This window comes from Pedobacter sp. TM02 (assembly GCF_059705275.1).
Genome location: NZ_AP046530.1, coordinates 344,513 through 402,183, shown reverse-complemented (window position 1 = coordinate 402,183; position 57,671 = coordinate 344,513). Strand labels below are relative to the sequence as shown.

The window sequence follows — 57,671 nt, the reverse complement described above, 5'->3', positions numbered from 1 at the left end:
GCGGCCCAAGGCATGGAACAGTTTACCCGAAATGCCTGGCGTACGCTTCATGTTCTCGCCCACGATGGCCAATACGGCCAGTCCGTTTTCTACTTCTGGTGTATCGAGCTTTTTGGCCTGCAGCTCCAAATCAAATTCTTTGCTGATGAGCTGTACCGCCTTTACCGCATCGGCAGGCTTAACGGCAAAGGTAATGCTGTGCTCTGACGATGACTGGGTAATGAGCACCACATTGATCTGCTCTCGCGACAGCAGGGAAAACAGCCGTCCGCTAAAACCCGCCTTGCCCACCATGCCGCTGCCGGCCAAATTGATGATGCTGATCTCGTCGATAGACGAGATGCCTTTGATGGGCAGTGCCGACGGCTTGGCGCCATGGCGGATGTAAGTGCCCGCAAAACCGGGTTCGAAGGTATTGCGAATAACGATGGGGATCTTTTTGAGAAAAGCCGGTGTCATGGTTGGCGGATAGATAACCTTGGCGCCAAAATAGGATAGCTCCATGGCTTCGATATAGCTCAATTCGCTGAGCGAAAAGGCCTTCTTTACCATGCGTGGATCGGCGGTCATCATGCCGTTTACGTCGGTCCAGATCTGTATTTCTTCGGCATCTAAGGCGGCGCCCAAAATGGCGGCGGTATAATCGCTACCCCCCCTGCCCAAAGTGGTTACGCGACCGGCTTCGTTGCTGGCAATAAAACCGGTTACGAAAAGTAGCTTGTCTTGATGACGCTCATAAAAATCCTTCACCAAGAAATCGGTGAGCTGGTTATTTACCCTGGCCTGTCCAAAGTTGCTGTCGGTTTTGATCAGTTGCGAGGCATCGGCAAAAAACGCTTCCGGAAATTTTTGCTTGGCCATATGGCTTACCATCAGCGTGCTGCAGCGCTCGCCGTAGCTCAGTACCAGGTCTTTGGCCTGCAGGCTCAGCTCTTGCAGGTTATAGATGGCCTGCAGCAGCTCTTCCAACTCGTTAAAGCAGATTTTAAGTTTGGTGAGCACCGGATTTTGGGCTGCTGCCGGCAACAAGGCGCGCACCGATTCAAAGTGGCGCTGCTCAATGGCTTTGAGCTCTTCATCATAAGCTTGCCCCAAGGCGGCCTTTTCGGCCATCGCCGTTAAGAGGTTTGTTACCCCGCTCATAGCCGATAGCACCACGATGGGCTTTTCGTCGTTTTTACATGCTTGTGCAACAATATCGAGCAGGGCCTTAATGCTGGCTACGGAACCTACGGAAGTACCTCCAAATTTTAAAATTTTCATAAAAACGGGTTAAAAAAAAAGCGCCCCGGATGTCCGGGGCGCTTCTAGTATATTTTGGCTTCAGTTATACCACTAGCATCTCCCCATCCGGTGTTTTTCCGGTTGTTGAAGTAATAATGGTAATAATTGAAGAGTTAAAAATCATGTTGTTGTCTTGGTGTATCTTGTACACCGTAAAGTAGGAGATTATTTTTTGCAATGTCAAGGGTTTTTGCAAATTTTTTTTCAAATTTTTTGATTTTTAGGTGTTTAGCATTTTGGGCTCGCCGTTTTTAAGGCCAAATGCAAAATCGGATAAGGCTTGCCCATGCCGTCGGTTTCGCTTCTTTTTATGGTTTCAAAGCCAAAATGCTCGTAAAAGCCAAAAGCCTGCTGGTTGTCTTCGTTCACGTCTACATGCGTTACCCCAAAATGGCCAATCGCCTCGCGCAACAATAGCTTGCCTACCCCTTTGCCATGCGCATTGGGATGTACAAACAGCATTTCGAGGTGATGTGCCGCAATACCCATAAAGCCCTGCAGGCGGCCTTCGGCATCTTTGGCCACATACAAATCAACCGCATCAAAATATTGGTCAAAAATGAGCTGCTTAAACAGCTGCAGGTCGTCTTCCTTTAAAAAATGATGGGTGGCACGAACAGATGCCTCCCAAATGGCAATCAGTTCGGGATAATCGTGTTTAACAGCCGGTTCAATTAAATATTTCGATTTCATCGGTTTATCCTTCATCTGCAAAGCGAAAATAAGGCATTTAGCTACAGGCCTGCAAAATTTCCTTACCTTTACGCTTCAATATGCAGGGATTAGTTATCAAATCGACCGGAAGCTGGTACCAGGTTTATGCCGAAGACGGCCAAACCTACGATTGCCGCATCAAAGGCAAGTTCAGGATCAAGGGCATACAAACCACCAATCCGATTGCCGTAGGCGACAAGGTAGATTTTGAGCTCGAGCCCAATGCCGAAACCGGCGTTATAGACCGCCTGCACGACCGCAAGAACTACATCATCCGCAAATCCATCAACCTGTCCAAGCAGGCGCAGATCATCGCGGCCAATCTCGACCAGGCTTTTCTGATCGTTACACTGGCCTCGCCACGTACCTCGCTGGGCTTTATCGACCGCTTTTTGGTTACCTCCGAAGCCTACGACATTCCCACCTCGCTGGTGTTCAACAAGCTCGACCTGTTTAGCCCAAGGGGCCTGGAAATATTGGCCGAGTACAAGGCCATTTACGAAAACATCGGCTATCCGTGCTACGAGGTTTCGGCGCTAAAAGGCACCCATGTAGACCAGATCAAGGATTTGCTCAAAGACAAAACCACCCTCTTTTCGGGCCACTCTGGCGTGGGCAAGTCGAGCCTCATCAATGCCATTTTGCCGGGCTTCGACATCAAAACGGGCGAAGTTTCTGAATGGAGCGACAAGGGCCAGCACACCACCACCTTTGCCGAAATGCATGCCCTGCCTTTTGGCGGCTACCTTATAGATACGCCGGGCATACGCGAACTGGGCATTGTTGATATTGAGAAGGAAGAGCTGAGCCACTTTTTTGTAGAAATGCGCGACCGTTTGAACCAGTGCCGCTTTAACAACTGCCGCCACATTAATGAACCGGGCTGCGCCGTAATCAGGGCCGTAGAAGCGGGCGAAATAGAGCCCAGCCGCTACGAAAGCTACCTGAGCATTTACCACGGCAACGATACGCGGGCTTGAGGAAAGTCCAAAGACTAAAGCGTAACGACCAAAAAAGCAGGTTCAAATCAAAGCGGTGCCTTAAAGCCTGTGCGCCTATGTTGCCGCCAAACGCGCTAAAACTATCTTCTGGCCGTAGCGCTCCTTAAAAAATCGCGCAGGTAGCTGCATTCGGCAACAGCCGTTTTGTAGAACGGTGTTTGGGCATAGCCGGCCTTAAGCTCCCTAAAGTAAGGGTTGCCTATATTCTTCGCAATGAAGCCCCGCTGCCTTGCCTCGTAATCATTAGTGTACCAATTGACAAAGCCGATATTAACAATCCTTTTCTGCTCGCATTTGGCCAGCATAAACGTACACTTGGCCCTAAAGTTGGCATCGGTACTCAGCGCCCTTGCCTTTAGGTACCAGGCCTTGGCGGTTTGGGCCAGCTTAAAGTCGGCATCGTAAGTGTACGCTGCCGGATCGTAGTTGGCGTAGCTGCTCCAGTCGTAGCTGATCAGAAACCAGGCATTGCCGTAATAGCCCGTTTGGTAAACGCCGTTGGCCATCTTAAAATAATACGATGCGGCGTTTTTCTTGTCGCTCACAATAAGCTGCTGCAGGCGCAGCATTTCTTGGGCAAAGCTCTTCTTGTTGTAGCGCTTTGTTTTCGAAACATACTGTTTCGGATAATCGTTAAAGGTGGTATTGAACGGATTGGCATACAGTATCTGGTCGCTGTACCAGTTGCTGGGCTCAAACAGCGCATAGTTTTTATCGAGCTTGTTAAACCAGGCCAAGGCCTTTGCATATTGGTGCGTACGCAGGTAAACGGTGCCGCACAGCTCGTAAAAATCGTCGCTGTTCAGCTGCTGGAAACCGTTGGCCAATAGCCCATCCAGATTGTTGGCGGGTGCCGTTTTCCTGATGGTGGCCAGGGCCTCTACGCCTTTTGGCCCCAGATAGTTGCGCCAAAAAGAAATGGTTTGCCAGCTTAGGCCAGACAGCTTCATGTTTTTTGGGGGCTTTACAAACAAATCGCCCTTTAGCATGGCCAGGGCCGCCCTGGCCGTATCGCCCATTTTGATATAGGCCGGCGCCAGCAGCTGCTGGTAAAAGTTGCGGGTGGTTGTGGTAAAGCGCTGCTGCCCGCCATATTCAATAGCCGAGAAATCGTCTTGCCGATGCCGCGTGTTTTCTGCATACCTCTTCTCGTCTAGCCATTGCAGTACCGGCAGCAGGCTGTTTGGGTTAAAGGCGCTCCCCTTTTTGATTTTGGAGGCCTCGCATAAAAGCGTTACTATGCGGATCTGGTCGCGCAGGCGTGCCGATAGCGTCGCCCCAGGCCTGATTTCCTGCAGGTACAGCTGGGCCTGCAGGGGCTTGCCTTCCATCCACGACAGGTAGGCGGCTGTTACGGTGCCCAATTCGGGTTCGGGATATTTTTTTTCGGCAGCCAGCTTCAGGGCAAAGGCCTTAACCCTGGCCAGGTAATTTAAATGGACACGTTTTAGACTATCGGCCGATTGTTTATCGTTGCCCCAATACCTGTCGAAAAAATCTTTCGAATACTTGCTCCTTTCAATCAGGTCTTTTTCAAGCTTGCTTACTTCGCGCACCAGCAAGGCTCCGCTAAGCTTGCTGGCCGGCACATAACGGTAAACCTGCTGCAGGCTTTCCAATTGAAAGTCGGGGTTGCCAAAGCTGGCAATGGCCAGCACGTTTGCCTTTTCTTCGTCGCTTTTGGCATAGCCAAGCACCTCGTTTACCTTGGGACTGGTATAGAAATAATTTTTGTAGGCCTGTACGCGCCTTTCGGGATTGCTGGCAAAAACCTTCGAATAGAGAAATGCCGCCTCTGCCGGCCTGCCCGAATAGCGCACCGCACCCGCATAAATTGCCGTTGCCCAGCCCTTGGCGGCGCTGTTTGTTTTGATGGGGCCGATCAGTTTCTCGTAGGACAACCTGCTGTCGGCATAGTTTTTGGCATAATGAAACAGGCGCTCGGCCTGGTAGGCATACCGCAGCTTCAAAAAATCGTCCCTGCCCGCCTTATCGGCAAGCGCCAAAGCTTCCTTCGCTTTTTTGATCATCAGCACGCTGTCTCTAACCGCAGGATCCCAGGCATCGGCCTCAATTACAGTAAAAGGTTCGCAGCTTTTGGCGAAGGTATAATAGGCCCCGGCTTTAGGGTTTTTGGACAGGGCCTGCCAAAAGGATGTATTGGCTAGGCTATCGGTAGCGCCATACATTTCGTTGTACACATCTTCTTTTTTGGCCTTCAGGTAGCTGGCCCACTCGGCACTGTTGATGTCGGCTTCGCTAACCACCTCTTCTTCGCTGTAAAGGGGCAGCATGCTGTTAAAGGAAAACGGGGCATACTCATCGCCCTGCACATTGTTGTGGAAATAGGAGATGTAGTAATCGTAGGGATCTTGCTCGGGCCCGCAGGCCAGATTGACGGCAATTTCGCCAAAGAAAACGCCAAGGAAGCTAACGCAGCAAATCGCCGATTTTTTCCAGTTCATGGGCAGGGTGGTTTTTAAGGATGGCACTGTCTAAATGATAGAACACTAAATTAAGGGGTTTTTCGGATAAATAACGCGACAAATATTGCGCCACTTCGCGTACCTGGGCGGGCTTGCTTTCTTCGTATCTGATTTCGTCGTTCTTTTTGAGGCCAAACTGGGGCAGGTCGGTCTTTGCCTGGTACAAACCTTCGGCATCAAAACCAAACAGCGCGGGGTTTTTCAGATCGGTCGGCGCCAAGCGTTTGGATATGCCGATGTACTGGCCGTTCCTAAAGGCCACCGCCCAGCCAAACAGCGGCAGGCCTACATCAATAGGCATGGGATAATAGCCCAGGTTTTTACCTGCATATTTTTGCAGTTCGGCTACCTCCAAAATAGAGTTCTGTTTGCCGTATTTGCGCAAATTGCCCATGTTATAGCACATGAGCAATACCTTGTTTACTGGTGGTATGCCCATACCCGCCTGGTTTTTGAGCTGGTGCAGGCGCAAGGTGGCCGAAAGTGTTATGCCCTTGTTGAGCTTGGCCATTTCGGTTAAAAACATAAAATAGGAGGCTTTGGTACTTGCAGTCCAGTCGCAGTCGAGCTGAAGCTCGCCATAGCCCTTTTTGCCCGCCTGCCCTACTTTACCTTTTACAAAGCGCATTACATTGGCCGCAAGCTGCCTTACCTGTGCTTCGCTTTTGTTTTTAAACACGTCGTTAACGATAAAGACCACAGGTACGATGTCCAGGCTGTCGGGAAGCCGTTCGGCAAAGCTGATGGGCGCAACCGGAATCGGCTCGTTTTGCTCATCAACGTCCATGATACGTACATAGAGTTTTCTGCTGCGCAGCTGCTGCAGGTACCTGCTTTCGTCGGCATTTTGTTTGTAAACCGTTTTCCAGTAGTAGAAAGTGGTGTTTACTTCTCTTTTTTGTTGGCAGCCGATTAGCAGAATTATCAAAAACAGTATATACTTGTATCGCATAAGCTAAATTAGTATTTAAATCTAACATGAGAGCAGTAATACAACGCGTAACGCAGGCCAGCTGCACGGTAAACAATGAGGTTACCGGCGCGATAGAAAACGGCTTTTTGGTTTTGCTGGGCATTGAAGATGCCGATACGCAGGAAGACCTGGAGTGGCTGGCGCAGAAGATAGCCAACATGCGCGTTTTTGGCGACGAAAACGGCCTGATGAACAAGGCCCTGGCCGATATTGGCGGCAACATCCTGCTCATTAGCCAGTTTACCCTGTTTGCTGCCACCAAAAAGGGCAACCGCCCCGGCTTTACCCGTGCCGCCCGGCCCGACAAGGCCATCCCCCTGTACGAGGAAATGATCAAACAGCTGGGCCAGCTGATAGGCAAGCCCGTGCAATGCGGCATTTTTGGAGCCGATATGAAAATCAGCCTGCTTAACGACGGGCCGGTAACCATCATCATCGATACCAAAAACAAGGAATAGCCCGGCAAACCCACATCCGTGTGTAACACCGGCCAGCTTTAGCCGTCAAAAAAACAACTCTAAACCCCATCAAGCCCATGGCAAACCCGGCTACAAAAAACAAGGAACGCTTAATATTGCTGGCCTTCTTGCTGCTTAAACTCGTTTTGTCTTACGTGTTGGTCAACAGTGTTTACGAACTGCACCGCGACGAGTACCTGCATATTGACCAAGGCAGGCACCTGGCCGCCGGCTTTACCTCGGTGCCACCGCTCACCTCGCTTTTTTCTTGGCTTATCCAGGCCCTGGGCAATGGTTTTTTTATAGTCCGCCTGTTTCCGGCACTTTTCGGCATGCTCACCATTGCCTATTGCTGGAAAACCATCGACCTTTTAAAGGGCAACCTGCTGGCCAAGTGCCTTGTAGCAGTGGCGCTCATCTGTTCGTCGCTCTTAAGGCTCAACACGCTTTACCAGCCCAACTCTTTTGATGTATTGGCCTGGACGGCCGCCTTTTATTACCTGTTGCGCTATTTTAACTGCAGCCAACCCAAATACCTTTACTTTTTTGCCGTAACTATTGCCTTGGGCTTCCTGAACAAATACAACATCCTGTTCTTAATAATGGGTTTGTTGCCAGCCATAATCATAACGCCGGGCAGAAAGGTTTTTGCCGATAGGCATTTTTATTTCGCCCTGCTTTTAGGCTTGGCCATGGTGCTGCCCAACCTCGTTTGGCAGGTAGGCCACCAGTTTCCTGTACTGAAGCATATGCAAGAGCTGCAGCGCACCCAACTGGTACATGTAAGCCGCTTCGGTTTCCTCATTAGCCAGCCCCTGTTTTTTATCAGTTCTATTTTTGTACTGCTGGCTGGCTTAGTTGGCCTTTTGCTGTACAAGCCGTTTAGGCCATACCGATGGGTGTTGCTTGCCTATATATTTACGATGGCCGTTTTTACCTTCTTCAGGGCCAAAGATTACTATGCCTTGGGCCTTTATCCTATCTTGCTGGCCTTTGGCGCTGCCTTTTTGGGGCAGTGGCTGGCCAAGCGGCGCGTACTGGGCACCAGTTTGTTTGTGTTTAACATCGGTTCTTTTGTGTATCTGCTGCCCCTCATTATGCCTGTTTATTCGCCGGCACAAATCGTGGCGCACCACAAGCGTTTTGAAAGGGTGGGTTCGCTACGCTGGGAAGACGGCAAGAACCACCAGTTGCCACAAGACTATGCCGACATGCAAGGCTGGAAAGAGCTGGCCCAACTAACCGATAGTGCCTATGCCCTGGTAAAAGACAAGGATGGCCTTTTGGTGCGCGCCGATAACTACGGACAGGCAGGCGCCATCAATTATTACTCTAAATACAAGAACATCAAGGCGGTGGCCTACAATGCCGATTATTTATACTGGTTTAACCTGGATAAGCCCATCAAAACCATGATCATGGTAACCGGCTACCACGACGAAGATCCGCTCAGAACCAGAGAAAAACCTTATTTTGCAAAAATCACCAAGATTGGCGAGATTAAAAATCCTTATGCCCGCGAGCGGGGTGCAGGTGTATTTTTGCTCGAAGGTGCCACGGCCGAGGTTACGCCCATCATTAAAAGAGAAATAGAAGAAGAAAAGCAATGACGATAAACGAAGCACAGGAAACGGTAGACCAATGGATCAAGACCACGGGCATCCGCTATTTTAACGAACTGACCAATACGGCCATCCTGATGGAGGAAGTGGGCGAAGTGGCCCGCATTATGGCCCGCAAATACGGCGAGCAGTCGTTCAAAAAAAGCGACGAGGAAGTGAACCTGGCCGACGAAATGGCCGATGTATTGTTCGTACTCATCTGCCTGGCCAACCAAACCGGCATAGACCTGAACCAGGCACTGGTTAAAAACCTGGAAAAGAAAACCATCCGCGATGCCGACAGGCACAAGAACAATGAAAAATTGAAGTAGTTTGTTGGATGGTTGGTTGATTAGTTAGTTGGTTGGTTGGTTTTTTAGTGGTTCGGTAACGAAGGCTGTTTGGCCTAATCCTTATTTCGTAATTACCGATGGATCAATCAACCTGTTCTCTACCGGCAACCCACTCACAACCGAGAACCCGCAACCCGTAACCGAAAACCCATAACCAAAAAAAAGCCCGCTGCTTGGCAACGGGCTTTTTTTGATCTACAATACCGCTCGTATCTTCTGGGCCGCTGCGGCCAGCTCGTCTTGTGAGGGTCTTAGTTTTTCTTTGGCAAAGTTCATATCGCTCACGTTGTTCATGGGAATGAGGTGGATATGTGCGTGGGGCACTTCGAGGCCGATAACCGCCACCCCTACTTTTTTGCAGGGAAAGGCTTTTTTAACGCCCACCGCCACCTGCTTGGCAAACAGCATCAGCTTGGCATAGGTTTCGTCTTCAATATCGAAAATGTAATCCACTTCCTTTTTCGGGATTACCAGCACATGGCCCATTACCAAAGGGCTTACGTCTAAAAAGGCCAGAAAGTCTTCGTTCTCTGCCACTTTGTGTGCCGGAATATCGCCACTTACGATTTTAGAAAAGATGCTCATATCAGGATATTTTAGATTTGCGATTTTAGAATTACGATTTAGATTGAGGATTTGAACCTTAAGCTTACCTCGATATCTCTAGGATTTCGAATTCTATTTTGCCTGCAGGCACCTGGATTTCGGTCTTGTCGCCCACCGATTTGCCTAATAAACCCTGCGCAATTGGTGATTTTACCGAAATCTTTCCGGTTTTAAGGTCAGCTTCGCTTTCGGCTACCAACTGGTAGGTCATGGTGGCGCCGTTCTTCACGTTTTTAATCTTAACGATAGAGAGGGCCAACACCTTCGAGGTATCTAATTTCGATTCGTCCAACAGGCGAGAATTGGCCAGGGTGGCTTCCAATTTGGCTATTTTGGCTTCGTGCAGGCCCTGCGCCTCCTTGGCGGCATCGTATTCGGCGTTCTCAGACAAATCGCCCTTATCGCGGGCTTCGGCAATGGCCTTTGCAATAGCCGATCTTCCTTCGGTTTTTAACTGGTGAAGTTCTTCTTTAAGTTTTTCTAATCCTTCTTTGGTATAATAAGTAATCTCTGCCATAACACTATTTCTTTTGCTTTAGTCTCTATAAAAAACAAACAAGACTATATTGGCCTCGGCCTCCATAGTCTTGCTGTGATTAAAACGAAGATATAAGGCAATTTTTATAAAAGCAAATATTTTAATCGAAAAAACAATCGCTCGACAATTGACCTTCTATTTTGCTACCTTAGTTCATTAATTAGCTTATTAATCTAAACTGAAATGAAAAAACTGATACTGGGCACTTTGTTGCTGGCCTGTTCATCGGCTGTTTTTGGCCAGGAACTGTACATGCCCCGCAACATTAAAGCGGCCTACGAAAAAGGCACGCGCGCCATGGATGGCAAACCCGGCAAAAACTACTGGCAGAACCATGGCAAGTACAATATGGAAATCAGCGTTAACCCCGATACCAAGGTGGTAAGTGGCACCGAAAGCATCGAATACAGCAACAATAGCCGCGATACGCTCAAAACCATCACCATCCGCTTCGTCAACAACCTGCACAAGCCAACCTCATCGCGGGGCTCTAATGTATCGCCCGATTTTTTGAGCGAGGGGCTCACCATTACTTCCTTCAAAATTAACGGCGAAACTTATAACGTCAATGCCAAAAACTGGGGCACTACCGGCGATGTTCGACTGAAAGCACCTTTGCTGCCCGGCCAGAAAGCCATGCTGAACATCGACTGGAACTATCCGCTATCCAAAGAAAGCGGCCGCGAGGGACAGATCAACCCCACCACCATGTTTGTGGCTTACAGCTACCCGCGCGTTTCGGTATACGACGACTATAACGGCTGGGACCGCGTTCCGCATACCGACCGCCAGGAGTTCTACAACGATTTCAATGATTACACTTTCGCCATCAAGGCACCTAAAAACTATATCGTTTATGCCACCGGCGATTTGCTGAACCCCGACGAGGTATTGCAGCCCGAATTTGCCGCACGCCTCAAAAAATCGTACACCAGCGACGAGGTTATCCATATTGCCAACGAGCAGGAAGTAAAAGAAGGCAAAGTTACCCAGCAAAACGACTGGAACACCTGGAAATTTATGGCCAATAACATTGTTGATGTTTGTTTCGGACTGAGCAGCACCTACATTTGGGATGCCGGCAGCGTGGTGGTCGATTCGAAAACCGGCCGCAGAACCAGCACCCAAGCCGCCTACGATGTAAAGGGCACCGACTTTGTAAACTCGGTTAAATTTAACAACTATGCCTTGGCGTGGTTCTCTAACAACTGGCCAGGCGTTCCTTATCCTTTTTCGAAAATGACGGCATTTCAGGGCTTTGCCGATATGGAATACCCGATGATGGTAAACGACTCGCAAACCGGCGACATGAAATTTGCCCAACTGGTGCAGGACCACGAAATTGCGCATACTTATTTTCCGTTTTACATGGGCATTAACGAAACGCGCTATGCCTTTATGGACGAAGGTTGGGCTACCACCCTCGAATATTTGATCGGCATTGCCGAACATGGCAAAGAATCGGCCGATAATTTTTATAAGAGTTTTAGGGTAAACAACTACATCAGGGATAAATCGGGCGAAGAAGACCAGCCGATCATTACCATGTCTACCCAGGTATCGGGCGCAGGCTATGGCAACAACTCTTATGGCAAGGCTTCGTTGTCGTACCTGGCATTGAAAGACTTGCTTGGCGACGATTTGTTTAAAAAAGCACTGCACCATTACATGGACAACTGGAACGGCAAGCATCCTATTCCTTGGGATTACTTCAATTCGATGAACAGCGGTTCGGGCCAAAACCTGAACTGGTTTTTCCAAAACTGGTTTTTCACCAACAATTACCTCGACCTAAGGTTTGTCGAGGTTAAGAAAACTCCGGGCCCGCTACAGTTCCGTATAGAGAATGTGGGTGGCTTTGCCATTCCGTTTGATGTTATTCTTACGTTTGAGGATGGCTCTACCAAAAAAGAGCATTTTACGCCAGCCTTCTGGAAAGCAGGCAAATCGGGCACGGTTAAGATGGTTGCCGGCAAGCCGGTAAAATCGATCAAGATCGACAACGGTATTTTTGTAGATGCTACTCCAGCCGATAATATCTGGACAGCGAAATAAAGCATACCGTCTGATAAACACTAGCCATAAAAAAAATCCCGAAGCAAGCTTTCGGGATTTTTTTTTATGATTAAACCGTTCTTTTAATTACTCGTTAATAGCCGTACAGCTGGCCCGATGCTTTACCGGAAAGTTAAGCGAGTTGGCAATAAAGCACATTTTGTTGGCTTCTTCGTGCAGGGCATTAGCCAGGTCTTTTTGGGCCGCATCAGAAATCACCACCTCGGGTTGCAGCAACACTTCCTTAAACTGGCCGCTGCCATCGGCATTTTCTATCATTAGGCCCGCCGCATTATCTCTATATTCCAGCACCACGATTTCGTTTTTGGAACACAGGTGCAGGTACCACAACATGTGGCAGGAAGAAATAGACGACAGCAAAAGATCTTCGGGGTTGTATTTGGTCTTATCGCCCAAAAAAGCAGAATCGGAAGAGCCCGCAATAGGCGTTTTGCCCGCTATCGAAACCACAAAATCGCGGTCGTACGAGCGGTAGTCCATTGTGCCAGACCCTTTGTTTCCTGTCCAAACCAGTTCGGTTTTATATTGATGTTCCTTTGCCATGTCTTTGAGATTTGAGTATTAAGATAAGAGATTTAAGCCCTTATTTGCAAATTAAAAACGCTGAATCGACAGCAGGTTATGGCAATTTAAGGAATTATAAGCGTATTTCCTTGAGTTTTTCGACGAGTACTTCCGAAATTTTACGGTACGAATCGAAAGTCCACCCGGCTACATGGGGCGTTAAAATCACTTGGTCTGATTCGCGCAGCTCGGTATACCATGGCTGCGCAGCTAGTGCCGGAAACTTTTCTGTTTCGAGCACATCCAATCCGGCGCCAATAATTTTTCCAGTCCTGATATTATTCAACACTGCCTGTGTATCGACAATTTCGCCCCGAGCGGTATTGATCAGAAAGATGGGTTTTTTAAAATGGAAAAAATACTCGTCGTTTACCATTTGCCTGGTTTCGGCGGTAAGCGGAATATGCAGGCTCAGCACATCGCTCTGCCTAACGATTTCTTCCATGCTTACTTCTTTGGCATAGTTATCGGTAAAGCCGGTTTTATATTTGTCGTAAGCCATTACCTCAACTTCAAAACCTGCCAACTTTCTGGCCATTTTTTGGCCCATAAAGCCATAACCGATCAGGCCAACGGTTTTGCCTTTCAGCTCGTAGCCACGGTTGCCTTCCCTATCCCACACGCCATTGCGCACCTGCTGATCGGCTTTGCGAAAATTATTCATCAGCGCCAGCAACAGACCTACGGCATGTTCGCCCACGGCATCGCTATTGCCTTCTGGTGCATTGATCAGTTTGATGTTTCTTGCTTTGGCCACTGCCTCGTCAATATTGTCTAGCCCTGCACCCGCACGAGCTACAAATTTAAGCTGAGGCGCCACATCCAACAGTTCTTGGTCTATCCTAAATTTGGTACGCACGGCAATACCCACATAATCTTTAATGATGGCTAGAGTTTCGGCACGTGTAATCAAGGGCAGGTCGTCAACTTCGAAGCCAAGAGTCCTGGCCTGTTCGGCAAATAGGGGATGGAGATCGTCTACAATTAAAATTTTTGGTTTCATGGCTTAAGAAGCAAGCATTAGTTGGCTCAGGTGTTGGGTTAGTTCAATAAAATCGGCTACGCTCAATTGTTCGGCGCGCTTATCAAAAAACGGATGCTGGTCCATCTGTTCTTTTTTGATGGTACCCGACAAGGCGTTGCGCAAGGTTTTGCGGCGCTGGTTGAACCCGGCTTTTACCGTACGCCAAAATAGCTTTTCATCGCAAGGCAGGGTCTCGGTTTGGTTTCTGCTTAAGCGGATTACCCCCGAATTAACCTTAGGCGGCGGGTTAAAAGTGCCCGGCTTTACGGTAAACAGGTAGTCGATATCGTAATAAGCCTGGATCAGCACACTGAGGATACCGTACTCTTTGGTGCCCGATTTGGCCGCGCAGCGTTCGGCCACCTCTTTCTGGAACATGCCTACCATTTCTACCACGTTAGCACGATGTTCGAGAATCTTGAACAAAATTTGCGAAGAAATATTGTAGGGAAAATTACCAATTACGGCAAATTTGCCCGGAAAAATAGCCGTTAAGTCGAGTTTCAGGAAATCGCCGTTAATGAGCCTATCGCCCAATTGCGGGTATTTTTGCTGCAAAAAGTGATAAGATTCTACATCGATGTCGATCAAAAAAGTTTCAAGGTTTTCCCTTTCCAGTAGAATATCAGACAAGATGCCCATGCCCGGTCCTACTTCCAATACTTGGCGATACTGGTTGGTATGGACAAGGCCGTTTACAATCTTTTCGGCTATCTTTTTATCGGTTAAGAAATGTTGCCCTAAATGTTTTTTTGCTTTTACTAAACTCATTTTCTCGATTTTTACCGCTAAGCCCACAAAGGTAAGGTTTTATGACGCAATAATTCAGGAGAATGCATCGGCTTTGGTTTCATAAATCCGGCTATTCCATTATTTTGAACCATCAAGGCGTGAGGTTTCATTAATGAAGTTATTTCAGGAGTTTTTAAATAATCTATGGCTCGTTACTTTACCACCTAAGGCACCTGAGTACTCCTAAGGGTTAATTGCTTTAGCCTTATGCCAGCTTGGCTCCAATAAAACCATTTTACTTAGCGACACTAAGGGTTCTTAGGTGGTAAATATATTTGCCAAGGCGTTTATAACCTAACCTCAGACACCTAAGCTCATCTAAGCGTTGGAAAATCTTTTACTTAACATACAACTTGACACTTATGCTTAATATACTGTGATTACGGTCAGAAAACCCGGCAATCTTTGTGGTTAACCATTATAATCGCTAATTTGCGCTAAATTCTTTTTGATAAGCATGAGCGACAAAGTTAAAATAGGCATCAGCATAGGAGACGTAAATGGAATAGGTTTAGAGGTAATCTTAAAAACCCTGGCCGAGCAGAAAATACTAGATTACTGTACCCCAATTGTTTACGGGCATACCAAGGTGGCTTCGTTTCACCGCAAATCTTTGCACATGAACGATTTTGCCTTCAACGTAATCGGCAGTGCCGACGCTGCCAACCCCCGCAAGGCCAACATGATCAACTGCTGGGAGGAAGATGTAAAAATTGAACTTGGCCAAGCCAACGAAACCGGTGGCAAGTATGCATTATTGTCGCTGCAAAAGGCAACCGACGATTTGCTGAGCGGTGCAATCGATGCCTTGGTAACCGCTCCCATCAACAAAAACAACATCCAATCAGAGAACTTCAACTTTCCGGGCCATACCGAATACCTGCAAGAACGCAGTGGCAGCAACGATGTACTGATGTTCCTGATTAGCGATAGCCTGCGCGTAGGCGTAGTGACCGGCCATATCCCTGTGAAAGAAGTACCACAGGCCATTACCCAAGAAAAAATCGTAAAAAAACTACAGCTCATCAACGATAGCCTGAAAAAGGATTTCTGGATAGAAAAGCCGAAAATAGCCGTATTGGGCCTTAACCCTCATGCCAGCGACAATGGCTTGCTGGGCAAAGAAGAACAGGAAATTATCAGTCCGGCCATCCAAGCGGCTTTCGACAAAGGCATTATCTGTTTTGGCCCTTATCCGGCCGACGGCTTTTTTGGCAACGGTACCTACAAGCAGTTCGATGCGGTGTTGGCCATGTACCACGACCAAGGACTTATTCCTTTTAAAACCATCGCTTTTAGCACCGGCGTAAACTATACAGCCGGATTGAAGTTTGTACGCACCTCGCCCGACCATGGCACAGGCTACGATATTGCCGGCAAAAACCTGGCCGACCCAACTTCTTTTATGGAAGCGCTTTTTGCCGCCATCCATATTGTGAAGCACCGCAGGGAACAGGAAGCCATGCTGGGCAACCAATTAAAAACAGGTGGCAAAATCATTGAAACTGCAGCCGACGTGAAGGATGATGCGAATTAACCTCTTAAACTTACATCTATTTGATTAATCGCTCTCCATTAAATGCCAAGTTATGCTTTACGGTGCTTACCGTTTTAGCCGGCCTTTATTTTTCGTTTGGCTTTGGCAGGCAACCGGTCTTAAAACCCTCTAAAACAAATCATCAACCAACTGTTCCAAAAAGAGGGTTCACTAAAAAAGCCTCTTTTAAATCCACTCTCCCGTCTTTTTGCTCGGCCGTTCTCAGCGGGAACACTTGCGTTGGCAGTACCTTAACCTTAAACAGCAGTGATCCTGTTGCTTCCATATCCTGGTTGTTGGATGGAGTTTCCGTACTTGACCAAGCCATCAATAAGCAGAACAACGGGCAAGTGGTTGCAGGCGGCAATGGAACCGGAAATGCAGCCAATCAGCTTTATAATCCAAACCGACTTTTTGTTGATCAGGAAGGCAACATGTACATTCCCGACATGGCCAACAACAGGATCCAAAAATGGACGTCTGGAGCCACATCGGGAACAACCATTGCTGGTGGCAATGGAACTGGCAATGCACCTAATCAATTTAATAGGCCAACCGCAGTTACAGCCGATGCTTTGGGAAATATTTATGTGGCCGATCAAAACAATTCTCGCATACAAAAATGGAGTGTTGGCGCAACTTCAGGCGTTACGGTTGCTACTTCATTAAACACACCTACCGGAATTTGCCTGGACGCTGCCGGCAATTTATACGTATCTGAGCAAAATGGCCAATGTATACGGAAATATACAAATGCAACCGGAACAGGTGTAATTGTTGCTGGCGGAAATGGCTACGGAAGCTCTTCGAACCAACTTGCTAGCCCTACCGGCATCTTTGTAGACAACAAAAACAATCTTTATATCTGTGATACGGACAATTCGAGAATCCAAAAATGGGTTATTGGGGCCAGTTCAGGCACTACGGTTGCCCGTATCAGCGGTAATCCGCTCGGGGTTTATGTTGATGGCACCGACAATATCTACATTACCGACTATACTGGGTTTAGCGTACAAAAATGGCCTTCTGGCGCAAGCAATGGCACCATTATAGCAGGTGGCAACGGACAGGGAAGCAATCCTAATCAGATTACACCTGCTGGTGTTTGGATGGATAAATATAATAACCTCTACGTTTCCGACTTTTTAAATGGGCGAATCATCAAGTTTTCTAATATTTATACTGGAACCTATACCGCACTTAAGGCGGGAACTTATACGGCCAAAATCACAACGACCTCCGGCTGCATTGCAATATCAAATGCTATCGTTGTACAAAACAATGCGACGCCCAAAATAACAATTTCATCGAACACCACAGTTGCTTGTAGCCAATTTGGACCTACTTTTACAGCTTCGATAGCAGATGGAGGCGCCAACCCAACTATACAATGGAAGGTGAACAGTGTAGCTGTACCAAACGCCAATGCCACTTCGTTTGCTGCATCGGGCTTAAAGGCCGGCGATTTAGTAAGCTGCGAAGTGATTAATAATGATATATGCGTAATCAATGCCCTAGCTTTGAGTAATACAATTGCACTTATTACTCCAATAGAAAGTCCAACGGTTAGCATCGATCTCGACCGCAATAATGTTTGCCAAGGCGCTAAACTTACTTTTACGGCTACCGCAACCAATGCCGGCACATCTCCTTCATATCATTGGAAAATCAACAATGTTGCCTTGCCAAGTGCCACAGGCAATGTTTTCGAAAGTACTGATCTAAACGACAACGACGAGGTGAGTTGCGAAATAAACAGCGATGCCCAATATTGTCAAGCCACAGCAATTGCAAGCAGCAATATCGTAAGAGTTAAAGTAAATCCAATCTTAACGCCAAGCATCGCTATTGTGGCAGATCAAACCAAGATTTACGAAAACACCAATGTTACATTTCGTGCCAACACGACCAACGAAGGAACTAGCCCTACTTACCAATGGTTTGTTAATGGCTACCCGACCGGATCTGACAATAGTACATTTACGACCAATTCTTTAAAAGATGGCGATGAAATAAACTGCCTACTAAACGTCAGCACCTTATGCACAAGCTCCAACACAGTCGTTTCTAATACTTTGATCATAACCGTAATCAAAGTCATTAAAGTAGTCCCATCAAACACCTTTACGCCGAATGGTGATGGCGTTAACGATTTATGGACAATAGAGGAGCTTAAAAGTTTCCCTAAATGCAAAGTACAGGTCTTCAACAGAAACGGCACGGAAATCTACAACTCAATTGGCTATGCAAAGCCTTGGGATGGCACTTACAAAAACAAAATATGCAATCCCGGGGTATATTATTACGTCATTAATTTAGATGGCGATAAAATTATTTCGGGAAGCCTGACCCTCTTAAAATAGTGTATTTTCGGAATATAAGGCTTAAATTTGCTTAAGCTTAACCCCCAACCTATGCAACACCAAACCTCACCAATTATACAGCCTGCCGAACTGCTTGCATTAGCCAACGATCCAAACTTGGTCTTGATCGATGCCAGCGCGGGTTCTAAAGCCAGGTATGACGAAAAGCATTTAAAAGGCGCCTTATATATCGACCTGAATACCGATCTGGCTGATATTAAAGCCGACTATGCCGATGGTGGCAGGCACCCCCTGCCTACTACCGATCAGTTTGCAACGGTTTTGGGCAAATTCGGAATTTCGCCAAGCAGCCATGTGGTGATTTATGACGACAAAAACGGATCCAACGCCGCTGCGCGTTGCTGGTGGATGCTGAAAGCCATAGGCCATCCGAAAGTACAAGTGCTTAACGGAGGATTTAATGCGGCTATCGAAGCAGGCTTGGCCACGAGCAACCAAACAGAAACAGCAAAAGAAACAGGCAAATACCCTATTGGGAACTGGAATTTAACCCAGGCCGCCCTTAGCGAAGTAGAAGAAGCCAGCAAAAACGGCAAGCAATTGATTATTGACGTGAGAGACGCCAATCGTTATGCCGGACTTACCGAACCCATCGATCTAATAGCGGGCCATATTCCGGGGGCGGCCAATATTCCTTTTACCGAAAACCTCGACAGCAATGGCTGGTTTTTGGCACCCGACGTTTTAAAGGCAAAATACGAAAAAGCCTTAACCGGTTTTGGTGCTGCGCAAACCATTGTACATTGTGGATCTGGTGTAACTGCCTGCCATACCTTACTGGCCATGGCCTATGCCGGCTTGCCTATTCCTAAACTCTATGTAGGTTCGTGGAGCGAATGGTCGAGAAACGACAAAGAAATGGTGCTCGCGCCGAAGGGCTAGCTTGCAGCCGATAGTTAGCAATTGCTATGGACTAATCATCTTCATTTAATCATCCAACAATTCAACATATCGTTCCCAAACGTAAGCCAGCCGTCCAACCAGCTAATGCCCAATGAACTATTGAACAAACGAACCGCACTCTATTTTGCAAAAATATTTCTCTTTAAATAAAATTCTTTCTACCTTTGCAGGCTAAAATTTAGTTACAATTGAAAGCGTTAAAACAATTTTCAATCCCGTTTACTGGCTTGAAACTGGGCAAGCACCAGTTCGAGTTCGAGATTGACAAAAGCTTTTTTGATGCATTTGAGTACTCTTTGGTAAAAGATGGAGCACTTAAAGCCACAGTTGAGCTAGATAAACAAGAAACGATGCTGCTATTAGATTTCCACGTCTGGGGAACGATACAGCTGAATTGCGACAAATGTTTATCTGAGTTTGCCCAGCCAATTGAACTGAAGGAGAGGCAGATTGTAAAATTTACCGAAGACGAAGGAGAAAGCGATGATTTAGACATCATCATCCTTCACAAAAAGGAAAGCGCTATCGATGTTTCGGAATCGATTTACGAATTCATTACCGTGGCGGTTCCCTACATTAACAGTTGTGCGCAAGCCGGACAGGAATGTGATCAGCAAATGCTGGCCACTTTAGACAAACTATCGGGCGAAAGCACAACGCCAGAAGAAGAACAAAACGACGACCCACGTTGGGCCGCCTTAAAAAAATTAAAATAAATAATTAAACAAATCAGCAATGGCACATCCAAAACGCAAGGTTTCTAAACAAAGAAGAGACAAAAGAAGAACTCACTATAAAGCAGTAGCACCTTCTTTGACCACATGCCAAACTACTGGTGCTGTACACTTACCTCACCATGCGTACAATGTTGACGGCAACTTGTACTACAACGGCAAATTAGTTATAGAAAACACTTCGATAGGTTAATTTTCTGAAAAATTTTTGTGCTTTCCATTGGTTTAAGTTTTAACTTAGACTGATAGAATTAAAAGCGTTTAGCTTAACCGCACAAAAGATTTTTTACTATGAAAATAGGTCTCGATATTATGGGCGGAGACTATGCTCCTAAAGCAATTGTTTTAGGAGCAATAGCGGCCCATCAATCCCTTACTCCCGATCAGCATTTGGTGCTTATCGGAGATACCCAGCAGATTAAACCTCTACTCGCCGATCAAGGATTCAATCCTGATCACTTCGAATTTGTACACACCGACGAAGTGATTGGCATGGGCGAACATCCCACGAAGGCCATCCTTCAAAAACCAAATTCAAGCATAGCTGTAGGCTTTCAACTCTTAAAAGAAGGCAAAATCGATTCATTTGCAAGCGCAGGCAACTCTGGCGCCATGCTGGTTGGCGCCGTTTTTAGCGTTAAAACCATTCCTGGCATTATCCGTCCTTGTTTATGCACCATCGTGCCCAAGCTTAAAGGCGGCACAGGTTTGCTGCTAGACGTTGGCGCCAATGCCGACTGCAAGCCCGATACGCTTTTGCAATTCGGCATACTCGGCAGCCTTTATGCCGAAAACGTGATGCAGATCGAAAAGCCCAAAGTGGCCCTGATGAATATTGGCGAAGAAGACGAAAAAGGCAATATGCTTTCGCTGGCCACCTTTCCTTTGATGAAAGAAACCGAACTTTTCAACTTTGTTGGCAATGTGGAAGGCCGCGATTTGTTTAACGACAAGGCCGATGTAATTGTTTGCGACGGTTTTACGGGCAACGTGATGCTGAAACTGGCAGAATCGTTTTATGTGCTAACCATCAAAAAAGGATTGAAAGACGAGTTCTTCGACCGTTTCAATTACGAAAACTACGGCGGAAGCCCGGTTTTGGGCGTCAATGCACCTGTATTGATCGGTCATGGAATTTCGAGCCCAGAAGCTGTAAAAAATATGATTTTTCAATCCAGAGACATGATCACTACCGGACTGGTAGGCAAAATACAAGCTGCATTCCAATAATTTAAACTTAACACAATGAATAAAATTCACGCTGCTATTACTGCGGTTCACGGTTATGTTCCAGATTATATCCTTACCAATCAGGAACTGGAAACCATGGTTGACACAAACGACGAATGGATTACGACGCGAACGGGCATTAAGGAGCGAAGAATATTAAAAGGCGAAGGTCTTGGCACTTCTGATATGGCTGTGGAGGCTGTAAACGGCTTGCTTAAAAAGAGAGGGATTACGGCCGAAGAAATAGACCTGATCATTTTCTGTACAACCACCCCCGATTTTACATTTCCGGCTACAGCCAACGTGCTGGCCGATAAAATAGGCGCCAAAAATGCCTGGGGCTACGACCTGCAGGCCGCCTGCTCGGGTTTTATTTATGGCTTAACCACCGGCTCGCAGTTTATCGAGGCGGGCAAACACAAAAAAGTATTGGTAGTTGGTGGCGATAAGATGTCGGCCATTATCAATTATGAAGACCGTGCTACCTGCATTATTTTCGGCGATGGCTGCGGTTGCGTACTGCTTGAGCCGAATGAAGAAGGCCTGGGCATACAAGATTCGATCTTAAGGTCTGATGGTTCCGGCGGCAAATACCTGGGCATGAAAGCCGGCGGTTCTGTAAAACCAGCTTCGCACGAAACCGTTGATGCCAAAGAGCACTTTGCACACCAGGAAGGACAAACCGTATTTAAATTTGCCGTAACCAATATGGCCGATGTAGCCGCCGAAATCATGGAGCGCAACAGCCTGACTTCTGACGATGTGGCTTGGCTAGTGCCACACCAAGCCAACAAACGCATTATCGATGCCACCGCTTCGAGAATGGGCGTTGGTTCTGAAAAGGTAATGATCAACATCGAGCGTTACGGAAACACTACTAACGGCACTATCCCGCTTTGCCTGTGGGAATGGGAAAGCCAACTCAAAAAAGGCGACAACATTATCTTGGCAGCTTTTGGCGGAGGCTTTACCTGGGGCTCGGTTTACCTGAAGTGGGCCTACTAATTAGTCGATAGTCTTTTAGTCGATAGTCCATAGTCAAATTTACCCACCATGGACCATCAACTATACACTATTAACTATAGGCGATTTGCTATTAAAAATAAAACAAAAAAACTATAACTTAGTTAATTCATAAGACACCAATTTTTTTAACATAACAACGAAAGAATGGATATTAAACAAATTCAGGAACTCATCAAATTTGTTTCTCGTTCGGGGGTAAACGAAGTGGCGATTGAGCAAGAAAACTTCAAAATTACCATCAAAACCAACCAGACACCTGTTTACGTAAACGCAGCGTTACCTGCGCCAGTGGCGGCCGCACCTGCAGCGCCTGTAGCAGCACCTGTGCAACCAGCAGCAGAAGCAAAAGCACCTAGTGCACAAGCCACTGAGGACACCTCGAAATACATTACGGTAAAATCGCCAATGATCGGTACCTTCTACCGCTCGTCTAGCCCCGATAAGCCAGTTTTTGTAAATGTTGGCGACGAAATTAGCGCCGGCAAGGTAGTTTGCATTATCGAGGCCATGAAATTGTTTAACGAAATTGAAAGCGAAGTTTCAGGACGCATCGTTAAAGTATTGGTTGATAATGCTTCGCCGGTTGAATACGACCAACCTTTATTCTTAGTAGAACCTATTTAATCGTAGTGTCCAGATAAGGGACAAAAGATACTGAGCAAAATTTTGTTGCGCTTTACATGTCTGCAATCTCTTATCTCAAATATAAAAGCATGTTTAAAAAAATATTAATTGCCAACAGGGGCGAAATCGCTTTGCGTATTATCCGTACCTGTAAGGAAATGGGCATAAAAACCGTTGCGGTTTACTCTACAGCTGATCGGGAGAGCTTGCACGTACGTTTTGCCGATGAGGCTGTTTGTATAGGTCCGCCACCAAGTAAGGATTCTTACCTGAGCATCCCTAATATCATCTCTGCGGCAGAGCTGACCAATGCCGATGCCATCCATCCGGGTTATGGCTTCTTGTCTGAAAACGCCAAGTTTTCGTCGGTTTGCCGCGATTACGGAATCAAATTTATCGGCGCTACGCCAGAGCAGATCAACAGCATGGGCGATAAATCATCGGCCAAAGAAACGATGAAGAACGCTGGCGTACCCACCATTCCAGGTTCTGAAGGCTTGCTGGAAAGTGTAAAAGACGGCATCAGGATTGCCAACGAAATGGGTTACCCTGTTATCTTAAAAGCTACTGCCGGTGGCGGCGGTCGTGGGATGCGCATTGTGTGGAAAGATGAAGATTTTGAAGCCGCTTGGGACAGCGCCCGTCAGGAATCTGGCGCAGCCTTTGGCAACGACGGCCTTTACCTCGAAAAATACATCGAAGATCCACGCCACATCGAAATCCAAATCATTGGCGACCAATATGGCAAAGCCTGCCACTTGTCTGAAAGGGATTGCTCTATTCAGCGCCGTCACCAGAAATTGGTAGAAGAAGCTCCTTCTCCATTTATGACACCAGAATTGCGTCAAAAAATGGGCGAAGCCGCCATTAAAGGCGCCTTGGCCGTAAACTACGAAGGCGCTGGTACCGTAGAGTTTTTGGTCGACAAACACCGCAACTTCTACTTCATGGAAATGAATACCCGTATCCAGGTAGAGCATCCGGTAACCGAAGAAGTGATCAACTTCGATTTGATCAAAGAACAAATCAAAGTTGCCGCTGGCATTCCGATTTCGGGCAAGAATTACATGCCTGATATGCATGCCATCGAATGCCGTATCAATGCCGAAGATCCTTTCAACAACTTCAGGCCTTCGCCAGGCAAGATTACCAACTTCCACTCGCCGGGTGGACATGGTGTACGCGTTGATACCCACGTATATGCGGGCTATCAAATTCCGCCTAACTACGATTCGATGATTGCCAAACTGATTTGTGTGGCCCAAACCCGCGAAGAGGCAATCTGTACCATGGAGCGTGCCTTGAGCGAATTTGTGATCGAAGGAGTTAAAACCACCATCCCGTTCCATTTGAAACTGATGAAAGACCCTAACTTTAGGGCGGGCAACTTTACCACCAAATTCATGGAAACATTCGAATTCTCAGAATAAAAAGGATTATGTCCAAATAATTTAATCTTTTTATAGATTTAAATCGTAAATACCATTCTATATCAAACAGAATGGTATTTTTGTTTACAACTATTTTCAATGAGCGACAATAAAGCAAAAGACCTGATCGATTCGATCAAAAACAAAGGGAAAAGCCTAGAGGCAGAGATGTCTTTTTTCGACCATCTTGACGTATTGAGGAAACACCTGTTAAGAGGGCTGCTTGTAGTAACCATCCTAACTTGTTTTGCCTTCTATTTTTCCGATTTCATTTGGGCCGACATCATCATGATGCCAAAAAACCCAGCCTTTTGGACGTATCGCATGATGTGTAAGCTTTATGAAATGTTTCCTTCAGTAATTGGCAAGGAGTTTTGTATCCAAAAAATCGATGCAAAAATCATCAACACCGAAATGTCGGGCCAGTTTACTTTGCAAATGAACTCTTGTATTACTGCTGGTATCATTTTGGGCATCCCCTATTTGTTGTTCGAAATCTGGTTGTTCATTAAACCCGCCTTGTTAGAAGCCGAGCGCAAATCGGCCAGAGGCTTTGTATTTTTTGCCTCTGTTTTGTTCTTCTTGGGCGTACTTTTTGGATATTACATCATCTGTCCGCTTTCCATCAACTTCTTGATCAATTTTACTGTTGATCCGAGCATACAAAATACCTTCACCATTGATTCTTATTTGTCAACGGTACTGACCCTGACTTTAGGAACGGGTATTATTTTTCAGTTGCCGGTTGTCATCTTCATCCTTTCGAAACTTGGTGTAATGACCCCTAAGTTCATGCGCAAGAGCAGAAGATATGCGGCCATTTTGATTTTGGTGATTGCCGCCGTGGTTACACCTACTGCCGATCCGTATACCATGATGATCGTTGCCCTGCCTTTGTTCCTGCTTTACGAATTGAGCATCATGATTTCGGCCAATATTGAAAAGAAAAAGCTAAAGGCAGAAAAAGAACTCTATAAAGCTTAGCCTTGAGCCACAGGTGAACAGTTTTTATAAGCAAGGCCAACATCCGGCCAAAACAAAGCTATGAATCTGTGGCTATATAATTTTCAAAGCACGTTGCAAGCAGCTAAATTAGCTCCTTTTAATGGCGATATGTCGCAACAAAAAATTTACGCATAAGCTCCATAATTCTATATAAATTTGAGAATGGCTACAAACCCAAAACTAAAAATTGCAATTGGCGCAGACCACGCCGGTTTTGAATACAAAGAAATGCTCAAAACCTACCTATCGGATTACGAAATAAAAGACTTTGGCACGCATAGCACGGATTCGGTCGACTATCCCGATTTCGCACATCCAGTAGCATCAGCGGTAGAAAGCAAGGAATTTGATTTCGGGATTTTGGTTTGCGGCAGTGCCAACGGCGTAGCCATTACAGCCAACAAACACCAGCAAATCAGGGCCGCCATTTGCTGGGAAAAAGAAATTGCGGCATTGGCCAGACAGCACAACAACGCCAACATCATCTGCATTCCGGCAAGGTTTGTATCGACTGAATTGGCTAAGGAAATGGCAACCACTTTCTTAAATACGCCTTTTGAAGGAGGCCGACACGAGAAGAGGGTCGACAAAATAGCTTGCTAACTTACAAGGCAGAAGGTTGAAGACCAAAGGTCGGTTAACCCAAAGCCAGCTGACTTATATAATAAAACTTAACCAAAATTTGATGAAAAAACAATTTCTATACACCGGGCTTGCAGTAATGCTGAGCCTGAGTGCGACGGCGCAGAAAGACCAAAACGCCGTCAAATTTGGTCAGACCATAAATCCAGAGCGTGGCAGGGCCCACTTGTCTATCTTGGCTTCTGACGAGTTTGAAGGCAGGGAAACCGGCAAAAAAGGAGCTTGGATGGCTGCCGACTACATTAAAAAGCAATTCCAAAGCTTTGGCTTGAAAGGACCTGTTAAAGAAGGTAATGATCCTTATTTCCAAAAAGTTGACTTGGTTACTTACGATTTAACTTCTAGTTCACTTTCGATCAATGGCGTAGCTAAACAAAAAAACAAAGATTTCTTGATCTCAAACGGCGCTGTAGGAATCAATGGTCTAGATCTTAATGCAAATGAAGTTGTTTTTGCAGGTTATGGTCTTACGAGAGATGGTTACAATGATTTCGACGGTATCAATGTTGAGGGCAAGGTAGTGATGGTATTTGCTTCTGGAGACCCTAGTGGCAAACCTGCAGAAGGCGACGCAGCAAATCCTCGTGCTATGATGATGGCTAGATCAAAAATGATGGCAAACATCGGTAAAAACAAGCCAAAGGCAATTTTATTGATCGATCCCAATTTTGACAAAACACCTGAGTGGATGAAAGCCGCTTCGGCAAATGGCCGTATCATGCTGAAAAACGCCGCCAGCGCAAAAGCTTTGGAAAGACCAATTCCTTATACCACCATCACTATTTCTCCAACATTGGCAAACGAAATATTGAAAGCTGGTTCAACTTCTCTTGCAGCAGTAGCTCAAAAAATCGCAGAAACTGGGAAACCAGCTTCTCAAGTACTGAACGTATCGCTTGTAGCAAACGCCACCAAAAAAGAAAACGCTCACCGTGGCGAAAACGTGTTGGGTTTCTTAGAAGGATCTGACCCGAAATTGAAAAATGAAGTATTGATCATAACCGGCCACTACGACCATATTGGTTTGGTGCAAGATCCAAATGCCAAAGACAAAGTAAACAACGGTGCCGATGATGACGGTTCGGGTACTACCGGTGTATTGTTAATGGCCGAAGCATTCGCTAAAGCCAAAAAAGCAGGCAAAGGTCCGAAAAGGAGCATCTTGTTCATGACTGTAGTAGGCGAAGAAAAAGGCCTTCTAGGTTCTGAATGGTACTCGGAGCACCCGGTTTTCCCAGTTGAAAACACCATTGCCGACTTGAATACGGATATGATCGGTCGCGTGGGCGAGCCTTATTTGGGCAAACCTGATAGTGCCAACTACGTATATTCTGTAGGTTCTTTCAAATTGAGCACCGAGCTAGGCAAACTCGCCGAACAAGTGAACGATACGTATACCAAAATGAAGCTGGATTACAAATTCGATGATCCAAAAGATCCTCAACAGATCTACTATCGTTCTGACCACTATAACTTCGCCAAATTGGGCATTCCTGTAATTTTCTACTACGATGGTATGTTGGAGCAGGATTATCACCAACCTGGCGACGAGGTGAGCAAAATCAATTTTGAATTATTGGCCAAACGTGCTCATTTAACCTATTATCTAGCTTGGGAGCTGGCCAACAGGCCTAACCGACCGGTAGTAGATAAAAACGCAGACGGTACGCCTAAAACCAAATAAAGTAAAATAAAGATTAAAAAATCCCGATAACCAAAACTATCGGGATTTTTTATGCTTGCCCAAACGCAAAGCCCTTGGTTGCGAAAAAATTTAAGGAGGAAATGGAGCTAAATACATACCTGCCACTTACATTTTCCGTTATCCATTTTACATTTTATAGTATATTTGGGCATGAGTAAAACGGCAGAAGATTTTTTGGTAAAAGCTGATGAAAAGGCATTTGATGTAGCGCACCGTAAAACGATCAATTTCAATATTGGCAGATACAATACCGCTGTTGAACGTGGGCTATCCAAATTCGAAAATCTCGAAAACTCAAAGAAAAAAGCACATACCATCAAATGGCGCGTGATGGAAAACCTCGATAAGCTCCTGCCCGAATTCGAAGCCAACTTTCAGAAACGTGGCGGCAAGGTCATTTGGGCCAATGATGCGGCCGAAGCACAAAAAGAAATTCTCAACATCATCCAGAAAGCAGGTGGCAAAACAGTCATCAAATCCAAATCGATGACGACCGAAGAAATCCACCTCAACGAATTTCTGGAAGCACACCACATCGAATCATTAGAAAGCGACCTGGGCGAGTACATTGTACAACTGCTGGGCCAAGCGCCTTACCACATTGTAACACCCGCCATGCACCTGAGCAAGGAACAGATTGCCGAACTGTTTCATGAAAAATTTGGTACACCAATAGATGCAACGCCTCAGCAACTCACCCAAAAAGCAAGAGAACTGTTGCGCGAAAAATACCTGACTGCAGACATCGGCATATCGGGAGGCAACTTTTTAATTGCCGATACCGGCAGCATTGCCTTAACCGAAAACGAAGGCAACGCACGTTTATCAACTACATTTCCTAAAATCCACATTGCCATTGTAGGCATCGAAAAACTGATTCCTTCTATCGCTGACCTCGACCTTTTTTGGCCACTGCTGGCCAGTCACGGCACAGGGCAAAACCTTACGGTTTACAATACCATTTTAAGCGGTCCCCGTCAGGCCAACGAAACCGATGGTCCGGAAGAAATGTATGTGGTATTGCTCGACAACGGCCGTACCAATCTGTTGGCCCAAAAAGAACAACGCCAAGCCCTCTATTGCATCCGTTGTGGCGCCTGCTTAAATGCCTGCCCCGTTTATAAAAATATTGGAGGCCATACCTACGATACGACCTATAGCGGGCCTATTGGCTCTATCATTACGCCACACTTTAAGGGAATGGCCGAGTTTAAGCACCTCAGCTATGCCTCCAGCCTCTGTGGCAAGTGCTCGGAAGTATGCCCGGTTAAGATCGACATCCACAAAATGCTACTGCTGAACAGGCGCGATGCCGCCAGTGCGCACGAAAACAGCAAAACAGAAGAAATTGGCTGGAAGCTTTGGAAAAAAGGCATGCAAAAACGTTCGTTGATGGATATGGTTGGCGGCAAGGCCAAGAATTTCTTTTTGAAAAGGTTCTTTAAAAAGAGCTGGGGCAAATACCGCAGCATGCCAGAAATTGCCAACAAGTCTTTTGCCAAGCAGTGGGAAGAAAAACAGAAAAATCCAGAATCTTAGGCCGAAGATCACTAGCTTAGCTAAGCTTAAAAACCTAACCAAATTATATGCAATTCGACAGAAAAGGTAAAGACAATGCACAACTGTTGGCTTTTTACAAGGCCATACTTTATCCCAGAATGGTTGAAGAAAAGATGCTCATCCTCTTGAGGCAGGGCAGAATTGGCAAATGGTTTTCGGGTATTGGACAAGAGGCCATTGCGGTGGGCAGCACTTTGGCCATGCAAAACGACGAGTATATTTTGCCGATGCACCGCAATCTGGGCGTTTTTACCACTCGCCATATTCCCTTAAAAAAACTAATGGCCCAATGGCAGGGCAAAATATCAGGCTTTACCAAAGGTCGCGACCGTTCTTTCCACTTCGGAACACAGGATTATAAAATTATCGGCATGATTTCGCACTTGGGTCCGCAAATGGCTTTGGCCGATGGAATTGCACTGGCCGACATCATTGCCAAACAACCAAAGGCTACTTTGGTATTTACTGGCGAGGGCGCTACCAGCGAAGGCGATTTTCATGAAGCCATTAATGTGGCATCAGTATGGAATTTACCGGTTATTTTTCTCATCGAAAACAATGGCTATGGTCTCTCTACACCAATAAACGAGCAGTTTAACTGCAAACACTTGGTTGATCGGGCCATTGGCTACGGCATAGAAGGCATCCAGCTAGACGGCAATAACCTACTGGAAGTGTATGACACGATTGATCGCGTAGCCCAGGATATCAGAACCAACCCTCGTCCTGTACTTATCGAATGCCTTACGTTTAGAATGCGTGGCCACGAAGAGGCATCGGGCACCAAATATGTTCCTCCACATCTTTTTGACGAATGGGCAACTAAAGACCCTGTTAAAAATTTTGAAGCCTATCTTGTTGAGCAGGGCATTTTAAACGAGGAGCTTATTGGCACCATCAAAAGCGAATTTAAAGCAAGCATTGAAGCCGAGGTTGAAGAAGCCTTTAACGAAGCCGAACCTACCGCCAACGAATGGGCTGAAGAAGTTGACATGTATGCGCCTTACCAACCCGAAGAAATAGCTCCGGGCACTGCGCAAAGCGAAAAGCGCTATTTGGATGCCATTAGCGATGGCCTACGCGAAAGCATGCAAAAACACCCAAACCTGGTGATAATGGGACAGGATATTGCCGAATATGGCGGTGCCTTTAAGATTACGGAGGGTTTTGTAGCCACTTTTGGCAAAGCAAGGGTACGCAATACCCCAATCTGCGAATCGGCGATTGTGGGAGCTGGCTTGGGCCTTTCTATCAACGGCTATAAAGCAGTGGTTGAAATGCAGTTCGCCGACTTTGTAAGCTGTGGCTTTAATCAGATCGTCAACAACCTGGCCAAAACGCATTACCGCTGGGGCGAGAAGGCCGATGTGGTTGTACGGATGCCTACGGGTGCGGGCACAGGCGCAGGGCCTTTCCATTCGCAGAGCAACGAAGCCTGGTTTACCAAAACCCCGGGCTTAAAAGTGGTTTATCCCGCATTTCCTCACGATGCCAAAGGCTTGCTGATCAGCGCTGTTAACGATCCTAATCCGGTTATTTATTTCGAACACAAATACCTGTACCGCAGCCTGAGCGGCTTGGTACCCGACGGCTATTACACCACCGAAATCGGCAAGGCTCATGTATTGAAACAGGGCAACCAATTGAGTATCATCACTTATGGCTTAGGGGTGCATTGGGCAATCGAATATTTGGCCCAACATCCTGAAATTTCAGCCACGTTGGTTGATTTGGTAAGCCTGCAACCATGGGACAGAGAAACTGTTACAGAAGCCGTTAAGGCAACTGGCCGGGTAATTATTCTTCATGAAGACACCTTAACCAACGGTTTTGGAGCAGAGCTTTCGGCCTGGATTGCCGAACATTGTTTCGAATATTTGGATGCGCCGGTGATGCGTTGCGCGAGCTTAGATACCGCCATCCCGATGAGCAAGGTATTGGAAGAAGATTTTTTGGCGAAGAAAAGACTTGGAGAAGCTGTAGAAAGAATTTTAGCTTATTAAAAAAGGGGCTGTCGGCCCCTTGATATCTCTACGTTCTGTTTACGGTTCTAATGGATATGGCCCTCCTACTCCATCCAATGTGCAGTTAGCCTGATTGGCCACGTATTCTTCATAGCGAATGCATCCTCCCCAAACTGCGGTATGTGTTTCTGAAGTAGGCGGATTGCTCTCCCAGCCCCAGGCTCCCCAAATACCTCCGGGGTGGTTCACAATAATATCGTAGCTTAAAACGCAACGGACCAGTACCGACCCCTCCCCACAATAACTACCTCCTTGTACACCACCAGTAACTTTTTTCATTTCATCTCTGCTAAGCGCATTTAATTTTTTCATGTTTTTCTCTTGGTTTTGGTAAAGTAAGCCTATTCTGCCCGGCTTACTTAGGCAGCACTAAAAAACGTAAGTACACGTTTGGATAAGGTGTTTGCAAACTTGAACCTCGGGTAAGCTTGTTGCTTATTTTTGACAAAATTTCAACTAACTTATTAGTATAAAATTAGGCTTATTTGCTATCTTATGGTACTGCTTAACGGACATTTTTAAGCTTAAACGGCATAAAATTCTCCTTATAGAGAATAATATTATTCCTACCTAAAAAACTATTGGCTAACAACATGCTATCAAAACTTAGACTTAAAAAGACTGAAATGAAGACGGTAAGGAGCGGCAATATCCGCAAGTACAGAAACGAAAGGTGCCTTACTCAAGAATATATGGCCAACGAGCTTGGGATTGGCCAAAGCGCCTACCAAAAAATAGAAACTGGCGAGGTAAGCCTGTCCATGGACCGCCTATTGCAGATTGCTGCCATTTTAGACAAACCAATCGAAGCCTTTATAGGCGATGGCACAGATCCCAATCAGGGAAACCTGAACAATGGCAACACCAAAGAAATAGAACTGATGCAGAAGATGATCCTCCAGCAAGAAAAAAGAATAGAGGAGCTTGAGGCGAAGATTGAAAGAAAAAATGCGAAAATAGAAGAACTCAAGCAAGTACTGAGCCTAAAAAACTAAATGATTTGGTTATGGCATACCCCTGAATGGCTGAAATTTGAATGATAAACGTTTCGGTATATTTCCAATTGGCGTTGGAAATTGCTAAGTCATTTCACCGAATAAGTCGATCAGATGCTAATAATTACAACCTATCGAGCCGGTGTTTTGTGTACACACCCATCCATCCCAACAATATTGCTGGCACAACGTCATCCTGTCATAACAAACTGAGGAACCTGAAATGGGGTCTGTACAGGTTGCACTCCAAGCAGGAACACCGCCTTTTACTCTTTTCATCTCGTTTTTGCTTAATAAATTCGATTTTTTCATGATTTGGATTTAAAAGGGTTATAGATTTTAGCCTTTCTACGCAGGGCTATACACCACGGCATTTATTTTACAACCGCATGCTGGTTGTTGTTAGATTAACTATAAATTAATAATTATCATCCCAATAACCAAACCCATAGCTCAAAAAGAGCACCCGGTTGTTTAAAAATGTACCGGCTCAGCCGCCTTGGCTGTTAAACATTTTGGTCATGTTTCGCAAAAAGCGCTGCAACAACGAGCTTTCTCTGGTAATGATCTCCGCATCGGCCACCATGCCCTGTTTCAACACAATGGGATGTTCGGGATCCTTTTGTTCAAATTGCTGAAAATCTATTTTGGCCACAAATACGCTGTCTTTGAGGGCTACGTCGGTAATATAGCTTACTTTGCCATTGATGGCGCCAAATTCTTCAAAGGGATAACTCCGCAGCTTAACCAATGCCCTTTGCCCCACACTTACCTTGCCCATGTTGTACTGAGGTATCTGTACCTCACCAAAAAAATTGGTGTTGCCCGGATTAACAATAAACAGTTCCTGATTAGCCGTTACATTCTGGTTTTCCTGCAAAATACCTACATAACCTACCCTGCCCGACATAGGCGCCGACACTACATATTTCAGCATCCAGCTTTCCGTTTCGTTGATCATGCTATTTAATGCCTGTACAAACTTGGCCTGTTGTTCCTTTATGGTATTTTCTAAGGTAGCCAGCTCTTTTTGCTTGGCCAAGTAGCTGGCGTTGTTATTGATTAATGCAGTGGCCGTTTGCTCTAAAGGGTATTTACTGGCCAGGTATTTGTTCTCCTGTTGCTTAAACTCGCTATTGGAAATTACGTTTTTGCTTTTCAGCTTTTTGTAGTTTTCATACTCTTCTTCGGCATTGGCATATTCCTTCTCCTGGATCTGCTTTTGCTTATAGATCTGTTGCTGCAGCTTGCGCACTTCCTCAAGGTCTTTTTGCAGGTAAGCCTTTTGCGTTAAGTAAAAGCCTCCGTTTTGCGTACTGATAAACTGCAGGTATTCCTGATAAAAAGATTGGTAGTTGCCTTGCAGTTCGCCCAGATTAAGGCCTTTCGTGTCCAAATCGTTTGTTTTGATAACCTGGCCATCGGCCAGTTTTTTACTGAGCATTTTCAATTTGGCAACCAAACTCATCACGTCGTAATGGTTGGCCGTACTTTCTATAAAAGCCAGAGGCTCTTTATCTTTAACGGGCTGATTGTCTTTCACCAAAAGCTTTACCAGTTTGCCAGGCTGATGGGCAATGACTTCTTTCGGGGCATTAAGCGAATTAACCTTCAACGAGGTTTTAACGATGTCTGGATAACGTATAAATGCCGATAACAGAATAATAGCCAACAAAATCAATAAAATCAGCGTAATGCCTCGCCTCAATATCCATGAGGGAACCGAGGTAATGATTTCATTAACTTCTTCGCTGTGCTGATAAATACTTTCTTCTCTTAATGGCATGTTCGTGTTAGTTTCCTAGTTCCAGTTGGTTTTTCACCAAATTATAATATTCGCCTCTTTTCTTGGTCAGCTCGGTATGCGTACCCTGTTCGATGATCACTCCTTTGTCGAGCACCACAATATTATCCGCGTTTTTAACCGTACTTAAACGGTGCGCCACCACCACTACGGTTCTGCCTTTAAAAAAGTCTTCCAGGTTCTGCATAATTACGCTTTCATTGTTCGCATCCAACGCATTGGTGGCCTCATCAAAGAAGATATAGGCCGGATCCTTATAAACCGCCCTCGCAATCAGTATCCTTTGTTTCTGCCCCTGACTAATGCCATTGCCCTCTGCGCCTATCTTGGTATTAAGGCCTAAAGGCAGGCTCTCGATCAGGTCGCCGATATTGGCCACTTTAATGGCATGCTGCAGCTTGGCCATATCCGGATATTCGTCGGCTACGGCAATATTCTTGGCAATGCTGTCCGAAAATATAAAGCCATCTTGCATGACCGTACCACACTGTTTGCGCCAATAGCCATAACCAATTTGGTCCAGATGCGTTGCGCCTACTTTGATATCGCCTTTTTGGGGTACATAAAAGCGCAAGAGCAACTTTAGTATGGTCGTTTTGCCGCTTCCGCTCATGCCTACAATAGCGGTGGTTTTGCCGTGCGGGATAGACAAATCTATTCCCTTAAGCACAGGCTCGTTGCCGGCTCCCGGATAGGTAAAGCTCAGGTTATTAACGGCAATGCTCTGATCCATGGGCAGTTCTTTGAGAAAGCTTTTGTCAGCAGGCTCTTCATCTTCCATCTGGTGGATTTCATTCAGGCGTTCCAAACTGATCTTGGCATCCTGCAGCTGCTGGATAAAGCCCAGCAGTTGCTCTATCGGACTGTTTACCTGCCCCACAATGTACTGAATAGCCATCATACCACCCAAAGTAAGCTGTCCGTCGATAACCGATTTGGCTACCAGGAAAGTAATTACAATATTTTTTCCTTCATTAATAAAAAACGCACCGGCCTGCTGGATCTGGCCCAGCGAAAGGCTCTTGATGCTGAATTTGAATAGGCCAGCCTGCAGGCGCTCCCATTCCCATCGTTTCTGTTGTTCGCAATTGTTCAGTTTGATTTCCTGCATCCCGCCGATCAGCTGTACAATACTGCTCTGGTTTTTGGAAGAAATGTCAAAGCGCTTAAAGTCGAGTTCCCTCCTGCGTTTTAAAAAAGCAATTACCCAAGCCGAATACAGAATGCTGCTAGCCAGGAAAATGATAAAGATGTTAACGTTATAATAAGCGAGCACACCTGTAAACACCACCAAGTTAAACATGGAAAAGATGGTACTTAAGGTAGAACCCGTTAAAAAGCTTTCGATCCTTTTCTGGTCGTTCATCCTTTGCATGATATCGCCGGTCATCTTGGTATCGAAAAAGCTCATTGGCAGTTTCATCAGCTTGATCAGGAAATCGGTCAGGATAGAGATATTGATCCGGGTACTGATGTGCAGCAAAATCCAGGATCGGATAAAATCGACGCTCATCCGACCCAAAAACAACATGGTTTGCGCGATGAGAATGATATAGATAAAGTTAAGGTTACGGGTATTGATACCGATATCTACCACTGATTGGGTAAGGAAAGGCACGATCAGCTGCAATAAACTGCCTACCCCAAGGCCTACAAAAAGCTGGGCAACCAGCTGTTTATAGCGGTACAGATAGCGTAACAGGAAAGAAAAATTCAATCCTTCGTTTTTATCGCCCTCCTGCTCATAAAAAGTTGGGCTTGGCGATAACATCAGGGCTATGCCTTGGCTATGTCCGTTGTTCTGCGTGCTTAGCCAGCGTTGCAGAAATTCGGCTTGGGTGTATTCGATTAATCCCTTGCCTGGATCGGCGATATAGTACTTGCCCTTTTTAATCTTATGTAAAACAACAAAGTGGTTTTGGTTCCAATGCAAAATGGCGGGAAGCTCAGCTTCGGCCAACTGCTCCACCCCGAGCCGGCTGCCCATGGTTCTGAAGCCAATTTTCTCGGCAGCCTCGCTAATGCCCAAAAGGGAAACACCTTCCTTATTAATGCCGCTAATGTCTCTTAGTTTTTGCAGGCTAAAGTTCTTACCATAGTATTTGGCTACCATGCGCAAACAGGTGGGACCGCAGTCCATCTGATCGGGTTGTTTATAGAATGGGAATTTTTTCAAGATAGTTACTTGGTTCTATCGGGTAAGGCAACGAGTATTTACGAAGTGAAAAATTAAGCATTTTTTGTATGCTCTGCACACAAAAGCATTAAATATTATCAATTTCTTGATTTGATTTGGCTTAATAGCCCTGCGCTAGCGGGCCAGTTTAATGAAGATAAGCCAAGCCTTACGGCCTTGGCTTATCCGATTAGCAAATTACACTTCTATTGGGCCGTCAGGGTTATCTATGCAACCAACCGGCCCAACAAATCCATGCGAGGCACAAAACGATACCCCATCTTGCCAAGTATTGCAGCAAACATTAGGATAGTGCGTTTCAGACCAATCTGAATTGTTTACGCAGACAACATATTTTGCGCAAGGCACACTACCGCCTCCTCCCATTACTTTTTTAAGCTCAGCTTTGCTGAGCAAATTCACTTTTTTCATGATTAAAAAGTTTTAGTTTATGAATTAGAATATGCGGGCCAGTCACGCCTAGCCAGCTTCGGCGACAGCACTTTATGCTGCTATTCGTTATGGGGCAGTGTGTTTAAAGCTACTGCCCCTTATAGAAACCGTCAAGCGGTTTTACTCCAAATGGGTGTTGCACATAAAAAGCCAAGGGATTAGCCTTGCCACAATCCTTCGGATTTTATTGCGCAGTTAGGGTACAAACGCCCATGTCGCAGAATTCTGGAGAACACCAGTTCAAACAGAAATTATAATTGTGAATCCTACAATTTCCTTCCTGGTCTACAATCATAGGTCTCCAAGCCGGATCTTCGCAGTTTGCCATTTCTGGCGTAATGCCACCCAAAACATTTTTCATTTCAGCTTTGCTCAGTAAGTTCTTTCTTTTCATTGTTCGAATATTAACTTTGGTTGTAAGTTCTGTAGCCCCTCCACGCTGGGCTACTGATAGCGATGCCGGTAAACGCCAGCACTCGTTTTGGGGCAGTTTCGTTTGCAACCGGCTGCCCCACTTTGTACAAACAGTTTAATTTCCTTCTAAAATTCAGTCGCCAGACTTAAAAAAACATTAACCGCAAATACCGACTATATGATAAATCTTAGGTCAACAGATACTTGATATCCTCCAATCGATAAGGTTCTGGCAACTTATAACCATTGATTAAAATGGTTGGGGTATAGGCAATTTCGGCCATATCGCACCAGGCCTTCTGCTTTTCGGTTACGATATCCATTTCGCCATTAAAGCTGATCGGAAACTTCTCGGCCCAGGTTTCGTATTTTTTAGGGCTTTGGGCATACCAATCGTTCAAGGCTTTTTCTACCAATTTTGGATCATTTAAAGTGGTTAGTGCGCTTACATGCCTCGAAACCTTGGTTCTGGCATCATCGTCGTGGTTGGCAGTGGTGAAAATGATTTTGAGCTGTATATCATCGCGATAGCTCAGCCACTCGTCGATAGTTTGATGGGCTTTGGCGCAAGGGCCGCAAAACGGATTACTTACCATGGTAATCACGATTTCTGCTGCTGGGTTTCCGAGCACTACCGGCATCAATTCGTTCGGAACGGCATAACGTGGCTGGTTTTTCAATACTTGCTCAAACAGTTCGCTGTTGTATTTGAATTTCTTTAATTGTTCTTTAAGCGGTTTAAATTGGGCCGACCGTGCCAAAAACGGCTTAACAAAAGCCCAGGCTAGTATAGGCAATAAAAAGCTTACCGCCGTTGTTAAAACGACCTCAGGCGTAAGGATAAGCGCATAAGTTGGATGAATAAAAAAGATGACAAAAAACTCGAGCCATAACAGGGCTTGCACGCTGCAGCACAATACGCACCAATTCTTGTTTTTATACTGATAACCAATAGAATAAACGGTATAAGGCAACGAAAGCAGGTTTAGCCAGCCAATTATAGGCGCACTAGCCGGAGTAACCAGCAACGCCAAAAAGGATCCTGCAAAGTAAAAAAAGCCTACTTCGCTCCAACTTAGCCAACTGGTTACCTTGGCGGCATCAGACTTTAAAATGGCATTACAGTTATTCTTATCGCCCAAACTACATAGGTTCTGGATAAGTGGGTTATTGGCATCAATGCTGTGCATTAAAAGCAAAACACCCACAACAAGTCCTACTAGCTTGATAAACAGCACCAGGCCAATATTCAATTGTAGGGTCTGGTAATCGATACTCAGCAAAACCGTGCCGAGGGCAACCAAGAGCAAGGCAGGAACCTTGATGTTGTTAAAATTTTCTTTGAGTGCCTGTGCTTTATAATTAGGTTCTATGCTTTCTTCATTGGGTTCGGCATGCAAGACCACGCCGCTCCATTTTTTCAGGAACTCTTCTTCAGGCATCATGGCCTGCTTATGCTTTTCGTTGCTGTAGGTTACCTGCCCATTTTTAATGGCATGGATCAGCATAAAATTACCCCCATTCATGGCAGAATGCGCGATGAATGGAAATTCGAGCTCTTCTACCGAATAATCTTCTTTGGCAATTTTGTAGGCTTGGTTGGGGATATGCCATTCAGTTAAGCAATCGCTGATAGCCAAAAGGCTGGGGTATTCTGGATGGTCTTCCAGAACTTGCTGTAAACCATCGTTGGTAAACTTTACTTTGAGCTTTTTAAGGAACAAGGCGGTTACGGCCACAGCATTAGCCTGGCTTGCTGAAGAAAATAGAGTCATAGTATATTTGTATCTGGTTGTTGTCCTTATCTAAAACAATATCCTAATTTAAAGATTGAAAGCGATGTTTTCTAAGGCTTTGGCTTTCTGATGTATCAAGTTAGGAAAGTCTCGGCGAATCGAGACTTTCACTTTGTTTCGTAGCCAACCAATGCGGGCATCAACGCCAACAACTGGTCTAGCTGGGCGGCCCTAGTCTACATAAGGCATATCGCAACCATAAGCCGAGCCTGAAGGGCAGAACATGCCTGCTTCGGCCAAACTGCTGCAACAGGCATAGAAATACGAATGGCCATCGCCAGAACCTCCATTATCAATGCAGATTACATAGCCTTTGCCCCTCGCTGCACAATAGCTCGGATCGCCACCTGGGGTTTCTGGAGGCAGGCCTCCACCTAATACTTTCTTAAGTTCAGCTTTACTGAGTTGGTTCACTTTTTTCATGTTTAGTTTTTAGTTAAGTAATTCATGCATCCCGATTACGCTTGGGCTGCTTCAGCGGTGTCGGTTAAGCCGCCACTCCTTGGTTGTTGTGCTTCGATTTACCGATAAATAATACCGGTTTAGGTTTCACCTAAAAATACCTGTTGTAACCCATATATTTTGTTCATATTTTTTACATTGTAGATTTCTTTTTCCGGCCCAAGCCAGTTGCTTAAAGTCTATTTTTGCATTCGAGTTGCGCATTGGCACGATAATAGTCATAGCTTACCAGCTGTATCAAGCCAAGGAAGCCCATGAAAACTGTATATTATTTTGTCTTGCTTTGCCTGTTGAGTACAACATATGCTTGCACCAAGCTCAATTCCGATCATCCACAGGCCAACATGGCCGACGAGCATGCCACCGATCTTGATTCAAAATCTATTTTGCATTATGCCGATTCTGTTGACAAGGGTCTTTCTCAGTTGGCAAAAAGCACAAGCTTGGTCTATATGCTTGGCGACCTGTCTTTTTATGTAGACAAATACAGCGACAACGGCCAACCCATCGTTTTGATTGAGCATGGCTACAACGGCCTCAGCAACAATACCAAAAAATACTATTTCAGAAACGACAGCCTGATCTTAGAAACAGTTAGAAACGAATTGAGCAGCGACAATGGCACCGTACTCAAAGACACCCGCACCTATTTGCGCAACAACACTGTTTTTAAGGTAGAAAACCGCACGGCAGCCGACGAAGCCGCCATTAAAAACCTGCCCTTCATAGACCTTACCTTAAGCGAAGCGAATACCTCAGACCACAGCTATCTTGAAAAAATAAAAACCTTAGACCAGATTTTAAGTGGAAGCGACAAATTCGATATGGTATTTGAAAACATTACTACCTTCCCCGATTCGAGATACATTATGCTCAAAAGCAAACTGCAAAACAGTTATACGGCCAGTATTTTAGTCAAGGAAAAGGATGCGCTCATCGATAGCCTTTTAAACAGTCCAATCGATTTTAAAGATCAGAAGCTGAACCTCAAATGGATTGTTCAAGACCAAGAGGCGGTTTACGTTCCGGTAGCCAGCCAAACTTCGGCCAAAGGGTTAAAAAGATAGGTATTTCCGTTATCAAGGCAAACACACCTGTAGCGTTTGCGTATGCGTTCGCCCTTTTTAAACTTGCGCCCGTCTTTCAGCACAAAAACAGTATGCAGCGGCAGTTCTTCTACCCTGGTGGTAGCCAGCGTTGTATCATATTTTTTGAGCGCCCGGGCCAAGCTCAAATCCGTACAGCTCGAAGCCGCAGGATTATCGAGGTAGTTGATGATGGTGTGATGGATATCGGCCGGAAAAACCCGAAGCTCGAAAAAAGGCTTCATCATCCTTTTAAAATTGTACTTCCACTCGGCGCCATGGGGCTTTACTTTGCCCTTATGGTCGTTCCAGGTTAAAAGATGTGCAAACTCATGGACAGTAGTAACCAGAAAAGCATAGGGGTTAAGGCCATTATTGACCGAAATCTTATGCCCTTTGCCCTTAAAGGGATGCCTGTAATCGCCAAGTTTGGTACTTCTGTCTTTCGAAATTTTAAACTCGCACTGAAAATAGTCGATCCATTTGGCAATGATGGGCGCTGCCGAAACGGGCATATATTGTGCTAGAACCTCTGTTTTATCCATTCTCTACCGTTCTTCTCTGCTGGGAGATTATTTTGATGCAATTTATCAAATCCAAAGGTTAAAGACAAGAGGGATCCAGCAGGAAGGTTAAGGCTAAAGCAAAGGGCGGACACCCTTATATGAGCAGTTCGGCCCCTCATTTAAGCTGTTCCTACGTTCATTCACTAATTCAACCACTCTTTAATTCACTCCTTACTTGAGCACCTGATAGGCAATAAGGCTGGCCACATAAGCCATGGCCGTCATGTAAACCAGTTGGATAACCGGCCATTTCCACGATTTGGTTTCGCGGTAAACAATAGCAACGGTACTCATACACTGCATGGCAAAGGCATAAAAGAGCATGAGCGACAGGCCCGTGGCAAAAGTAAAAATCGGTTCGCCGGTATCGGGGTTTACGGCACCACGCATTTTATTGCGGATGGTTGTGGTTGCTTCATCGGCACTGTCTACGCTGTAGATGGTCGACATCGTGCCCACAAAAGCCTCCCGTGCGGCAAAAGAAGTAATCAGGGCAATACCTATCTTCCAATCAAAACCCAACGGCTTGATTACCGGTTCGATGGTTTGTCCCAAAATGCCAGCATAAGAATTTTCCAGTTTCTCGGCGGCCTTATCTCTTTCCAGTTCGGCCAGTTTTACACTATCGGTAGCAGGTGTTTCAATGGCCGCATATTTTGTTTCTATAGCTTCAAATCGTTTGGCAGGCCCATAGGTAGCCATAACCCATAATACAATAGAAATGGCAATAATAACCTTACCGGCTTCAAATACAAAGGTTTTCGATTTTTCGTACATGGTATAGCACACGTTTTTCCAACGCGGCATTCTATATACCGGCAGTTCCATAATGAAATATGATTTTTCCTTGGCCTTGATGATGAACTTCATCACCAGCGCCACCAATATGGCTGCTGCAATACTAATCACGTACATAAGCATAAGTGCCAAGCCTTGTTTATTGAAAACACCCAATATCTTTTCGTTTGGAACAACCAACGAGATAAGCAATGTATAAACCGGTAAACGGGCCGAACAGCTTACCAATGGCGTAACCATGATGGTAATGATACGGTCTTTCCAGTTTTCGATGTTACGGGCACTCATGATAGAGGGTACGGCACAGGCAATGCCACCAATCATAGGTACTACCGATTTGCCACTTAGCCCAAATTTGCGCATGATCTTATCCATCATAAAGGTTACCCTGGCCATGTAGCCGGTATCTTCCAAGATGGAAATGAGCGCAAACAGAATGGCAATCTGCGGAATAAAAATAACGATGCCTCCCAAGCCGGCCACAATACCATCCAAAAACAGGTTCGTAAGCACGCCATTGGGCAAATGCGCGTGGCCAAAATCGGTTAGCCAGGCAAAACCGCTTTCAATCAGGTCCATGGGATAGGTAGACCAAGAAAAAATAGCATTAAAAACAAAGAAAAGAATGAGCAAGAAGATAACAAATCCCCAAACGCGGTGGGTTAATATCGAATCGAGCTTATCGGTAATCTTGAATTTTTTGGCGGCGCCGAGGTCTATTACCACATCGCTTAAAATGGTACTGAGATAACGGTACCTGGCTACGGTTTCGGCGCCTTGTATTTTCGACGATTCGAAGCCATGCGCCTGTTCTATCTGTTCTATTTCATGCTGTTGCTGCTCGTTGAAAAAAGCCAGGTGTTCATGCTGATGCAACACCTGCAAGGCATAATAGTCGTTTTCGGTATCGATCTTCGCCTTAATCGCTTCGATGGCTTCCGGCGCAAACTGTTTCGAGTCGATACTAGGCAACTGCGTACTGATACGCGTGGTATTGGCAATGGCTTGCTTAAGCTTATCGACACCTTCATTCTTCCTGGCCGACATGGCCACTACCTGAATGCCCAAGCGCTTAGCTAGCTTGTCAACATCGATATTGATGCCTTCCTTCTTGGCCATATCGGTCATGTTCAACACCAATAGCATAGGCAGGCCCAAATCGGCTACCTGCGAGCAAAGCAAGAGGTTACGGCGCAGGTTGGTTGCATCGGCTACCAACACCACCATGTCTGGATGGCTGGGGTTTTGCTTATCGGCCAGCACCTGAAAAACGATACTTTCGTCTTTGCTTTTAGGGTACAAGCTATAGGTACCGGGCAAATCGATGATATTGGCTGTTTGGGTTGAGTTGAGTTTGCTCTGGCCGGTCTTCTTATCTACGGTTATTCCTGGAAAGTTTCCAATCTTCTGATTTAATCCCGTTAAGAGATTAAAAAGGGTAGATTTTCCCGTATTGGGATTACCAACAAGTGCAACTTTTATATCGACCAAAATATTACTGTATTAGGATAACCGATGCTTCGCTTTTGCGTAAACAAAGTTGGTACCCCGCTACACGAATGGCCATAGGATCGCCCAGTGGTGCAAAGCGCTCTACTTCGACCACCTCTCCTGGCAAACAGCCCATCTCCATTAATTTCACAGACATTTCTAGGTCTGTAAATGCTACGATGGTTCCTCGTTCTCCTGGGTTTAACTGCGAAAGCTTCATTATATGAAATTATGGGCGCAATTTACCCTTTATTTGTATTAATTCCAAATAAGCCCCCGTCAAAATCTCATGATATTTGGCGGGGCTACGCCTGCAGGCGCTCCAAACTTTCTCAAGCGATAGGTTAAGCCTAGTAAAAAGTAGCGCCTCATGCCCAGGTTCACATTTTCCGTAACATAAATCTCGTTGGCAAACCTCGATGTATTGCGGCTATTGTTAAACACATCTGATAGGGTTGCCTTTAAGCTCAATGCTTTTTTCATGAACAGCTTTTCGAAACTTACATTGGCCATGTGTATGGTGTTGTTATTGGTACCCAGCGCAATATTCGAATTATAAGAGAGGTTGCTCTGCAAGGTAAACCTCAGGTCGTAAGGCAGGGCCGCATTTAAGCTCAAGTTGTTGTAAACAGAAGTAAAACTGTTATCGGGCAGGTTATTGTAATTGTAGCTTAAGTTGCGTTTGTTGTAGGTGATGCGGTTAAACAGCTGGAGGTCTGAACCAATGGCATAATTAATGCCCAAACCGGCATTATAGGAAGTGGAATTTGAACTGACCACACTATTGTTAAGGAAGGAGATGTTATGGCCATAGTTGAGGCTGATGCTCGGATTAAAGGTAAGGCCTAGGCTTTTTGCCCTGATGCTGCCGCTCAGGCGTCCACTGTAGCTGTAGCTTCCGCTGATATTATCATAAAAAGTAGTTTGTATACCTGTTTTAGGATCGAGCACCGAATTGTTCATGATTTGGTCTTCATAGCCATAATAGCTGGCATTAAAACTAAGGCTGCTGCCTGATGTTGGATTAAACCGGTTATAGGAAAGATTTACACTGTTTTGCTTAGAAGGCTTAAGATTTGGATTTCCGGTCGTGATCTGCAAAGGATTGGAATTATCGGTAATGGGCTGCAGCTGCGAAATGTTTGGCGTGTTAACGTAACGGTTGCCATACAACGAAAAACTAGAGGTTTTAGTGATTTTATAAGAAAGGAAAAGATTAGGCTGCAAGAAACTGTAATCGTTGGTTACGTTCACCTGGTTCATCAGGTTGTTGCCTTTAAGCGCCACAAATTTCTGATCTGCACTTAGGCCTAAGGTCAACTTATCGGTAGGATTATAGTTCAGCCTCAATCCAGTGGTATGGCTTTCATTAAAATTTTCCAAGTTGCGCGAAAGACCCGGATTGATCAAATCGTAGCGGGTACTAGCGGTATTGTAGTCGTACACCATGCGCTCCACTACATCTTCTCTTTTGCTATAGTTATAAAAGCCGCTTAGGCTAAGCTTTTTGCTCAAAGGTTCCGAATAATCGGCACCAAATCCATAGCCCGTTACATCGCCTGCCTGATCAATGAGCTGATTAAGGATGGTAGTGGTTGGAACGCCATTGTTGTTGATGGTGATGTTAGAGAAATTGAGTCCGTCAACCGAAGAATCGCTTCTGTTGCCATTGGCCGACAACGAAAAGCTTCTTCCTTTTTTACTGAATCTTTTGTTATAGGCGAGTCTGCCCCCAAAACCAGGTGTCTTGTTGTTACTGGTATTGGTAGAATTGCCCTTGTTGATGTTGGCCAAGGTATTTTGCAGGTAAGAGCTGAATATGGAATTGCTTTCGGCATCTGATCCGCTAAAACCAAAGTTTGGCGTAAACTGGATTTTGGCAGTCGAGTCAAGCGCGAGGTCTAACCGCATGGAAAAGCGGTGCCTGTTGCTTGTGGTGGTGGCATCGTTGTTTTTATCATTAAAATAACTGTCTGCACCCAGCAGGTTCAACCGGCTCGACAAACTTTGGCGAATGCCATAGTTGCGGTTAAACATATAGCTAAAAGAGATTTTATTGGGAAATTTCTTGTTCTTGCCCCATTCGTCGTTGTAGTTGAGCCCAATGCCCTTGTTATCGTTAATGCCGCCTCCGCCACCTCCAAATGCATCTTCGCCATTTAAACCTATAGACATGTTTCCACTTGCATCGACCATAACCGAGCTTACCATACCCGACCCAAAGACATCGCCTCCCAAGAAATCGCTTAAATCAGCATAAGAAAAACTGGTTTTGTTGATGTTGTTGGCCAAACCGATGACCGAAAGCTGCTGTTTGCCATTAAAGCGATTGATACTGGTTGAGGCATCGTACAAACTGCCATTGCCCTTTCCGGCAACAATGTTCCCAAAATAGCCTTTCTTCTTGTCGTCTTTTAAGGTAATGTTCAGCACGTTTTCGCGCTTGCCATCGTCGATGCCTTTGAATATCGCGTCGTCGGTTTTCTTTTCGATTACCTGTATCTTATTCACGATTTCCTTGGGCAGGTTCTGCGTAGCCGTTTTGGGGTCTTTGCCAAAAAAATCCTTTCCATCTACCAATACCCGGTCAATCTTCTTGCCATTAAAGGTAATGTTGCCGTCTTTATCCACTTCCATACCCGGCATGACCTTGAGCACGTCTTCTACATTGGCATCGGCCTGGGTTTTAAAGGCATCAGCGGTAAATTCGATGGTATCTTTTTTAATGATCATCGGCAAAAGCTCGCCTTTAATGAGGACGTCGTTTAGCGTAATGGCGCTTTCTTCCATTTCTAAGGTGCCAAAATCGGCTGATGGCTTACCTAAGGTAACTTCGAAGGCTTTGATAATCGGCTTATAGCCAATCATGGCCGCATAAAACTTATACTGGCCAAAGGCGAGGGATTTAACCGAAAAGTTGCCTTCGGTTGTAGTAGCTCCCATACCAGCAACGGTAGAGTCCCTGACGTTTTTGACGGCAAAAGAAACAAAATCGACAGGCTTTTTAGTTTTGGCATCAATTATTCTGCCTTTTACGGAACCCGATTTTTGCTGTGCGAACAACAGCGTTGTGCTCAAAAAGAAAAGCAAGAAAAAGCTTAGGGAAACAGATTTAATCATTAGTTTTTAGTTTGGTTTCCCTAAACTAACTAAAAACATAGTAGTTTGCAACTATTTTTATAGTTAAAATGTGTTAAAAAAAATCGCCAACGGCAATTAAGCCGATGGCGATCTGTTGCCGAGTGGCTAGGCTTACATGCCCATGCCGCCCATTCTCATTCTTTGGCCACCGCCTGGTCCTTGCATATTCATGGTTTGACCACCTACCCTGTTTAGGGAGTAAGTAAACGAGAACATATAGTAGCGTTTCAATACGTTGAAATTAGAATCTACAATGCTATTGTTGGTAGCAGTACGCGAAATACCTGTATTTTCGTTCAACAAGTCATTTACCGCAAACTTGAAGGTACCTCTGTTTTTAAAGAACTGGCGACTGATGTAGCCGTTAATAATGGTATAGCTAGTGTTATAGGCATCGCCACGACCCGTAGTTTTGTTATAGGTAACATCGGTTTGCAAACGGATACTGCCTGGGAACAGGTAACTGATATCGATATTCGGCGCCAAAGTATAAAAGTTAGTTGGATTGCCAACAGTATAGCTACCGTGGCTCCAATTACCCGAAATACCTGCAATCAAATCTAATTTGTCTAAATTAGATACTAATTTATAGCCATTCGTCAATGAAGAGCTTTTGGTTACATTGTCCTGACCATAGCTAATATTTGTGGTTTTACCATAGCTTCCGTTCAAGTTAATCTGTAATGTTAACTTATTGCCTTTGATGATTGGCTGGCTCAAATTACTAAATACCATTGCATTAAAATTTCCGTCGACATTGATCACTTGGTTATTAATTCTACCATCGGAAGCCAATGTCTGGTTATTTCCAAAATCATTGAAGGTTTGGGTAATGAAAGCACCTAAAAAGAACGTACGATAGCTGGCGAAATCAAAATTATTATAAAAGATATTCAACGAGTTTGAAAAAGAAGGTTTTAAATTGGCATTGCCAATAGGATTCGTTAACGTGTTAGTATTATCCGGAATAGGTTGGATCTGATCGATAGTTGGCTGGTTGGTACGTCCGTTATACCTGATGTTCAAGCGTTTGCTGTTGCTGAAATTATACCTGAACTGCGCTTGGGGCGTAATATTGGTAAAGTTTTGCGTAAACACATCGCCAGTAGTCATGTTATCGTTTTCACGATTAGTACGTTGTAAAGCCACGCCAATGTTCCAGTTGTATTTTTTTTCGTTTCCATTAAAACTGAACCCTAAGGCATTGGTTATCGTTTTATTTTCAAATTGATTGCTATAGATTGCATTTTTGATATCGAAATCTTGAGTTAGAGGGTTAAAATCATAGACCAAACGCTCTTTGTTATCATGACTATAACCGTTTTGATAATTAAGTTCCAAACTCAATGTTTTAGATAGGGGCTCCGTATACACTAATCTGGTCGTATTGCTCAATGAACTTGAATTCTGATCGTTTAGCTGATTAGTTAAGCGCTGAGACGTTGACGTTGTCACTACATTTTCTAAAATGTAATTGTTATTGTTGGCATCATTATCATTGATATTTGTATTCAGGTTCAATGATAACGTACGGCCCCGGCGCTGGAATTTCCTACGGATTAACAAATTATTACTAATAGCCGGAGACTCTGAGCTGGTTAGATATTTTTGCAAACCAGTGGTAGTTTGATTTGGAAGAACCCTGTTATAATTTGTTAGGTTGTCGCCTGTATTTTTTGTGTACGAAACAGATGGTTGGACCCTGATCGAAGTCATTGAATCCAATTTGGTATCAATGGTAAAGTTAAACCTGTGGTTAATACGTTCAGTCGTACTTACCGCATCATTTAGGGTCGTTGTATTTATGGTGCCTAATAAGTTTTGGGTAAAGCTGTTGTTGGTATTGAACAATGAAGTTTTATTGAAGAAATAACTACCATTAATCTGGGTTTGATCGTCATAAGTATCGGCAAAGTTGATACCCGCTGCATTGGTTGTGGTAATACCGCCTGAACCACTACCACCGCCACCTGTTACGAACTGCATGCCACGGCCTCCGCCACCAAAGCCGCCACCACCAATACCGCCACCAAAGTTTTGCTTGTTGACGTTGTTAAACTGGCCAATCAAAGAAATCTGTTGGTTCTTGTTGAACTTGTTCACGTTCAAATTCACGTCGTAACGATCGTCTGAACCATAGCCCAAAGTGCTGTTGCCGAAATAACCATGTTTTTTGTCTTGCTTGGTGGTAATGTTGATGATTTTTTCACGGTTGCCATCGTCAACGCCAGAAAATTTGGCTTGGTCAGACATATCGTCAATAATCTGGATCTTGTCAACCATATCTGCAGGCAGGTTTCTGGTGGCTAACAAAGGGTCGTTGCCCATAAAGTCTTTACCATCAACCCTTACCTTGGTAATTTTCTCGCCCTGCGCGGTAACGCTGCCATCTTTGGCAACATCTACACCCGGCACTTTTTTCAAAAGGTCTTCAACCACTGCATTTTCTTTAACCTTGATGGTTGATGCACTGATTTCCAAGGTATCTTTTTTAACGACTACCGGTGGGATTTCTCCTTTGATTTCTACGCCTTTCAAGGTTACGCCGGTATCTTCCATCGTTAATGTACCAAAGTTCATGCTAGGCTTGGCAGCAGTTAGTTCAAAATCCTGGGTAATGGTTTTAAAACCCAAATAGGCCACATATAATTTATATTTACCTGGGGCCAAGCCACCAACGGTAAAAGCACCGGTTGATGAGGTATTGGTACCACCAACCGTAGATGAATCACTTACTTTTTTGATGGCTATCGAAGCATAATCGACTGGCGATTTGTCTTTGCCATTGATTACTTTTCCGCTAACCGTTCCGCCAGACTGGGCCTGGGCAAAATAGCTTACACACAAGAAAGCAATGAGTAGTGTACTTTTAATCAAATTCTTCATTCTAATTTTTATATAATTTTGTAAAGTTATCCTATCAGACTAGCGGGAGCCTCAAAAGTTTGTTAAGAAGTGTTAAAATATGGGTAACAATTTAAATACAACTAACTTTATCGTTACAGAGCGGCTCTCTTCCTTTCAGGGAGCCGGCAACAGACAAAGGCAGTTAAACGGAATTAACGGGCTTGGTAATGCGAACGGGGCAATTTAGGGCAATAGCAGGAAGGCTTGAACAAACCACATCCAGCCAGCAAAAAGCTTAACATTAAAATCAGCAGCAGCTTAAACCTTTTTTTCATCGCCTCTTATTTTCTTGTCGATGCCGAAGCCAGCACCATGGCTTTTATGTTTGTGTTTGGTAATAGGCAAATCTTCGTTGTGCCTGCCGTAATTGGACAAGTGCAGCAAAACGTAGCTGAATACGCCCATCAGAGCACCGATCATATCGCAAGCAAAATCCCACCACTCGGCCGATCGGTAGGTAAACACCTTCCATTGCAGCAACTCGATCCCTCCGCCCAAAACAACCGAAATCAGTATAATTTTAAATATGGTGAGCGAGCGAAAATTGTAGTTATGCTGGTATCTGATCTTTCCGTAAAAAAGCAACACGCTAAGCACAAAGAAAAAACCCAGGTGCACCAGCTTATCAAAACCTTCAAAGAAAAAGCCAGGCCCACCATCTGAGTCTGGCATTTTCATGTTGCAAAGCACTAAAATAACGATGGTCCAAATAACGGCCCAAAGTTGCGACCTTAGCACTCCATATTTTTTCATGGTTTTAGGCGCCCACTAATTCTTTGTATTGATCGGCACTTAACAGGCCATCTACATCGGCTACGTTAGTTATGGCAACTTTTACCATCCAGCCTTTTCCATAGGGGTCTGAGTTAACCAGTTCCGGGCTGTCGTTCAAATCGTTGTTTACTTCTAATACCGTGGCTGTTAATGGCATAAACAAGTCAGATACTGTTTTAACAGCCTCTACCGTGCCAAAAACATCTTCTTTGCTTACTTCTGCACCTACTGTATTGATGTCGATGTAAACGATATCGCCCAATTCGCGTTGCGCAAAATCAGTAATGCCGATTACCGCTTCGTTGCCCGACACCCTTACCCACTCATGGTCTTTGGTGTATTTCAGTTCTGATGGAAAGTTCATTGTTTTGTATGTGTTTTTATTTTCGTTTATTGAGTTAGTCTCCAAAGGTAATTATTAAACCGCTTTCTAACAACGGCTAATTCAGCGTAATGCGCAAACTAAATCCAAAATTGCTGAAAGAAGTGTTGAACGATTGCGAGGTATAAGGCTTGGTAATGTTCGAATCATAGAATACCTTCAAGTTAAAGCGCTGGTTGAGGATATAATCGACACTTGGCCTTAAAGTAATGTTTTTTGCGCCCGACGACACCTCGGCTTCTGTAACATCAGCCCTGTAGATAACCGTTTTATTGTCTCTTACCGAAACATCTAATTTAAAGTCCATGTTGTTGTCCATTTTCAATTGGCTAAACCAGCCAAATGGAAACCTGAACTTGTTGGTACGGTAGCCCAAACCAAATGCCAGGTTATTCTCCGACAGCTGTGCCAATTGGCTGTTTGAAAGGCTGAGGGCCAGAATGCGGGTTTTATTGATTTCAAAACTGGCCGTCAGGTTATTTTTCAGCTTGGTATCTACGCCAATAAGCGGCGCAAACTGCTCGGAAATACTTACCTGCGCAAACTGGTACAACGGCAGGAAGTTCTGGTTTACATCCCGGCTGCTTACATAGCCATCGGTTTCCTGATATTTTAGCAAGCTGTTAAAACCGTTAATGCTGTAAAGCGACCGGTAACCATGCCTGATGCCAAACTCTGAAAAGTTCTCGGCAATGAAAGGAATTTTAGTGAGGCCAGCATAGGTAATCCTCCAGTTTGGCAAAGGAATTTTAGGCAGGCTGTTGAGGCTCATCGAGCTGGCATTACGGCCTGTGTAGGCGGCAATAAATGCCGATACCACCACATCTTGCGAAGTCTTGTCGTAGCCATCGGCAAAACCTCCGGCGCTTTGGCCAGAAGAGTTCGGGTTTTCGGCACCCAAGCGACTAGAAATTACCTGCCTGTTGCTCATAAACTTATTAAACAGTTTCGATATGGTCGATCCATTTTTATCGGTAAAGGCCGTACCCAGGCTGATGATCGAAATACTGTAATCGCCGGTGGTGGTTGGACTAAAGTTTCTGAAATTCTGAATGCTGTTATCGTACCTGAAATTGGTCGAATAATTCAGTGTCCGGTTTTTGGTAGCACTCAGCGTAATTTTGAAATCTCTCAAAGGTTCGATGGTACTGGTGAGCTGAAAATCCTCGCGCAGGGTATTGATGTACAATTGGGTCTGGTTTTCGTCGGTAGTTAGCCAGCCATCGTTCAAGGCCATCAGCCTAATGTCTCTTTGGCTGCCAAAAACAAAGCCCAAGCCTGGTGCGCCAGTAGTAGCATCTATACCAAAGAACTTGGTTTTAGGCAAATAGCCAGGCAAGAATGTACCCTTGGTTTGGGTAAAGGCCACATTGATGCTCTTGATACTGGTTACCAATCCAACCAGGATATCTGAAAAGCTGGTTACCGTATCTGGCTTGTTCAGGCTTTTCTTGACAAAACCAAACTTGCGGTACAGGTTGCTCATGGTAAGGGTTGGGTTGAACTGGATGGTCCTCGAGTTCTGAATGGTATTACCCAGGTTAATGTTCGGATCCCTCAATGTAGACAAAGGCTCTGTTTGCCAGTTAAAGCTGGTTCCATATACCGTAGCCACGTTGATCCAGTCTAAACCCGGAATTTTATTAATCGGCCAATTATACCTGACATTCAGGTTGTGGCTATAGTCTGTAGTACGGCCCAGGTTTTTAAGGTTTTGCCAAAGCGTATCGCGTTTTAACCCTTCAATCCGGCCTTCGGGCTCGTCAACAATCGAATAGTTGGTGGCGTCGAAATCGAGGCTTAATGATTTGGTCAAATCCCATGCAATGCCATATACCCTCGAAATCAGGAAGTTTTTGTTAAAGGTGGTATTGATTGGGATATAATTGTTCGGATCGTTGTTGCGCAAGGTATTTTCGGAGTAAAAACGATCGACGTCTATCCTAAAGTTGATTGAGCTTGGCAGCAGCGTAAAGTTAAAGTCCTTCAGTAGTTTGAGGGTATTCGACTTGATGATCTTATCAAAAGGCTGGTAGCTTTTAGAAGTTCCGGTATAATTGTAGCCCAAAGATGCCCTGTAAGTGTGTTGGACACTGCTCTCGTTCACAAAATCGCGATGGGCAAACTTGGTCTGCGCATACGACACGTTGAAGTTTTCGATATCCCACAAACGGACAGGCTTTTCGGTATTGGTACGCTCCTTGCGTACATTGGTAAAGTTGATGCTGCTGCGCGTGGTATAATCCTGCGCAAAGTTCAATATCGAATCCTTTTGTGCCTTCGAAGCATTTTTCAACGAATTTTTCAGCTCGATATCTGGCGTACGCGGATCGAACTGCGGAGTCATAACCTGCTTAGAGTAGCTCACGTACATCGGTATTTTGATGCCTGTTTTCTGAGGCAGGAGCTTGCCCAGTTCAATGCTCGAAGAAATATCGAAGAAAGTATTATCAGAGCGGTTGCGTTCGCTTACCTTTTTCTCTAAAGAACCAAAACCGATGGTCGATTTGCTTCCCGAAATATTGACGTCGGCAAAGTCGGCCAACTTGGCGTTCATGCGCGCCGTAGCCGCCCATCCCCCGCGCTCATCGAATTCGGTGAGGCGTAATTCGTTAAACCATACCTGCGCATCTTTGTCGAGGCCATCGTCGCCAGCCGGCACTGCCTGGTTGCGTAAAGGGTTTTTAATACCCAACATATACACCCGCACTTTGCTCATGTCTGGCTGGCCCTTTACAATAATGGTATTGGTTCCATCTATGTACACAAAGGGTACGTTAATCGGCCATGGTGCGCCACCGGCAACCTTAGCGTTATTCCTGGCTATTTTGGCTTTTTGGAAAAGCTCCAATTGGATGTCCATTTTATTGGCATCCGGCCAAATGGCATACGGATCGCTGGTACCCGGCCTTGTCACCTTTAAAGGCTGGTTGTATTCGTAATAGTTGTCTTGATTGTCTGTACCAATACGCAGGAACGCGCTTACATCGTTATCGTTCAGTGTCGAATTACCGATTGCCTCCAAGTGGACATACATTTCCAGGCGCTTGTAAGACCTAAAGTCGTTGATGGCGGTTTTAAAAGTGGCCCTGCCATAGCCGTCTCTCAATCTCTTCACGATTACCGAAAGCGACTGTTCATTTTGGCGGGTATCGCCACGGTAATTGCTAAAATCGCGTTCGCGTACAATGCCTGGTGGCACCACGTAAGGAATTGGCGTACGCTTGCCGTTTTCCTCAATGTTTACGGTGGCTACTTCGATGGTAGAATTATCCGGATTTGCCGGTTGCAGGCTTGGATCGGCAATAACCTGGTTCGCCTCGTTTTTGGCATTGTAGGTACGCCATTCGCCCCTTACCAGCTGGATCTTGCCAAACCTTAAAATGGCCGTATCGGCAAAGTTGGTCATGAACATCCTGATAAAGCGGATAGATTTAAAGTCTTGGATGCCGCCCACTTTTTGCTGGTACTGCGACAACGGAATACGGATTTGGTACCAAGTGGCACTTTGGGTTTGGCCATTGGCCAATTTAACCTGCGATACTACTTTATCGGTGACGAAGTTTTGTCCTACCACCAAATCGCCCGGGCGCATCGAAACCTTATACTGGAAATACTCGTCAGACTGGGTCATGTTATTGTCCCTGTTAATATCTTCTCCATCTGGCAACGACGTAGAGGCCGAGTTTTCGATGCCCAATTCGTCTATCGATTGCTGCGAGGTTTTAGAGTTGCCTTCGGTACCGTTGTAGTTTTGGTAACGCCTTAAAATACCGGCATTTTGCTGGTCGAGGGCACCTCCTCTAAAGTAAGAGTAGTCGTCTGACGAAGGGTCGTTCTCGAATGCCAATGCCGCATCAGGATTAAGCTGTGCCTTGATCTGGTTGATAAGCGCGGCAAACTTCGCTTTTTCGTTGGCATTAGATAAACCATCTAAACCTACGTCCTGTGCTTTTCTGGCCGCCGGGTCGTTGTCAAAAGCCTGGATTACCGGTTGCAGCTTGGCCACCCTTCCCCAGTTGGTTTCGTCGTACTTACTCGGGTCGCCATTGGCCGGCAAGCCATTTTCCAGCGATTTTCGGCCATCCTTTAAAATATCCTCAGAGATGTTTCCGACGTTAAAGTACAAATCGCCACCTTGCGAAGTTGGCTTGTACATGTATGGATCCATCACCCAAAGCTCGATGTATTCGATATTGTTGGCCTCAAAGTCGTTGATGTCTATCCTCCGCATGATACCTCCCCAACGCGATCTTGGATTGTTGAGCGTACCATTCGGATTAAAACCATTGGTTACGTAGTTGTAAGGGCCACGCAACATGGGATAATAAGCCAAATCGAGAGTTGGCAGGTTCAGGGGCTGACCGGTGCTGATTTCTTTGAAAGGAAATACCTCCTGCTCCAGTACTTCCCTCACGTAATGGTTAGAAAGCTCGTTGCGGTTGTTTCTTAAGCTAGAAGGTATAATGCTCGAACTGCTGTTGTAAAAAGCCGGATCGATATTATAAAAAGCCAATTTTGCACGATTGTAGCCATAAGCCAGGTTATCGACCAGCTGCGATTCGGAAAATAGCTGGGGCGTACCCGAAATTTGCCATGGCACCGAACTTTTCAGGTCGATGATAGATCTCGAAGCCTCAAAATCGTCGAGATAACTCGAACCGCCTTTATCGCCCCCCGAATTGATGGCACTTGGATGCCCCGGAATGAGCTGCGCATATTCGCCGCCAAAACTGATGCTGGATGGTGCCTTGGTCGAAATCAGGGGCAATTTATCCACCATTTTGGTGAGCCAGCGCGAAGGCGAACTGTAGTTAAAGTCCAACCCGAAAATACTGTTCGATATCGGCTCTTCCATATAGTTTACCTTTTGCGTAAGCGGCTTTTCGGTCAGGTTCATAAAAGTACCGCCAATGTTCAGCTTGTTGTTCACATGGTAATCTAAACGGGCGCCAAAAAGCGAGCGTTGCTGCAGGCCAAAAAGTTCGTTGTTTTCTGTGGTAATCCTGATGGGCTGACCTGAGGTGAGCAAAGCGGTATTTACGATTTTTACCCTGCCCATGTCATAATCAACCGTAAAATCGGTACCCTCCTGCAAAGGAATGGTTCCGGCAAAAACCCTAACCGAGCCTTTGGTTACGTTAATGGCATTGAGCGAAAACTCGGAAGCAATTTCCGACTGGTAAGCGCCTTTGATGATGTACAGGTTTTTATTGCTGAACAGTTGCTGCGCCACTACTTTGGTCGAATCGTATAATTGCGGATAGGTATATTTATCGGCTAGTGCCTGTTCGGCAGGCAAATCGAACTTGGTGGCCAAATCTTTGCCAAAAGGCTCGATCAAAGGAAAAATAACCCGGCCGTTCAACGGATCGATAGTGACGTAGCCGTTGTTGGTATTGTTGACCAGGTTGCTCAGCCCCGATCCGGTGGGCGAATAGCTGCTTTGGGTATTTTGTGCAGGGTTGGAGAAAGGTTTGTTTTCGGCTTCAAAATCGAATACGCCATCGGGCTTGCGCTCTTTTTGCTGGTTCAGCTGATCGAGATTAGTGAGCGATATATATTGCTTCAGCGCTGTTTTTGTGCCTTCTCTAATCAATGGCATTTCTATACCGGTTTTATCGTCGATCCTGAAAATGTCGAGTTTAAAATTCTGCGGACTGATCTGGTAGCCACCGATCGAATAAATATTCTTCATCATCAAATCCCAGGTTGGCAAATTGGTTTTGATGGTTTCGTTTTTCAAGAGTTTAGAAAAAAGCACTTTTGGTGTAGCCTGGTCAAAGGCTACATCGGTAGAAAACTCACCCACTTGGTACTCTACGCCATTGTAGGTATAGCGATAGGAAACAGCCAGTACCTCGTCGGCATTGAGCGCATTATTTAACGAAATATAACCCAATTGAGGCTGGAAAGTATATTCGCGCTCGGTCAGTTTACGGGCATAGGTAAGCTTGGCAAAGTTGTCGGTAGCGCCATTAGCCTGAAAATAGCTGATTACCGAATTGGAATTGGTTTGTCTGGCATCGGCCGGAAGGTTGGCCAGCAAATTGTTGGAAGCCGTTGGGAAAGTAGGATTGGTAAAGCCCGATGGCAACACCGAACCGCCACCCGTTACTTGTGCCGTATTGTAGGGTTGGTTTTCGCCCAAATCCAAAAAGGCCAAGACATCTCTCGAATCTTGGGTATTGCCCGTTTTATTGGTAATCCAAACCTCAATTTTAGTAATCAAAATGCCAGAGAGAATGGTTGGCGGATTGGCCAAGGCCCTGTTATAGTTGTCTCTAAAATACTTGGCCAAAAAGTAGTGCTTGTTGGCTTCGTACTCGCTGCCGCTGATCCTAAACTCGTTCTGCTGTGCGCCGTTGTTGATCTGGATTTCTTTAGATTGCGATTTTTGTTGGGTAAAGACCGCCGCTACATCCAACTTTCCGAATTGGAGCTGGGTTTTAACGCCGAATAAGGCCTGCGTACCATTAATTAAAGTACTGTTAAGCGGCAAACTCACGTTACCGGCCTCTATTTTCTTGATGATGTCATCTTTGCCACCGGTATAGTCGAGCTTGATCTGATTTTCAAAATCGAACTGCGCTTCGGTGTTGTAGTTCATTTTGATCTTCATCTTGGTTCCGATATCGCCCACCACGTCCATTTGGATACGTTGGTTGAAATCGAAGTTGCTCTGTACGCGTTGGCGCTCGTTGAACAAGGGGTTTTCGTTTTTGTTGATCCGGCCCAAGAAAGTAAGCTCGGCTTCGCCCCTTGGCTGGATATCAATAGTGGTCCCGCCAAAAATCTTTTCAAAAACACGGCTGTTTACCTTAACCTGCGGAATAATTCCGGTTTTTCTCACGTCGGCAATCTCGGCATTAGACAGGATGCGCCAGTTTTCGCGTTTAATTTCGCTGTTAACCAAACGCAGGTATTGTTCAATGGTTAAGTACTGTGGCGGCGAGTACAACCTGTTCCCTATTTTTTCTGTGATGACATAGCGTTTGTTTACCGCATCGAATTCTACTTCGCGTTTGACGTTGTCGGGCAAAGGCAAAAAGGGGTTGTTGCTGGTCCGTAGGCCCAACAGCTGTTTTTCGCGTAAATTGAAGGAATTTTTGAGCGAATCAGTTCCTGATTTTGCAGGCGTAACTTGAGCAAA

The 57,671-nt window shown here is 45.3% G+C and carries 47 protein-coding genes (2 of these 47 running past the window's edge); 21 read left to right on the top strand and 26 right to left on the bottom strand.

The genetic code is table 11. From position 1 onward, the window contains the following. From thrA to AC6H1S_RS01760, 3 genes are all read right to left on the bottom strand, one after another. On the bottom strand, positions 1–1,263 hold the 5' portion of the coding sequence (gene thrA / locus AC6H1S_RS01770; RefSeq protein WP_497564904.1) for a bifunctional aspartate kinase/homoserine dehydrogenase I. 1,188 nt of this gene lie to the left of the window's left edge; 1,263 of the gene's 2,451 nt are visible here — the first part of the coding sequence; its start codon is at positions 1,261–1,263; its stop codon lies off the left edge, out of view. Between the two features lie 64 nt (positions 1,264–1,327). Next, on the bottom strand, positions 1,328–1,462 hold the full coding sequence (locus AC6H1S_RS01765; protein WP_255530651.1) for a hypothetical protein: 135 nt from the start codon (positions 1,460–1,462) through the stop codon (positions 1,328–1,330). 50 nt (positions 1,463–1,512) lie between these two features. Further along, positions 1,513–1,977, bottom strand: a complete 465-nt coding sequence (locus tag AC6H1S_RS01760) for an acetyltransferase (RefSeq protein ID WP_497564903.1) — start codon at positions 1,975–1,977, stop codon at positions 1,513–1,515. 80 nt (positions 1,978–2,057) lie between these two features. Between AC6H1S_RS01760 and rsgA the strand changes: the two genes are divergently transcribed. Beyond that, a complete protein-coding gene (gene rsgA, locus AC6H1S_RS01755; protein WP_497564902.1) occupies positions 2,058–2,978 on the top strand; it encodes a ribosome small subunit-dependent GTPase A in 921 nt (306 codons plus the stop codon). 101 nt (positions 2,979–3,079) lie between these two features. On the opposite strand, the gene AC6H1S_RS01750 is transcribed toward rsgA, so the two are convergent. Both AC6H1S_RS01750 and AC6H1S_RS01745 read right to left on the bottom strand, forming a co-directional pair. Next, a complete protein-coding gene (locus tag AC6H1S_RS01750; protein WP_497564901.1) occupies positions 3,080–5,464 on the bottom strand; it encodes a hypothetical protein in 2,385 nt (794 codons plus the stop codon). Then, positions 5,430–6,413 (bottom strand): hypothetical protein, encoded by a 984-nt coding sequence (locus AC6H1S_RS01745; protein WP_497564900.1) that lies wholly within the window; start codon positions 6,411–6,413, stop codon positions 5,430–5,432. Before AC6H1S_RS01745 ends, AC6H1S_RS01750 begins: the two co-directional genes overlap by 35 nt. A gap of 50 nt (positions 6,414–6,463) precedes the next feature. Between AC6H1S_RS01745 and dtd the strand changes: the two genes are divergently transcribed. From dtd to AC6H1S_RS01730, 3 genes are all read left to right on the top strand, one after another. Then, positions 6,464–6,916, top strand: coding sequence for a D-aminoacyl-tRNA deacylase (dtd, locus tag AC6H1S_RS01740; RefSeq protein ID WP_497564899.1), 453 nt, complete (start codon positions 6,464–6,466; stop codon positions 6,914–6,916). A gap of 77 nt (positions 6,917–6,993) precedes the next feature. Next, entirely contained in the window at positions 6,994–8,526 is a 1,533-nt protein-coding gene (locus tag AC6H1S_RS01735; RefSeq protein WP_497564898.1) for a glycosyltransferase family 39 protein, read from the top strand. Beyond that, positions 8,523–8,849, top strand: a complete 327-nt coding sequence (locus AC6H1S_RS01730; RefSeq protein ID WP_199140483.1) for a nucleotide pyrophosphohydrolase — start codon at positions 8,523–8,525, stop codon at positions 8,847–8,849. The genes AC6H1S_RS01735 and AC6H1S_RS01730 overlap by 4 nt, the downstream gene beginning before the upstream one ends. Positions 8,850–9,065: 216 nt before the next feature. Here the strand turns inward: AC6H1S_RS01730 and AC6H1S_RS01725 are convergent, their stop codons facing one another. Next, positions 9,066–9,455, bottom strand: coding sequence for an HIT family protein (locus tag AC6H1S_RS01725; protein ID WP_497564897.1), 390 nt, complete (start codon positions 9,453–9,455; stop codon positions 9,066–9,068). A 64-nt stretch (positions 9,456–9,519) separates the two neighbouring features. After that, positions 9,520–9,993 carry a transcription elongation factor GreA gene (gene greA, locus AC6H1S_RS01720; protein WP_199140487.1) on the bottom strand — a complete coding sequence of 158 codons (474 nt, stop codon included), beginning with the start codon at positions 9,991–9,993 and terminating at the stop codon, positions 9,520–9,522. A gap of 204 nt (positions 9,994–10,197) precedes the next feature. Between greA and AC6H1S_RS01715 the strand changes: the two genes are divergently transcribed. Beyond that, complete coding sequence (locus AC6H1S_RS01715; RefSeq protein WP_497564896.1) at positions 10,198–12,069, top strand: M1 family metallopeptidase; 1,872 nt, start codon at positions 10,198–10,200, stop codon at positions 12,067–12,069. Positions 12,070–12,156: 87 nt separating this feature from the next. Here AC6H1S_RS01715 and AC6H1S_RS01710 read toward each other — a convergent pair whose 3' ends face one another. The 3 genes from AC6H1S_RS01710 to rsmA form a co-directional block, all read right to left on the bottom strand. Beyond that, on the bottom strand, positions 12,157–12,633 hold the full coding sequence (locus AC6H1S_RS01710; protein WP_199140491.1) for an OsmC family protein: 477 nt from the start codon (positions 12,631–12,633) through the stop codon (positions 12,157–12,159). Between the two features lie 94 nt (positions 12,634–12,727). Further along, entirely contained in the window at positions 12,728–13,657 is a 930-nt protein-coding gene (locus AC6H1S_RS01705; RefSeq protein WP_497564895.1) for a 2-hydroxyacid dehydrogenase, read from the bottom strand. Between the two features lie 3 nt (positions 13,658–13,660). After that, the gene (gene rsmA, locus AC6H1S_RS01700) at positions 13,661–14,449 is read right to left on the bottom strand and encodes a 16S rRNA (adenine(1518)-N(6)/adenine(1519)-N(6))-dimethyltransferase RsmA (protein WP_199140495.1); all 789 of its coding nucleotides are present in this window, start codon (positions 14,447–14,449) and stop codon (positions 13,661–13,663) included. Positions 14,450–14,927: 478 nt separating this feature from the next. Between rsmA and pdxA the strand changes: the two genes are divergently transcribed. Then, a complete protein-coding gene (gene pdxA / locus AC6H1S_RS01695; RefSeq protein WP_497564894.1) occupies positions 14,928–16,007 on the top strand; it encodes a 4-hydroxythreonine-4-phosphate dehydrogenase PdxA in 1,080 nt (359 codons plus the stop codon). Positions 16,008–16,149: 142 nt separating this feature from the next. On the opposite strand, the gene AC6H1S_RS01690 is transcribed toward pdxA, so the two are convergent. After that, a complete protein-coding gene (locus tag AC6H1S_RS01690) occupies positions 16,150–16,293 on the bottom strand; it encodes a hypothetical protein (protein WP_497564893.1) in 144 nt (47 codons plus the stop codon). A gap of 10 nt (positions 16,294–16,303) precedes the next feature. On the opposite strand from AC6H1S_RS01690, the gene AC6H1S_RS01685 reads away from it, so the two are divergent. The 13 genes from AC6H1S_RS01685 (at position 16,304) to AC6H1S_RS01625 (ending at position 31,253) form a co-directional block, all read left to right on the top strand. Further along, a complete protein-coding gene (locus AC6H1S_RS01685; RefSeq protein WP_497564892.1) occupies positions 16,304–18,370 on the top strand; it encodes a T9SS type B sorting domain-containing protein in 2,067 nt (688 codons plus the stop codon). A gap of 51 nt (positions 18,371–18,421) precedes the next feature. After that, entirely contained in the window at positions 18,422–19,273 is an 852-nt protein-coding gene (locus AC6H1S_RS01680) for a sulfurtransferase (protein ID WP_497564891.1), read from the top strand. 209 nt (positions 19,274–19,482) lie between these two features. Continuing rightward, positions 19,483–20,010 (top strand): YceD family protein, encoded by a 528-nt coding sequence (locus tag AC6H1S_RS01675; RefSeq protein ID WP_497564890.1) that lies wholly within the window; start codon positions 19,483–19,485, stop codon positions 20,008–20,010. Between the two features lie 19 nt (positions 20,011–20,029). Then, positions 20,030–20,221, top strand: coding sequence for a 50S ribosomal protein L32 (gene rpmF / locus AC6H1S_RS01670; RefSeq protein WP_199140505.1), 192 nt, complete (start codon positions 20,030–20,032; stop codon positions 20,219–20,221). A 98-nt stretch (positions 20,222–20,319) separates the two neighbouring features. After that, positions 20,320–21,258 (top strand): phosphate acyltransferase PlsX, encoded by a 939-nt coding sequence (gene plsX, locus AC6H1S_RS01665; protein ID WP_199140507.1) that lies wholly within the window; start codon positions 20,320–20,322, stop codon positions 21,256–21,258. 15 nt (positions 21,259–21,273) lie between these two features. Next, entirely contained in the window at positions 21,274–22,263 is a 990-nt protein-coding gene (locus AC6H1S_RS01660) for a beta-ketoacyl-ACP synthase III (RefSeq protein ID WP_497564889.1), read from the top strand. A 165-nt stretch (positions 22,264–22,428) separates the two neighbouring features. Beyond that, on the top strand, positions 22,429–22,908 hold the full coding sequence (accB, locus tag AC6H1S_RS01655; protein ID WP_199140511.1) for an acetyl-CoA carboxylase biotin carboxyl carrier protein: 480 nt from the start codon (positions 22,429–22,431) through the stop codon (positions 22,906–22,908). Positions 22,909–22,997: 89 nt separating this feature from the next. Continuing rightward, positions 22,998–24,338: an acetyl-CoA carboxylase biotin carboxylase subunit gene (gene accC / locus AC6H1S_RS01650; RefSeq protein ID WP_199140513.1), complete on the top strand. Its 1,341-nt coding sequence runs from the start codon at positions 22,998–23,000 to the stop codon at positions 24,336–24,338. A gap of 99 nt (positions 24,339–24,437) precedes the next feature. After that, on the top strand, positions 24,438–25,322 hold the full coding sequence (tatC, locus tag AC6H1S_RS01645; protein ID WP_199140515.1) for a twin-arginine translocase subunit TatC: 885 nt from the start codon (positions 24,438–24,440) through the stop codon (positions 25,320–25,322). Positions 25,323–25,505: 183 nt separating this feature from the next. Next, entirely contained in the window at positions 25,506–25,946 is a 441-nt protein-coding gene (rpiB, locus tag AC6H1S_RS01640) for a ribose 5-phosphate isomerase B (RefSeq protein ID WP_497564888.1), read from the top strand. 82 nt (positions 25,947–26,028) lie between these two features. Next, the gene (locus tag AC6H1S_RS01635) at positions 26,029–27,669 is read left to right on the top strand and encodes a M28 family peptidase (RefSeq protein ID WP_497564887.1); all 1,641 of its coding nucleotides are present in this window, start codon (positions 26,029–26,031) and stop codon (positions 27,667–27,669) included. 171 nt (positions 27,670–27,840) lie between these two features. Beyond that, positions 27,841–29,229 (top strand): LutB/LldF family L-lactate oxidation iron-sulfur protein, encoded by a 1,389-nt coding sequence (locus tag AC6H1S_RS01630; RefSeq protein WP_199140518.1) that lies wholly within the window; start codon positions 27,841–27,843, stop codon positions 29,227–29,229. A gap of 47 nt (positions 29,230–29,276) precedes the next feature. Beyond that, on the top strand, positions 29,277–31,253 hold the full coding sequence (locus AC6H1S_RS01625) for an alpha-ketoacid dehydrogenase subunit alpha/beta (RefSeq protein WP_497564886.1): 1,977 nt from the start codon (positions 29,277–29,279) through the stop codon (positions 31,251–31,253). Positions 31,254–31,292: 39 nt separating this feature from the next. Here AC6H1S_RS01625 and AC6H1S_RS01620 read toward each other — a convergent pair whose 3' ends face one another. Beyond that, positions 31,293–31,586, bottom strand: coding sequence for a hypothetical protein (locus AC6H1S_RS01620; protein ID WP_497564885.1), 294 nt, complete (start codon positions 31,584–31,586; stop codon positions 31,293–31,295). 314 nt (positions 31,587–31,900) lie between these two features. On the opposite strand from AC6H1S_RS01620, the gene AC6H1S_RS01615 reads away from it, so the two are divergent. Then, on the top strand, positions 31,901–32,269 hold the full coding sequence (locus AC6H1S_RS01615) for a helix-turn-helix domain-containing protein (protein WP_497564884.1): 369 nt from the start codon (positions 31,901–31,903) through the stop codon (positions 32,267–32,269). Positions 32,270–32,759: 490 nt separating this feature from the next. Here AC6H1S_RS01615 and AC6H1S_RS01610 read toward each other — a convergent pair whose 3' ends face one another. The 6 genes from AC6H1S_RS01610 to AC6H1S_RS01585 all read right to left on the bottom strand — a co-directional run bounded on the left by AC6H1S_RS01610 (position 32,760) and on the right by AC6H1S_RS01585 (position 39,335). Next, complete coding sequence (locus AC6H1S_RS01610) at positions 32,760–34,055, bottom strand: HlyD family secretion protein (RefSeq protein ID WP_497564883.1); 1,296 nt, start codon at positions 34,053–34,055, stop codon at positions 32,760–32,762. A 7-nt stretch (positions 34,056–34,062) separates the two neighbouring features. Continuing rightward, positions 34,063–36,249 carry a peptidase domain-containing ABC transporter gene (locus AC6H1S_RS01605; protein ID WP_497564882.1) on the bottom strand — a complete coding sequence of 729 codons (2,187 nt, stop codon included), beginning with the start codon at positions 36,247–36,249 and terminating at the stop codon, positions 34,063–34,065. Between the two features lie 198 nt (positions 36,250–36,447). Then, positions 36,448–36,681 carry a hypothetical protein gene (locus tag AC6H1S_RS01600; RefSeq protein ID WP_497564881.1) on the bottom strand — a complete coding sequence of 78 codons (234 nt, stop codon included), beginning with the start codon at positions 36,679–36,681 and terminating at the stop codon, positions 36,448–36,450. Positions 36,682–36,886: 205 nt separating this feature from the next. After that, positions 36,887–37,096, bottom strand: a complete 210-nt coding sequence (locus AC6H1S_RS01595) for a hypothetical protein (protein WP_497564880.1) — start codon at positions 37,094–37,096, stop codon at positions 36,887–36,889. Between the two features lie 208 nt (positions 37,097–37,304). Further along, a complete protein-coding gene (locus tag AC6H1S_RS01590; RefSeq protein ID WP_497564879.1) occupies positions 37,305–38,891 on the bottom strand; it encodes a cysteine peptidase family C39 domain-containing protein in 1,587 nt (528 codons plus the stop codon). Positions 38,892–39,083: 192 nt separating this feature from the next. Continuing rightward, positions 39,084–39,335: a hypothetical protein gene (locus AC6H1S_RS01585; protein WP_497564878.1), complete on the bottom strand. Its 252-nt coding sequence runs from the start codon at positions 39,333–39,335 to the stop codon at positions 39,084–39,086. Between the two features lie 293 nt (positions 39,336–39,628). On the opposite strand from AC6H1S_RS01585, the gene AC6H1S_RS01580 reads away from it, so the two are divergent. Continuing rightward, positions 39,629–40,441, top strand: a complete 813-nt coding sequence (locus AC6H1S_RS01580) for a hypothetical protein (RefSeq protein WP_199138435.1) — start codon at positions 39,629–39,631, stop codon at positions 40,439–40,441. On the opposite strand, the gene AC6H1S_RS01575 is transcribed toward AC6H1S_RS01580, so the two are convergent. From AC6H1S_RS01575 to sov, 8 genes are all read right to left on the bottom strand, one after another. Beyond that, positions 40,393–41,004: a SprT-like domain-containing protein gene (locus AC6H1S_RS01575; RefSeq protein ID WP_497564877.1), complete on the bottom strand. Its 612-nt coding sequence runs from the start codon at positions 41,002–41,004 to the stop codon at positions 40,393–40,395. The two genes, AC6H1S_RS01580 and AC6H1S_RS01575, sit on opposite strands and share 49 nt — an antisense overlap. Before the next feature lie 192 nt (positions 41,005–41,196). Further along, complete coding sequence (feoB, locus tag AC6H1S_RS01570; protein ID WP_497566013.1) at positions 41,197–43,317, bottom strand: ferrous iron transport protein B; 2,121 nt, start codon at positions 43,315–43,317, stop codon at positions 41,197–41,199. 1 nt (position 43,318) lies between these two features. Next, the gene (locus AC6H1S_RS01565) at positions 43,319–43,534 is read right to left on the bottom strand and encodes a FeoA family protein (protein WP_199138440.1); all 216 of its coding nucleotides are present in this window, start codon (positions 43,532–43,534) and stop codon (positions 43,319–43,321) included. Positions 43,535–43,593: 59 nt separating this feature from the next. After that, on the bottom strand, positions 43,594–46,434 hold the full coding sequence (locus AC6H1S_RS01560; protein WP_497564876.1) for a TonB-dependent receptor domain-containing protein: 2,841 nt from the start codon (positions 46,432–46,434) through the stop codon (positions 43,594–43,596). A 132-nt stretch (positions 46,435–46,566) separates the two neighbouring features. Further along, on the bottom strand, positions 46,567–49,341 hold the full coding sequence (locus tag AC6H1S_RS01555; RefSeq protein WP_497564875.1) for an outer membrane beta-barrel protein: 2,775 nt from the start codon (positions 49,339–49,341) through the stop codon (positions 46,567–46,569). A gap of 279 nt (positions 49,342–49,620) precedes the next feature. Then, the gene (locus AC6H1S_RS01550; protein WP_199138446.1) at positions 49,621–50,115 is read right to left on the bottom strand and encodes a VanZ family protein; all 495 of its coding nucleotides are present in this window, start codon (positions 50,113–50,115) and stop codon (positions 49,621–49,623) included. A 4-nt stretch (positions 50,116–50,119) separates the two neighbouring features. Further along, complete coding sequence (gene gcvH / locus AC6H1S_RS01545) at positions 50,120–50,500, bottom strand: glycine cleavage system protein GcvH (protein ID WP_497564874.1); 381 nt, start codon at positions 50,498–50,500, stop codon at positions 50,120–50,122. A gap of 76 nt (positions 50,501–50,576) precedes the next feature. Beyond that, positions 50,577–57,671 carry the 3' portion of a T9SS outer membrane translocon Sov/SprA gene (gene sov / locus AC6H1S_RS01540; protein ID WP_497564873.1) on the bottom strand. The gene runs 60 nt beyond the window's last position, so only the last 7,095 of its 7,155 coding nucleotides appear in the window; its start codon lies beyond the right edge, outside the window; the stop codon is at positions 50,577–50,579.

Coding starts and splice junctions, on each gene's coding strand:
- AC6H1S_RS01760 (WP_497564903.1), bottom strand. CDS start 1,977: ATGAAATCGAAATATTTAATTGAACCGGCTGTTAAACACGATTATCCC.
- rsgA (WP_497564902.1), top strand. CDS start 2,058: ATGCAGGGATTAGTTATCAAATCGACCGGAAGCTGGTACCAGGTTTAT.
- AC6H1S_RS01750 (WP_497564901.1), bottom strand. CDS start 5,464: ATGAACTGGAAAAAATCGGCGATTTGCTGCGTTAGCTTCCTTGGCGTT.
- dtd (WP_497564899.1), top strand. CDS start 6,464: ATGAGAGCAGTAATACAACGCGTAACGCAGGCCAGCTGCACGGTAAAC.
- AC6H1S_RS01735 (WP_497564898.1), top strand. CDS start 6,994: ATGGCAAACCCGGCTACAAAAAACAAGGAACGCTTAATATTGCTGGCC.
- AC6H1S_RS01730 (WP_199140483.1), top strand. CDS start 8,523: ATGACGATAAACGAAGCACAGGAAACGGTAGACCAATGGATCAAGACC.
- AC6H1S_RS01725 (WP_497564897.1), bottom strand. CDS start 9,455: ATGAGCATCTTTTCTAAAATCGTAAGTGGCGATATTCCGGCACACAAA.
- greA (WP_199140487.1), bottom strand. CDS start 9,993: ATGGCAGAGATTACTTATTATACCAAAGAAGGATTAGAAAAACTTAAA.
- AC6H1S_RS01715 (WP_497564896.1), top strand. CDS start 10,198: ATGAAAAAACTGATACTGGGCACTTTGTTGCTGGCCTGTTCATCGGCT.
- AC6H1S_RS01710 (WP_199140491.1), bottom strand. CDS start 12,633: ATGGCAAAGGAACATCAATATAAAACCGAACTGGTTTGGACAGGAAAC.
- AC6H1S_RS01705 (WP_497564895.1), bottom strand. CDS start 13,657: ATGAAACCAAAAATTTTAATTGTAGACGATCTCCATCCCCTATTTGCC.
- rsmA (WP_199140495.1), bottom strand. CDS start 14,449: ATGAGTTTAGTAAAAGCAAAAAAACATTTAGGGCAACATTTCTTAACC.
- pdxA (WP_497564894.1), top strand. CDS start 14,928: ATGAGCGACAAAGTTAAAATAGGCATCAGCATAGGAGACGTAAATGGA.
- AC6H1S_RS01690 (WP_497564893.1), bottom strand. CDS start 16,293: ATGGAAGCAACAGGATCACTGCTGTTTAAGGTTAAGGTACTGCCAACG.
- AC6H1S_RS01680 (WP_497564891.1), top strand. CDS start 18,422: ATGCAACACCAAACCTCACCAATTATACAGCCTGCCGAACTGCTTGCA.
- rpmF (WP_199140505.1), top strand. CDS start 20,030: ATGGCACATCCAAAACGCAAGGTTTCTAAACAAAGAAGAGACAAAAGA.
- plsX (WP_199140507.1), top strand. CDS start 20,320: ATGAAAATAGGTCTCGATATTATGGGCGGAGACTATGCTCCTAAAGCA.
- AC6H1S_RS01660 (WP_497564889.1), top strand. CDS start 21,274: ATGAATAAAATTCACGCTGCTATTACTGCGGTTCACGGTTATGTTCCA.
- accB (WP_199140511.1), top strand. CDS start 22,429: ATGGATATTAAACAAATTCAGGAACTCATCAAATTTGTTTCTCGTTCG.
- accC (WP_199140513.1), top strand. CDS start 22,998: ATGTTTAAAAAAATATTAATTGCCAACAGGGGCGAAATCGCTTTGCGT.
- tatC (WP_199140515.1), top strand. CDS start 24,438: ATGAGCGACAATAAAGCAAAAGACCTGATCGATTCGATCAAAAACAAA.
- rpiB (WP_497564888.1), top strand. CDS start 25,506: ATGGCTACAAACCCAAAACTAAAAATTGCAATTGGCGCAGACCACGCC.
- AC6H1S_RS01635 (WP_497564887.1), top strand. CDS start 26,029: ATGAAAAAACAATTTCTATACACCGGGCTTGCAGTAATGCTGAGCCTG.
- AC6H1S_RS01630 (WP_199140518.1), top strand. CDS start 27,841: ATGAGTAAAACGGCAGAAGATTTTTTGGTAAAAGCTGATGAAAAGGCA.
- AC6H1S_RS01625 (WP_497564886.1), top strand. CDS start 29,277: ATGCAATTCGACAGAAAAGGTAAAGACAATGCACAACTGTTGGCTTTT.
- AC6H1S_RS01620 (WP_497564885.1), bottom strand. CDS start 31,586: ATGAAAAAATTAAATGCGCTTAGCAGAGATGAAATGAAAAAAGTTACT.
- AC6H1S_RS01615 (WP_497564884.1), top strand. CDS start 31,901: ATGAAGACGGTAAGGAGCGGCAATATCCGCAAGTACAGAAACGAAAGG.
- AC6H1S_RS01610 (WP_497564883.1), bottom strand. CDS start 34,055: ATGCCATTAAGAGAAGAAAGTATTTATCAGCACAGCGAAGAAGTTAAT.
- AC6H1S_RS01600 (WP_497564881.1), bottom strand. CDS start 36,681: ATGAAAAAAGTGAATTTGCTCAGCAAAGCTGAGCTTAAAAAAGTAATG.
- AC6H1S_RS01595 (WP_497564880.1), bottom strand. CDS start 37,096: ATGAAAAGAAAGAACTTACTGAGCAAAGCTGAAATGAAAAATGTTTTG.
- AC6H1S_RS01590 (WP_497564879.1), bottom strand. CDS start 38,891: ATGACTCTATTTTCTTCAGCAAGCCAGGCTAATGCTGTGGCCGTAACC.
- AC6H1S_RS01585 (WP_497564878.1), bottom strand. CDS start 39,335: ATGAAAAAAGTGAACCAACTCAGTAAAGCTGAACTTAAGAAAGTATTA.
- AC6H1S_RS01580 (WP_199138435.1), top strand. CDS start 39,629: ATGAAAACTGTATATTATTTTGTCTTGCTTTGCCTGTTGAGTACAACA.
- AC6H1S_RS01575 (WP_497564877.1), bottom strand. CDS start 41,004: ATGGATAAAACAGAGGTTCTAGCACAATATATGCCCGTTTCGGCAGCG.
- AC6H1S_RS01565 (WP_199138440.1), bottom strand. CDS start 43,534: ATGAAGCTTTCGCAGTTAAACCCAGGAGAACGAGGAACCATCGTAGCA.
- AC6H1S_RS01560 (WP_497564876.1), bottom strand. CDS start 46,434: ATGATTAAATCTGTTTCCCTAAGCTTTTTCTTGCTTTTCTTTTTGAGC.
- AC6H1S_RS01555 (WP_497564875.1), bottom strand. CDS start 49,341: ATGAAGAATTTGATTAAAAGTACACTACTCATTGCTTTCTTGTGTGTA.
- AC6H1S_RS01550 (WP_199138446.1), bottom strand. CDS start 50,115: ATGAAAAAATATGGAGTGCTAAGGTCGCAACTTTGGGCCGTTATTTGG.
- gcvH (WP_497564874.1), bottom strand. CDS start 50,500: ATGAACTTTCCATCAGAACTGAAATACACCAAAGACCATGAGTGGGTA.